Below are 56,371 nucleotides of genomic sequence, written 5' to 3'. Positions count from 1 at the left end.
CGCCCTTCTCCTGCCCCCGGCGCAGGACTTCGATGCCGAGGCGGCGGCGGGGAGCGACCACAGTCGCGTGGTAGGCGGCCCAGATCTTGGGGCTGCTCTTCATCTGGGCGTACACGTTGTGCAGGATCGCCGTGGAGCGGCTGGCCAGGCCGCGCTGCCGCAACGACTCCAGGAGCAGGACGAGGTCCTCGCGCATCGAGGTGCCGGGCAGTTCGGGGTCCTCGGGCTCGGCGGCGCGCATGACGTCGACGAAGAGGTCCTCCTTGTTGCTCCACCGGCGGTAGATGGTGGCCTTGCCGACGCCGGCGGTGCGGGCGATGCGCTCTATGGACAGGTCGGCGAGGGGCACGCCGTCCTCGATCAGCCTCATCACGCCTTCGATGATGGCCCGTTCGACGGCCTCGCTGCGGGGGCGTCCGCGTACGGGGCAGTCCTGCTGGTGCCGGCTGTCGGCGAGGCTCACATTCGACTCCGTCCTTGCTGCGCTGCGATGATTCTCCCGGTGAACGCCTGAACGGGCACCCGGCCCCCCGAGTGCCCGTCCTGACCTGCCGTCAGTGCTCCGCGCCGACCAGTTCCGTCTCTTCCCGGCCACTGTCCGGCGCCGGGATCTTCCCGGGCAGGAACAGCGCCACGACGACCGCGCCGAGCACCGCCACGCCCGCACCGCACAGCGCGGTGACGTGCATCGCGTGCAGGAACGCGTCGTTGGCCGGGGAGACGAGGGCCTTGCCGTTCGGGCCGAGCTTCGCGGCCACGCCGAGCGTCGCCTCGATCGACTCGCCCGCGGTGTGGCGGATGCCCGCCGGGAGGAGGGACAGCTTGTCCTGGATGCCGTCACGGTACGTCGTCGACAGGACCGAGCCGAGGACCGCGATGCCGAGCGCACCGCCCACCTGACGGAAGGTGTTGCTGAGCGCGGACGCGGAGCCCGCCTTCTCGCGGGGCAGCGCCTGCATGATGACGACGCTGGTCGGCGTCATGATGTGCGCCATGCCGGTACCCATGAGGAAGAAGACGACCTCGAGGACCCAGATCGGCGTGTCCGCCTGCAGGGCGGCGAACGCGGCGAGCATCGCGGCGATGATGACCATGCCGGCGGTGGTCGTGGCCTTGTTGCCGAAGCGGTCGACCAGCAGCCGGGCCCGCGGCGCGAAGATCATCTGCGCGGCCGCCAGCGGCAGCATCAGCAGACCGGTCTGCAGCGGTGTGTAGCCCCGCACGCTCTGGGTGTAGAAGACGGAGAAGAAGGTCACGCCCATCAGCGCGAAGAAGACCAGCGCGATCGCGGCGATGGCGGCGGAGAAGACCTTGTTCTTGAAGTACGTGACGTCGATGGACGGGTGGTCGCTGCGCTTCTCGTACACGACGAAGAACGCGAGGACGGCGAGACCGGCGGCGATGGTCGCGAGGACCTTGGTGTCGGTGAAGTCGGCGAGCTGGCCGCCCTTGATGATGCCGTAGACGAGCAGCACCAGGCCGACCACCGACAGGACGACACCGACGGGGTCGACGCGGCCGGGGCGGGGGTCACGGGAGTCGGGGACCAGCCAGACCATCAGGACCAGCGCGAGGACCACGATCGGCACGTTGATCAGGAAGACGGAGCCCCACCAGAAGTGGTCGAGGAGCACACCACCGGTGATCGGCCCTATGGCGATGGCGAGACCGACGCCGCCCGCCCAGATGCCGATGGCCTTGGGCTGCTCCTCGCGCTCGAAGACGTTCATGAGGACGGCGAGCGTCGCGGGCATCACGAAGGCGGCGCCGAGGCCCATGACCGCACGGAACGCGATGAGCTGCGTCGGCGAGCCCGACTCGGCGGCGAGCGCCGACCCCGCTCCGAACACCGCGAGGCCGGCCAGCAGCGTCTTCTTGCGGCCCAGGCGGTCGCCCAGGAGGCCCGCGGTGAACAGCAGCCCGGCGAAGACGAGCGTGTAGGCGTTGATGGCCCACTCCAGCTCGCTCTGGGTGGCGCCCAGGCCCGTCGGCGCGGGGGTGGAGATGGTCTTGATCGCGACGTTCAGGATGGAGTTGTCGAGCACCACGATCAGCAGGCTGAGCATCAGCACGCCGAGGATGGCCCACCGACGCCGGTGCACCGCCTCGGGCACCCGCCGTTCGACGGTGGCAGCAGGGGTAGTCATGGCTATGAGCGTAGGTGAATTCCGATACGGAACGGTCTCGTATCTTCAACCTTTACGGAGACCTTAAGAAGAGACCTAGGTCACGTATGAAAGGGCCTAGGACTGGAGATGCAGGACCCGCCGCGCTCGGGACGGGCGGCGGTCCCGGGCGAGGGGGGCGCCGGCCGGAGGGAAGCGCCGGGTGCGCCCTGCTCTAGCCGCGCGTGGCACGAAGTGCCACCATGGGGGGTGATCCGGGGACGCCGTCAGGGCGCCTCGAGATGACCGAAGGAGCCGTTGCGATGACGCAGCTTCCGGCTGCCCAGGGGCAGCCCGCTCAGGGTGCGCTCAGGCCCTCCGACAGCAGCAAGGCGCTGTACGGAGGCAAGAGCACCCGCCGCATCACCGTGCGCGACATCACCGCCGCCAAGGAGCGCGGCGAGAAGTGGCCCATGCTCACCGCCTACGACGCGATGACCGCGTCCGTGTTCGACGAGGCCGGCATCCCGGTCATGCTCGTCGGCGACTCGGCGGGCAACTGCCACCTCGGGTACGAGACGACGGTACCCGTCACCCTCGACGAGATGACCATGCTCGCGGCCGCGGTCGTACGGGGCACCCAGCGTGCCCTGATCGTCGGCGACCTGCCCTTCGGCTCGTACCAGGAGGGCCCGGTGCAGGCGCTGCGCTCGGCCACCCGCCTGGTGAAGGAGGCCGGGGTCGGCGCCGTGAAGCTGGAGGGCGGCGAGCGCTCGCACGACCAGATCGAGCTGCTGGTGGAGTCCGGCATCCCGGTCATGGCGCACATCGGCCTGACCCCGCAGTCCGTGAACACCATGGGCTACCGCGTACAGGGCCGCGGCGACGAGGCGGCGCACAAGCTGCTGCGGGACGCCAAGGCCGTGCAGGACGCGGGCGCGTTCGCGGTCGTCCTGGAGCTGGTCCCGGCGGAGCTGGCCGCCGAGGTCACGCGGACGCTCCACATCCCGACCGTCGGCATCGGCGCGGGACCGGAGACGGACGCGCAGGTCCTGGTGTGGACCGACATGCTGGGGCTGACCGGTGGCCGGGTTCCGAAGTTCGTGAAGAAGTACGCGGACCTGCGACAGGTCATGGGCGACGCGGCGAAGGCGTTTGCCGAGGACGTGGTGGGCGGAACGTTCCCGCTCGAGGAGCACTCCGTCCACTGAGCCTGCTGCGGGGTGCGGCAGTCGGCTGACTGCGGGCCGTCGTCTGTGGCCGGTCGCGTCCACGCGACGCAGCCGCAGGACGTGTCCGTCCCGCACCCCTTACGAGGCGCCCCGCCCACGGGGCGCGCAGCAGCCCGCCGATCTTCCCCCGTCGGCGGGCTGCTTGCCCCCTTTTTCCTTCCTCGCTGTCGGCGGCTCATCGGTGGCTGTCGGCGGTCTGTCGGTGGTTTGTCGGTGGCGGCTGACACCTTGGTCGGCATGACGCGAATCGACAACAACCCCAGCGACGCCGCCCCGGACGCGGCCGTCACCGTACGGGGGCTGGTCAAGCACTACGGCGAGACCAAGGCGCTGAACGGCGTCGACCTGGATGTCCGCGAGGGCACGGTCCTCGGCGTGCTCGGGCCGAACGGCGCCGGCAAGACCACCCTGGTCCGCTGCCTGTCCACCCTCATCACCCCGGACGCCGGCCAGGCGACGGTCGCCGGTTACGACGTCGTCCGGCAGCCGCGCCAGACCCGGCGCGTGATCGGTCTCACCGGCCAGTACGCGTCGGTCGACGAGAAACTCTCCGGGTACGAGAACCTCTACATGATCGGCCGGCTCCTCGACCTGCCGCGCAAGGAGGCCCGGGCCCGGGCCGACGGGCTCCTGGAGCGGTTCTCGCTCACGGAGGCCGCCAAGCGCCCGGCATCCACGTACTCCGGCGGTATGCGACGGCGCCTCGACCTCGCCGCCTCGATGATCGGGCACCCGGCCGTCCTGTACCTGGACGAGCCGACCACCGGCCTGGACCCGCGCACCCGCAACGAGGTGTGGACCGAGGTCAAGCGGATGGTCGCCGAGGGCGCGACGGTGCTGCTCACCACCCAGTACATGGAGGAGGCCGAGCAGCTGGCCTCCGAACTGACCGTCATCGACCGCGGCAAGGTCATCGCCGGCGGCCGCATCGACGAACTCAAGGCGAAGGTCGGCGGCCGTACGCTCCGCATCCGCCCCGCGGACCCGATGGAGCTGCGCCCGACCGCCACGGCGCTCGACGAGTTCGGCCTCACCGGTCCCGGCAACGCGACCGTGGACACCGAGACCGGCACCGTGCTGGTGCCGATCCTCAGCGACGAGCAGCTGACCGCGGTGGTCGGCGCGCTGACCGCGCGCGGCATCACGCTCGCCGACATCGCCACCGAACTGCCCAGCCTGGACGAGGTGTTCCTGTCCCTCACCGGCCACAAGGCCAGTGCCCCGCAGGACGCGTCCCCCGCCCGTGAGGAGGTCGCCGCATGACCGCCGCCACCCTTACCGCACCCACCGCGCCGGCCGCCGAAGGGCGGATCGGACTGCGCGGCAATCTGCGCCACATCGGCGCCCTGGTCCGCCGCAACCTGCTGTGGATCCGTCAGGACCCGGAGTCGATGTTCGACGCGATCCTGTTCCCGATCGTCTTCTGCCTGCTGTTCGTCTTCGTCTTCGGCGGCGCGATCGCCGGCAAGGGCCACCAGGAACAGTACGTCAACTACGTGGTCCCCGGGCTGATGGCCATGATGGGCATGAACATCGCCATGGGCGTCGGCACCGGCTTCAACCAGGACTTCCAGACGGGCGTGATGGACCGCTTCCGGTCCCTGCCGATCGCCCGTTCCTCGGTCCTGATCGCCAAGATCACGGTCGAGATCGGCCGGATGCTGGTCGCCACCGCGATCCTGCTCGGGGTCGGCTTCTCACTGGGTCTGTCCGTCGCCGATGTGACAGGGCTGTTCGAGGCCATCGGGCTCGCGATGGTCTTCGGCTCCTCCATCATGTGGATCTTCCTGACCATGGGCGTGGTGATGAAGAGCGCCCAGGCCATCCAGGGAATGGGGTTCCTCGTGCTGATGCCCCTGCAGTTCGGGTCGTCGATCTTCTCTCCGCCGTCCACCATGCCGGGTTGGCTCAAGGCCTTCACCGACTACAACCCGCTGTCGACGCTCGCGGACGCCGCCCGCGGCCTGATGAACGGGGGCCTGCCGGTCGCCCACGACGTGCTCATCACGCTGATCTGGTCGGCCGTGATCACGGCGGTCATGGCGCCGATCGCCATCCGAAAGTTCACCACCAAGACCTGACCCGCACCGGCAGCACCACCGGTCCGCGTCAGACGAGGGCGGCGGCCTCCTCGACGGAGAGCCCGCCGCCCTCCGCGTGCGCGGCCTCGTACGCCGCGTCGCCCAGCACGGCCCGCGCGCCCGCCTCTGCCTCGGCGCGGGCCTCGCGCTCCGCCGGACTGCGGAAGTGCCCGAGCGGCAGCAGGTGGTCGGCGGCGCCCAGGCATCTGGCCGCGTCCCGGGCGCGGCTGCCGCCGTCCACACCGGTGAGCGCGATCGCGGCGGTCGTCAGTTGCACGGAGGCCATGTGCGGCGCGATCACCGAGGTCATCAGGTCCGAGGCCCGCTCGAGCGCCGTGCGTACCTTGGCCAGGGCCTCCGGATACCGCTCGTCCACCGCGTCCAGCCAGGCTTCGATGCCGAGCACCATGCCTTCGAAGACCACGAAGGCGACAGCCTCGAAGTCCCTTCGCACCAGCCGGACCTGCTCGCGCGCCTCGGCCACCCGGCCGGTGCGGCTGAGCCACATCGCCAGGAAGATGCGGGCGGCGGGCATGGCGTCGTTGAACGAGCCGGGGGCCTCCTCGATGACCTGGCGCAGCAGCCGCTCGCCCTTCTCGCTCTCCCCCGCGTCGAGCAGGACGCTGCCGAGGCGTGCGCCGAGCACGGCCATCTGGGAGCGGGCGCCGAGCCGTTCGGCGTACTCCATGGCGGCCTCGTAGTCGGCGGCGGCGAGCAGGTAGTCGCCGAGCCGTTCGCGGGCCTCGCCGCGGGCGGACAGGGCCTCGGCCGCGCCCCAGGTGTCCCCGATCCGGCGGAAGATCTCCAGCGCCTCGTCGGCGTCCCGGCCCGCGTCGCCCGCCCAGTGGCTGCGGTTGGCGAGGATGTTGGCCCGCATCTGCAGGGTCTGGGCCAGCTCCCAGGTATAGCCGAGCGCGCGGCACGTTCGGACGGTCTCGTCCAGGACCGTGCGCAGACGGTCCAGGTCGGCGGTGAGCAGAACGGCGAAGAACCACAGGAAGCCGGGCACTCGGCAGGTCTGCGGCTGGCCCGGGCCGTAGGTCTCGCTGATGACGCGCAGCTTCTCCTTGGCCTGCGGCGTCTCCCATGACCCGAGGTCCATGTCCATGCAGGCCAGGTGGACGAGATGGGCGCCGCGGCGGGCCTCGCCGAGGATCTCCGGACGCATCGGCGGCGGGTTGTCGGTGCACCGCTCGGGGAGGTCCGGCACCGGCCGGGCGGGCGACGCGAAGGGGTCCGGGCCGAGGGCGATGACCGCGCCGGACCAGGTGCGGGCCTCGGTGCGCAGGTCGCGCATCTGCCAGTACCAGGCCAGCGACAGCAGCAGGCACAGCGCCTCCTGCTCGTCGCGGGCTGCGACGGCGTGGCGCAGGGCCGTGCGCAGGTTCTCGTACTCCACCTGGAGCCGGTCCACCGCGGCGCGCTGTCCCGACGAGCGCAGCAACGGGTCGGTGGTGCGGGCGAGTTCTCGGTAGTAGGTGAGGTGGGAGCGCTCGGCTCCGGCCCGCTCCCCGGACTCGTCGAGGCGTTCACCGGCGTACTCGGCGACGGTCTCCAGAAGCCGGTAGCGCATCCCGCCGTCGCCCGATGGGGCCGCCACCACCAGGGACTTGTCGACGAGGGAGGCGACCGCCTCCAGTGCCGCGGGCCCGCACACGGCTTCGGCGGCGGTGAGGTCGCAGCCGCCCGAGAAGACGGACAGCCGGCGCAGCACCGCGCGTTCCTCGGCGTCCAGCAGGTCCCAGGACCAGTCGACGACGGCCCGCAGGGTCTGCTGCCGGGGCAGCACCGTGCGGCTGCCGGAGGTGAGCAGGCGGAAGCGGTCGTCGAGCCGGTCGGCGATCTGCCGGGGCGACAGTATCCGCAGCCGGGCCGCCGCCAGCTCGATGGCGAGTGGCAGTCCGTCCAGGCGGCGGCAGATCTCTGCGGCGGCCTCGGGGTCGTCCTGCACACGGAAGCCGGGGCGGGCCGCGGCGCCGCGGTCGGCGAGCAGCTTCAGCGCGTACGGCTGCGGCAGCGGCTCGACCGGACGCAGCAACTCCCCCGGGACGCCGAGGGGTTCGCGGCTGGTGGCGAGAACCGTCAGTCCGGGGCAGCGCTCGAGGAGGTGCTCGACGAGCCGGGCGGCGGCGTCCACGACGTGTTCGCAGTTGTCGAGGATGAGCAGCATGCGGCGCCGTGCGCAGTGCTCGGCGAGGCGGACCAGGGGGTCGTCGTGCCGGTCGGCGACCGCGCGCATCTCCTCGGCGCCCGCGCCCCGCAGCACGGTCTCGCGCGCCCCGACGGCGGTGAGCACGGCCTCGGGCACGGCCTCCGGATCGTCGACCGGCGCCAGCTCGGCCATCCACACCCCGTCCCGGGGCGCGTCCGCCAGGGCCTCGGCCGCCTCCTGCGACAGCCGTGTCTTCCCGGCGCCGCCCGGCCCGAGCAGGGTGACCAGCCGCGCCCCGGCGAGATCACCGCGGAGCGTGTCGATGTCGGCGTCCCGCCCGACGAAGGAGGTCAGACGGGCGCGGAGGTTGCCGGGGGCCGCCGGTGCGGAGGGGGTCACCTCGTCCGGGGGCGGGACGGCGCCGAACGGGGCGGGCGACGGCACGGTCTCCGGGCCACGCAGCAACTCACTGTAAAGCGCCCGCAGTTCGGGCCCGGGGTCCGAGCCGAGACGGTCCGCGAGCAGCTGGCGTACCTCCGCGTAGGCGGCCAGTGCCTCCGCCGGGCGGCCGGCATCCCGCAGGGCGCGCAGGCGCAGGGCCTGGAGGGGCTCGTCCAGGGGGTGGATGTCGCACAGGGCGGTCAACTCGGGCAGATGCCGCTCGCCGTGGCCGAGCGCGAGGGCGGCGCTCAGCCGGGCGCGGCGCACGTCGTGGCGGCGGGTCTCCCAGCGGGCCGACTCGGCGGTGCGGTCGGGCAGGTCGGCGAGCGCGGGCCCGTGCCACAGGGCGAGAGCGTCGTCGAGGACGACCGCCGCCTTCTCGGGGTCGGCGTCGGCCAGGGCCCGCAGGCCCTCCCCGGCGAGCCGCTCGAAGCGGTGCAGGTCTATGTCGTCCGGCGCCGCCGCCAGCCGGTAGCCGCCGTCGGCCGACTCCACCGCGTCCGCTCCGAGGGTCCGGCGCAGCCGCCCGACCAGCGCCTGCAGGGCGCCGGTGGCGTCGGCGGGTGGTTCGCCGCCCCACACCTCGTCGACCAGGACGGCGGCGGGGACGGTCCGGCCGGTCCGCAGGGCGAGCACGGTCAGCAGGGCACGCAGCCGGGCCCCGCCCACCGGGACGGGCGTGCCGTCGGCGCGGAGTGCCTGGGTGGTGCCGAGGATGCGGTAGCGCACGGGCATCATTGTCTCCGGCGGAACCCCCGCACTGCTCACGGGTTTCAGACCTGCGTGAAGCGGAAGGCCGGCCCGCTCCTCGCCGGCCGGAGGCGCGCGCTCCTGGGCATGTGGATCCTGTCGTGGAAAACCTCGACCCAGCCCTCAGCGATTGTCATGGCCACCCCCTTGGTCGACTCGACTACAGCCTAACGACTACGGTCGACCCACCATCGCATCCGTCCCACGCACCCAGGAGTCCCATGACCACCGCCGCCACCCGGCGCAGCGACCGGAGGATCAGCCCCGTCTTCGCGGGGCTCCTGGCCGTGACGGCGGTCACCGGCTGGGCCACCTGGACCGGCTTCGCCGAGCGGCCCGGCGTTGCCGTGTTCCTGTTCGTGACCGCCGCGTGGATCGTCTCGCTGTGCCTGCACGAGTACGCGCACGCGCGCACCGCCCTGCACAGCGGCGACATCACGGTGGGCGCGAAGGGCTATCTCACCCTCAATCCGCTGAAGTACACGCATGCGCTGCTGAGCATCGTGCTGCCGGTGATCTTCGTGATCATGGGCGGGATCGGTCTGCCGGGCGGCGCGGTCTTCATCGAGCGGGGCCGTATCCGGGGCCGCTGGCGGCACAGCCTGATCTCCGCGGCGGGCCCGCTGACGAACGTCCTGTTCGCGGCGGTGTGCACGGCACCGTTCTGGCTGCACGCCCTGGACGGCATCCCGAGGGACTTCCGGTACGCCCTCGCGTTCCTCGCCCTGCTGCAGGTGACGGCCGCGATCCTGAACTTCCTGCCGGTGCCCGGCCTGGACGGCTACGGCGTCATCGAGCCCTGGCTGTCGTACGGCGTCAAGCGCCAGGTGGAACCCTTCGCGCCGTTCGGCCTGCTCTTCGTGTTCGCGCTGCTGTGGGTGCCGTCGGTCAACAGCGCGTTCTTCGACGTGATCGGCTCGATCCTGCACGCCCTGGGCATCGACGACGTCGACCAGTACTGCGGTCACGAGCTGTACCGCTTCTGGCAGGGCACGAACGCCTACTGCTCGGTCAGCCCGTGACCGAGCCACCCCGGCCCGCCCGGCCGCGGCGCACGTAGTACCAGGCCATGTTGGACGTCAGACCCGCGAGCAGCACCCAGACGATCCCCAGCCAGCTGCCCTGGACGAAGGAGACGACCGCCGCGGCCACGGAGAGGGCGCAGACGGCGAGGGCGTAGAGAGCAAGGCGGGGCATGGGGTCGGCTCCTGTCGGGGGACACTGCTTCGGTGACCAGTGTCCCCCATGGGCTCACACGTCGGTGATGCGGAGCCCGGCGTGGGCCTTGTAGCGCCGGTTGACGGAGATCAGGTTCGCCACGAGGGCCTCGACCTGGTGGGCGTTGCGCAGCCGTCCCGCGAAGATGCCGCGCATACCGGGGATGCGACCGGCCAGCGCCTGGACGATCTCGACGTCGCCGCGCTCCTCGCCGAGGACCATGACGTCGGTGTCGATCTGTTCGACCTCCGGGTCCTCGAGGAGTACCGCGGACAGGTGGTGGAAGGCGGCGGTGACCCGCGAGTCCGGCAGCAGCGCGGCGGCCTGCTCGGCGGCGCTGCCCTCCTCCGGCTTGATCGCGTAGGCGCCCTTCTTGTCGAAGCCGAGCGGGTTGACGCAGTCGACGACGAGCTTGCCGGCCAGCTCCTCGCGCAGCGACTCCAGCAGCGTGCCGTGGCCCTCCCACGGCACGGCGACGATCACGACGTCGCTGCGCCGGGCGGCCTCGGCGTTGTCGGCGCCCTCGACGCCGTGGCCGATCCCCTCGGCGGCGGTCCGCGCGCGCTCCGCGGCACGCGAGCCGATGATCACCTTCTGGCCGGCCCTGGCGAGCCGGTAGGCGAGGCCCTTGCCCTGCGGCCCGGTACCGCCGAGCACGCCGACGACGAGCCCGGACACGTCGGGGAGGTCCCAGGGGTCCTTGGCGGGGGCCTTGGGTGCACTGTCGGTAGAGGTCATGGGGCGACTCTACGTGCGCCACGGGGCCGGGCGCCGCTCAGGCCGGGAGGTAGCCCTCGCTGCCCGTGCGGAAGGGGACGGCGGCGTCTTTCGTCGAAGGCTCCTCGGGTATCGTCGAAGGCTTCTCGGATCTCGTCGAAGGCTTCTAGGGCTCCTGGGGCTCATCGGGCTTCTCAACGGGCGGGCCGTGGTACGGAATGCGGCTCCTGTGACCACTGGTTCGGCCCCTTGCCGGGGTCGGGCGAATTCGCGGTGAACTCCGGTCCACGAGTGGCCGGTTGCGGCAGGATGTCCTCGTATGGACGCCGTACGGGTCGCGTTGCTGCGCGAAGTGCTCGCCGGAACGGAGTGGCTGGGAGCCACCCGGCGGTTCGGGGGGACGCTGCGGGGTTCCGTGGTGTCGCACGGGGGCGGGCTGCTGCTCGTGGGCACCGAGGAGTACGAGCCGTGGCATCTTGCGGCGCACCTGGTCGACGAGGCGGCCTGGTCGGGGACGCCGGAGCTGTCCCCCACTCTGGTGCGGCACGGGGCGCGGGCCGTGGATCCGGCGCATCTGGCGGTGGGTCTCGGACGGCTGTCGGCGGCGCGGCGCGGGGAGACGCTGCTCGTGGTGTCGCCGGCCGCACCGGACGCGGGTCTCCTGGAGCGGGTCCATGACGCGCGGCGGGCCGGGGCCACGGTGCTGGCACTGGATGCCGGGAACCGCGACCTGGCTGCCATGGCGCACGAGTCGCTGACGGTCCCCGAGGACACGGACCTCGACCTGGACACGGTGCAGCATCTGGTGAGCGCGGCGGCCGGGGAGAACGCGCTGCCGGCCCCCCGGGGACGCGGGCGCCTCCGGGACCGGCTGTCGCGGCTGGCCGACCAGCTGACGTCGCCGCCGCCGGCGCGGTGGTGACTGGAGGCAACCGAGCGCCCGGGCACCGCGAAAACCGGTTGCCCGGGGCCGCCGGTCGGCTGAGCATGGCCCGTCGTGACCAACGACGCCTCCGCTTCCCCCGTGTCAGCCCCCGTACCGGCCGTGGTGCCCGGGAGCGGGCCGCCCGCCGATGCCGTGGACGCGTCGTCCCGTCAGGGCTCCCGGTTACGCGCGCTGCTGCCCGATCCCGCGCCCTGGCGGGCGTCGGCGGACTTCCGGCGGCTGTGGCTTGCGGGGCTGATCAGCAACTTCGGCACCTTCCTCAGCTTCGTCGCGGTGCCGGTGCAGCTGAAGGAACTGACCGGCTCGGCAGCGGCCGTGGGCGCGATCGGCGCCGTGGAGCTCGTGCCGCTGATCGTCTTCGGCCTGTACGGCGGCGCGCTGGCCGACGCGTACGACAAGCGAAAGCTGATCCTGGCCACCGAAGCCGGGCAGGGCCTGCTGTCCGCCGCGCTCCTGCTGAACGCGTTGCTGCCCGGGCCCGCGGTCTGGCCGCTGTACGTCGTCGCGGCCCTGTCCTCCGCGCTCGGCTCTCTCCAGCGCCCTGCCCTCGACGCCCTCGTCCCGCGCATCGTCGCGCACGACCACCTTCCGGCAGCCGCGTCGCTCAACTCCCTGCGCTGGACGGTCGGCGGGGTGGCGGGCCCGGCGCTGGCGGGGGTCGTCGTCGCGTACGCCGGGCTGGGCGCGGCGTACGGCGCGGACCTCGTGACCTTCGTGGTGTCGGTGACGCTGTGCCTGGGGCTCGCCGCGTCGCCCCCCGGCCACGAGGCCGCAAAGCCGTCGCTGCGGTCGATCGCGGAGGGCGCGCGCTACGCGTGGGGCCGTAAGGAACTGCTGGGCACGTACGTCGTCGACATCGCCGCGATGGTGTTCGCGATGCCGCTGGCGGTGCTGCCGTTCCTCGCGGACGAACTGGGCGCTCCCTGGTCGCTGGGGCTGATGTACGCGGCTGTTCCGGCCGGGGCGCTGCTGGTGTCGCTGACGAGCGGGTGGACGTCACGGATCCACCGGCACGGACGGACGGTGGTCCTCGCGGCGGCCGGCTGGGGTCTGGCGATAGCGGCCGCGGGAGTGGTCCGCAGCGTCTGGCTGGTGCTGCTGTTCCTGACTCTGGGTGGCTGCTGCGACATGGTCAGCGGGATCTTCCGGGCGGCGATGTGGAACCAGACGATCCCCGACGAACTGCGCGGCCGTCTGGCCGGCATCGAGCTGCTGTCGTACTCGGTGGGCCCCCAGCTGGGCCAGGTCCGCTCGGGCTCCATGGCGGCCTGGAGGGGCGTCCGCACGTCGGTCTGGTCGGGCGGTCTGCTGTGCGTGGCGGCGGTGGCCCTGCTGGGCCTGTGCCTGCCGAGCCTGATGGGCTATGACGCCCGTACGAACGAGCACGCCCTGCGGCTCAAGGCGCGGCGGGAGGGGCGGGAGGGGACGGGCTGAACGGCAGGACGGGCCCTCGCGCCGCCGTAGCACCCGTGCCGGCCCGCCCCAAAAGTCCCTGCTCAGTCGTCCTCGGGTTCTCCCGCGGGGGCGTCATGCCAGCGGGGATCCGTCTCCCACTCGAGGTTCCGCTCGCGCGCGATCTGCATCGCGTGCTCCGCCTCCTCGCGGGACGCGTACGGACCGAAGCGGTCCTTCGCGGGGCATTCGGGGCCCTCCTCGACCTTGTGGTGTTGCAGGCAGTAGTACCACTCGCCCGGCTTCCCGGCCGTCCGCTTCTTGAACAGCGCCATCGCAGGAGCTCCTTTCACCAGGGCCCATGTTCCCGCACACCCGCTGGATAGACTCGCTGGCATGTCTGGCCAGTCGCTGCTCGTCCCAGGAGACCTGTCTCCCACCCGTTCCGTGCCCGGAAACATCCGCCGCCCGGAGTACGTCGGCAAACCCGGGCCGACCCCGTACTCAGGACCCGAGGTGCAGACCCCCGAGACGATCGAGGCGATGCGGGTCGCCGGCCGGATCGCGGCGCGGGCGATGGCCGAGGCCGCGAAGATCATCGCGCCGGGTGTCACCACGGACGAGCTGGACCGGGTCGCGCACGAGTACATGTGCGACCACGGCGCCTATCCGTCGACCCTGGGCTACCGCGGCTTCCCGAAGTCGCTGTGCACCTCGGTCAACGAGGTCATCTGCCACGGCATCCCGGACTCCACGGTCCTGCGCGACGGCGACATCATCAACCTGGACGTGACGGCGTACATCGGCGGCGTCCACGGCGACAACAACGCCACGTATCTCGTCGGGGACGTGGACGACGAGTCCCGCCTGCTCGTGGAGCGCACCAGCGAGGCTCTCAACCGCGCGATCAAGGCCGTCAGGCCCGGCCGCCAGATCAACGTCATCGGGCGGGTCATCGAGTCGTACGCGAAGCGGTTCGGGTACGGCGTCGTGCGGGACTTCACCGGGCACGGCATCAACTCGTCGTTCCACTCGGGGCTGATCGTGCCGCACTACGACAGCCCGCACGCCACCACGGTGATGCAGCCGGGCATGACCTTCACCATCGAACCCATGCTCACGCTCGGCACATACGAGTACGACATGTGGGACGACGGGTGGACCGTGGTGACGAAGGACCGCAAACGCACCGCCCAGTTCGAGCACACCCTGGTCGTGACCGACACGGGCGTGGAAATCCTGACCCTGCCCTAGCGCCCTGCCATAGCGCCTTTCGCGCGGTCACGGCACACACCCCTGACAAGCCCGCCCTGTCCACAGGGCGGGCTTGTCGCATGGGCCGGCGCAGGGATCCGGGGTAGAGTTTTACCGACAAGGTGTCGGCAAACTGCGCTGGGAGCCCCCAATGACCACGCCGGACATGTCCAGCACGGCACTCTCGGCGCTCATCCGCAGCGCGTCGCAGGAGCAGCACCGGCAGGCGAACACCTCGGCCTTCATCACGGACCTGCTCGGCGGCAGGCTGGGCATCGAGGCGTATGCGCGGTACACCGAGCAACTGTGGTTCCTGTACGAGGCCCTGGAGTCCGGCGCCGAGCGGCTGGCCGCCGACCCGTTGGCCGGGCCCTTCGTACGGCCGGAGCTGTTCCGGCTGGCCGCACTGGAGCGGGACCTCGCGCATCTGCGGGGGCCGGGCTGGCGGGCGGTCCTGACGGCGCTGCCCGCGACGCGCAGGTACGCGGCCCGGGTGCGCACGTGTGCCCGCGAGTGGCCCGCCGGGTATGTCGCCCACCACTACACGCGTTACCTGGGTGACCTGTCCGGCGGCCAGATCATCCGCGACAGGGCGGAGAAGACCTGGGGCTTCGCCCGGAGGGGCGACGGAGTGCGGTTCTATGTGTTCGAGGGGATCGCCAACCCGGCTGAGTTCAAGAGGAGTTACCGGAGGCTGCTGGACGCGATGCGCGTTGGCGACCTCGAGAAGCAGCGCGTCGTGGCCGAGTGCAAGAGAGCGTATCTGCTCAACATCGAGGTCTTCCGGGCCCTCGGCGAACAGTTCCCGCTGACCGCCTAACGCTCCAGGTACACCCGTCCCCCGACCTCCACCCACCCCTGCGGCTGTGGTGCCGTGAGGATCTGTGAGCCCGCGCCCTGGGTGATGTTCAGCGCGCGGCCCAGCCGGGCGGTGAGCAGCAGCGCCGCCGCGCCCGTCGCCTCGTCCTCCTCGATGCCCTCGCCCCGGCCGGGGAAGCCCCGGGCGCGGATACGGCCCGCCGCCACGTCCTCCCAGGCCCAGGCATAGACAGGTGCCCCCACCCCTGGCGGCGGCACCTCCAGCGCTTCGACCTCGGCGGCCGTCGCGCACTGCCGCAGCATGCGTGGCGGCACCCACTCGGGGCGGGCCTCGATCCAGCTGAACTCGCCGTCCAGCCGCGCCCCCACCACCCCGGCCGGCGTGACGAGTTCGGGCACGTCCAGCAGCCAGGCCGTGCCCACGCAGGGATGCCCGGCGAACGGCAGACGCGAGCCGGGCGTGTAGATGTCGATGACGCCGCGCTCGGGGTCGTCGACGAACACCGTCTCGCCGAAGCCGAGTTTCGCGGCGAGCGCCTGCCGGTCGCTCGGCTCGGGGACGGTAGAGCCGTCGCGGACGACGCCGAGTTCGTTGCCGTATCCGCCCCTTGGCCCGCAGAAGACACGCAGCACGTCGTAGTCGGTCACTTGGACATTCAAACATCACCCCGGGGCGGCGGGCGTTCTGCGCACGGTCCGGCAGCTGCGGTCCGAGCTGCGCGGCAAGCTCGACGCGGCCCTGCTCATGGGCACGGGCGCGCCGGTCACGACCGCGTTCTTGGCGGTCGGCCGCGAGAACCTGGAGACCGCGCAGTTCGTGCGGACGTCGGTGAGGCAACCTTCCAGCCCGACCAGAGGGGTCCTTCAGATCACGGTGTGGGCTCTGTAGCCGGTCCCCACGCTCGCGCTCTTCCTCACCCCGGTAGGGTTCGCCTCCGGGAAGGGGAAGGTGAAGGTCACAGATGAGCAGGGATCGCGGGGATCGCAGCCCTCGAACGCCGCGTGGCGTGGGCCGGTTCGCCCTGGCAACGGCGGCGACGACCGTTCTGTCCATGACGGCCGGCGGCTGCGTCGTGGTGCACGGCGAACGGGAGATCGTGCCGACGGCGACGCGGGCCGAGGCCGCCCGCGCGCTCAAGGACTTCACCACCGCCTACAACAAGGCGGACCAGGCCTACGACCGCTCCCTGGACGCGGGCCGGGTCACCGGCGCGCTCGCCGACATCGACGGCGGCAAACTGCAGGCGGGCCACAGGACCAACCCGGGCGGCAACCCCGGCCACGTCCCGCTGCAGCTGACCGACGCGAAGTTCACCATCCCGGAGAAGGCCGGCTGGCCACGCTGGTTCGTCGCCGACACCCGCGCCAACAAGGGCAGTTCCGACGCCCATTGGCTGCTCGTCTTCACCCGCTCCGACCCGAGCAAGGTGTGGGCGGTGTCGTATCTGACGATCCTCGCGGCCGGCGACGTCCCCACGTTCAAGAAGGACAACAAGGGCTGGGCAGAGCCCGTCACCGCCGACGACGCGGCGCTCGCCGTGCCGCCGCGCGGGCTCGGTCCGGCCTATGCGAGGTATCTGCAGAACGGCGGGAACACCTTCGCGCCCGGCACGCACACCTCGCAGTGGCGGGCCAGCCGGCAGAAGAACGCGGCCAAGCCGGGCCTGGCCCGGCAGTACATCGACGAGCCGCTGACGGGAGGCGGCTACGCCCCGGTGGGGCTGCGCACGGCCGACGGCGGCGCGCTGGTGTTCTTCGCCACGCGCCACTACGAGAAGCAGACGGCCGCGAAGGGCGTGAACATCACAATCACCGACCCGAACATCAAGGCCCTGCTGACCGGCGAGGTCGCTCAGTCCCTGACGCTGGAGTTCGTCTCCAACCAGGCGGTGCTCGACCCGACGAAGGGTCAGGTGAAGTTCCTCAGCCGGGTGGAGGGGCTGACGGGGGCGAAGGGGGAGTAGACGACCGCGGGGTCAGCGCCGGTGGGGCCAGCCCGCCAGTTCGGTCTCGTCCCCCGCGTACGGCGCGCACGCGTCGGTGAGGAGCTCGAGCAGGCTCAGCGGATCCGGCAGCGCGTGCTCCGGGCCCCGTATCCACTCCACCGTCAGATCATCCGGCAGCTGCGCGGGCGGCACGAGCACGTAAGAGCCCCGGCAGTGCCAGCGCAGCCCTGGGTGCTCGTCCATCGTCTCCGGGTGGCAGTCCAGCTCGCACGGCCACCACTCGTCCTCGTCCTCGGGTGTGCCGCGGGTCAGCGTGAAGAACAGCATGCGCCCGTCCCCGGTCGCGGCGACGGGGCCCACCTCCACCTCGGAGGCGAGCAGCCGCTCAAGGGCCTGCTCACCGGCCTCGCGCGGGACGTCCAGCACGTCGTGCACCATCCCGGTGGCGGTGATGAAGTTCGCCTGCGGCTGGTGCCGGGCCCAGCGCTCGATCTGCGCCCGGTCCGTGGTGGACTGCGTCTGCCAGGCGAAGGAGACCGGGTGCCGGGCGGGCGTGGGACAGCCGACGCGGTCGCAGGAGCAGCGGTAGCCGGCGGGGTGTGCGGCGGGCGCGAGCGGCAGCCCGGCGGCGGCAGCAGCCACCAGCATCGCCTCACGGCCGCCGTCCCCGGCGTCCCCCTTGAGACGGGCGGGACGACGTCCGCGCAGCCACTGGGAGATCCTGCCCTGGCCGCCCGTGCGGCGGCCGAACTCCGCGCTCATCTATCCCCTCGCCTCGCTGCTGTGGTGCCGGACGGTATGTCTATGGTCCCACCATCCTGCGCCTCGGGTGACAGGCGCCCGCATCCGGGGTGGCCGGGGCGATGCCACTGCTGATCAACATCAGAGGCAATTACAGGATTTAACCCCGCATGTCCGACTGGCAGGGGTCAGCGGGGTGCGAGGCCGTGGAGTGCGTGGTCGACCAGGGGGTCCGTGTACGCATGTGTGATCGGTCCGATGCGCTGCAGCCGACGCTGGGCGAGCGGGGAAACGAACCCCATCTCTAGTCCTGATCCGCTCTTCTCTGGTCCTGGTCCGCTCTTCTCTGGTCCTGATCCGCGTGGGGCAGTGGCCAGGCGTCGCCCCAGTGCGCGTCGCGGGCGGCCCGATAGAGCGGCCCGTGCCGTTTGGTCACCGTCTCGCGGTGCAGGGACTCGTCCGGTTCGCACAGGTCGAGAAGCACCTGGCCCTTGCGGATCTGTGGTTTGCGGACGACCCGGGAGGCGGCGGGCGCGACCGGGAAACGGGCCGCGGCCACATAGCTGAACTTCTCGTCCTCGTACGCCAGCGAGCCGCCCTTGACCTGCCGGTGCAACGAGGAACGGCTGACCCGGGCCGAGAAATGACACCAGTCCTCACCGGGGACGATGGGGCAGGTCGCACTGTGCGGGCAGGGGGCGGCGATACGGAAGCCGGCACGGATCAGGCGGTCGCGGGCCTCGATGACACGGGCATAGCCGTCCGGGGTGCCGGGCTCGACGATCACAACCGCGCTGGCGGCGGCGGCCACGGCGTCCACGACACAGGCACGGTCGGCCTCGGTCAGCTCCCCCAGGACGTACGAGACGGTGGCGAGATCGGTGTCCTCGACGGCGAGAGCCGATCCGATACGGGAGCGGCGCCACTCGGCGGCCTTGAGCGCCGGGTTCGCGGCGGCGATCTCCCGGCCGAGCGCGAGGGCGGGTTCGGCCCAGTCGAGCACGGTCACCGGGCGCGGGCCGTCCCAGGTGGCGCTCACGGCCCAGGTCGCCGCGCCGGTCCCGCCACCGACGTCCACATGGCTCGCCGGCGCCCACCCGGGCACCGTGTCCGCGAACGCCTCCAGCGCCGCGCACACCGCCTCGAAGGTCGCGGGCATCCGGTACGCGGCATACGCGACCACGTCGGAACGGTCCCGCAGCACCGGCGCGTCCGTCGGCGTCCGCCCCCGGTAGTTGGCGATGAGCCGGTCCACGGCCTGGGCGGCCTGCTTGGGCGGAAGCCCGTCGAGCAGCCCGGAGAGAGCGGCACGAAGGGAGTCTGCTGGGGAGACAGGGGCGTTCACGTGGTGATTCTAGGTTGTCGGCCGGAGAGCACCGCTCGCGCCGAGACCGCGGGATGAGCGCTCCCGGCGAAAGAGCGCCGCCCGCCACCCGGCGTTCCCCCGCCCTCACCCACCAGCGCCACTCACATCCCGCACCGCCCGCGCCAGCCGGCTCCCCGCCCTTGCCCTCGGGCGGTGGTCAGCGGGGCGGCGGCGGGGGTGGACCGTGTTCGCCAGGAGGACGAGGAAAGTGTCCGTCGCCGGGTCCAGGACCAGGGCCGTGCCCGTGAAGCCGGTATGGCCCGCCGCCCCCCGGCCCGACAGCCCGCCCATGAACCACGGCTGATCGACCGCGAAGCCCAGCCCCGGCGGGGCCAGCATCAGTTCGACGAAGTCGGGACCGAGGATGCGCGCGGGCCCGTACGAGCCGCCGGCCAGCAACGTCCGGCAGAAGACCGCGAGGTCCCGTGCCGTGGAGAAGAGGCCTGCGTGACCGGCCACCCCGCCGAGCGCCCACGCGTTCTCGTCGTGGACCACGCCCCGCAGCATCCCCCGGTCCGCCTTGCCCCACGGCCGGCGCTGGTCCTCCGTCGCCGCCGCGCCCGGGCACGGCCCGAACCCCGTCGCCGTCATCCCGAGCGGCCGGGTGATCCCCTCGCGGACGAGCACGTCGAGCGTGCGCCCGGTGATGCGTTCCAGGACGTACTGCAGGAGCAGCAGGTTCAGGTCCGAGTAGCAGTACGTGCCGGGCTCGCCCACCGGTGCCTCCGCCCGCAGCAGCGCGAGCCGTTCCTCGTCCGACGCGCAGTCGTACAGCGGGAGTTCGGGCCGTAGCCCGGAGGTGTGGGTGAGCAGCCGGCGGACGGTGATGTCACCGTCCGCCGCCCCCTGGAAGTCCGGCAGGTAGGCCGCCACGCGCGCGTCGATGCCGAGGGTGCCGCGTTCCAGTTGCTGGACCGCCGCGACCGCCGTGAACAGCTTGGTGAGCGAGGCCAGGTCGAAGGGCGTGTCCACGGTCATCGGCACCCGTGCCGAGGGCGGCAGCTCCACGCCCTGGTCCGCCTCCGGGTCGTACGCGGCGTAGCGGACGGCCCAGCCCGCCGCCTCCTCGACGGCGATCACCGGGCCGCGCCCGGCGACGACCACGGCACCCGCCGCCCAGGGGTGCTGTCCGCTGACGGCGTCGTGGATCTCGCGTGCGAGAAGACGCAGTTCCTCCGGATCGAGCCCGGCCTTCTCCGGGCTGTCGACGCGCAGTCTCGGTGCGCTCAGCTCTCCTCCCCCAGACTCTCGGCTTCGCTCGAGCAGGGGGTACCCCCGCCCTCCACCGCCGGGTGTGTGTTCCAAGGACGGCACAGTGCCACGAAGCAGGCGACGGCGACCAGCGCCGCTGCCATTTGGACGACGGCCATCGGGACGGCGGTGTGCTCACCGGCGATCCCGACGAGCGGCGAGGCGGCGGCCCCGATGAGGAACGACGACGTGCCGAGCAGCGCGGAGGCGGAACCGGCATGGTGCCGGGTGCGCATCAGGGCCAGTGCCTGGGTGTTGGGCAGTGTGATTCCCATCGCGGACATGAGGACGAAGAGGGCGACGGCGACCGGCGTGAGGCCGACCTTTCCGAGGGCCCCGGTGGAGATGAGAAGCAGCGCGACCGCGGCGAGCGTGACGACCGCCAGTCCCGCCGCCAGCACCTTGTCGAGACTGACGCGGCCGACCAGAACCTTGCCGTTGATCTGCCCGGCCGCCACCAGACCCACCGAGTTCAGGCCGAACAGCAGGCTGAAGGTCTGCGGGGAAGCGCCGTAGATCTCCTGGACGACATAGGGGGAGGCGGAGATGTACGCGAACAGCGCGGCGAAGGCGAAGCCGCCCGCGAGCGTGTACCCGGTGAAGACGCGGTCGGCCAGCAGCGTCCGCATGGAGCGCAGGGCCGTGCCCACTCCCCCGCCGTGCCTCTCGCCCGGCGGAAGCGTCTCCGGCAGCCTCACCCACACGAGCGCTGTGAGCGCGAGTCCGACGGCCGTGAGCACGACGAAGACACCCCGCCAGTCCGTGACGCGCAGGATCTGGCCGCCGATCAGCGGTGCGACGACCGGCGCGACCCCGGAGATCAGCATGAGGGTGGAGAAGAACCGGGCCATGGTCGTGCCCTCATACAGATCGCGGACGACGGCCCGCGCGACCACGATCCCGGCCGCGCCCGCGAGCCCCTGCACCAGCCGGAACGCGACGAGCGACTCCACCGAGGGTGCGAACGCGCACAGCACGGTGGCGACGACGTACGCGACGAGGCCCACGAGCAGCGGGCGGCGGCGCCCCCACTTGTCGCTCATCGGGCCGACCAGCAGCTGACCGAGCGCCATGCCCGCGAGACAGCCGGTGAGGGTGAGCTGCACGGTCGCGGCGGGCGCGTGCAGCGACGTGGTGACCTCCGGCAGGGACGGGAGGTACATGTCCATGGCCAGCGGGGGCGTGGCGGTGAGGCCGCCGAGGATGAAGGTGACGAGGAGACCGGTGGGGCGGGCGGCGGCGCCTCGCGTGGAGGATGCGGGTGTCCCCGGTATCCCAGGTATCCCCGGTATATGGCCCTCCGGTTCCTTCCGGTCGGGCGCGGTGCGGCCACGCTCGGGCATGTGCCCCTCCCTGTTCGTTCGATCCGCCGCCCATGGTCTCAGCTCGTACTGGTGACCGAGTCGGGGTACCAAGGAGCGGACGCGCGCCGAGGACGAGGACCTCGACGAGGCCGCTACCGGGTGGCCCGTACGGCGGACGGCAGATTCCGCATGGCGGATCGTCCGCCTACGCTGCGGCCTCATGACTGACAGGCACTCAAAGATCGCCGTGGTGACCGGCGCGGGCTCCGGGATCGGCCGCGCGGTCGCTCGGGAGCTGCTGCGCACGGGCTGGTCGGTGGCGCTCGCGGGGCGGCGCGTCGGGACGCTGGAGGAGACGGCCGCACTGGCACCCCGGGGCGCCTGTCTCGCGGTAGGCACGGACGTCTCACGACCGGACGACGTGGCGGCGCTGTTCGAGGCCGTGCGCGACCGGTTCGGGCGGCTCGACCTCCTGTTCAACAACGCCGGCACGTTCGGTCCCGGCGGCGTTCCGGTCGAGGACCTCCCCTACGAGGCATGGCGGCACGTGGTGGACACCAACCTCAATGGCGCGTTCCTGTGCGCACAGGCGGCGTACCGGCAGATGAGGGAGCAGGACCCGCAGGGTGGCCGGATCATCAACAACGGCTCGGTCTCGGCGCACACGCCCCGCCCGCACTCGGTGGCGTACACGGCGACCAAGCACGCCCTGACCGGTCTGACCAAGTCCCTGTCCCTGGACGGACGTCCGTACCGGATCGCGGTCGGTCAGATCGACATCGGCAACGCGGCGACCGACATGACCGCGCGCATGCAGGACGGGGTCCTCCAGGCGAACGGGGAGCTGGCTGTCGAACCCGTGATGGATGTGGCCGATGTTGCGCGTACGGTGCGGCACATGGCGGAGCTGCCACTGGAAGCGAACGTGCAGTTCGCAACGGTGTTGGCGACGGCGATGCCGTACGTGGGCCGCGGCTGACGGGGGCCGCGGGCCAGTCGTCTCTCAACCTACACAATCGGAATGTAGCCGTCCGCACCGATGCGGCACGTGACCGGCTTATGCTCAACACTCCTCCACCAGAACTTCACACTTGGAACCCCCGGATTCCGGGGCCGTATCAGCCAGATCAGGGGGGAGGGGCCAGCCGCTCCGCGGTTCGGCAGGGGGTGGACCTCGCGTGGGACCGCGGGGTACGCGCCGGATCGCGGAGCGGCTGCCCCCATGCCGGAGCGGCTGCCCCTATCAGAGCCGGTGGCGGCTGTCAGAGCCGGTGGCGGCTGTCAGAGCCGGTGGCGGCCCTCTTCCTCCTGGGCCTGCCGCCGTCGGCGCCCGCGCAGCGCGTACACCCCGCCGGCCAGCAGCGCCGCCGCGCCCCCGACCCCGCCGACCAGCCCCCACGACGATCCACCGACGGTGGCGGCCTCGTCGCCGGACGTCCCCTTCCGTTCCTTCTGCCCGGAACCGGGTGTCGCCCTCGTCCCGCCCTCGCTGAGCGGCTCGACGAGCGTGCCCACGGCCCGGGCCGTCCGGGCATGGGCGAAGCCCCAGTCGAGGAGAGCCGCGGTCTCCTGGTAGACGCCGTTGCCGCCGGGCTGCGGGTGCATGACGGTCACAAGGAGGGTGCGGCCGCCGCGGGTGGCGGCACCGGTGAAGGTGTTGCCCGCGTTGCTGGTGTAGCCGTTCTTGACGCCGATGAGACCCTGGTATGTGCCAAGGCCCCAGGCGCCGGTCAGCAGGCGGTCGGTGTTCTGGATCTGGAAGGTCTTCCCGCCGCCCGCCGGGAAGTCGGCCGTCCTCGTCGAGCAGTAGCCTCGGAAGTCGTCGTTCTTCAGACCGTGACGGGCGAACAGCGTGAGGTCGTACGCGGAGGAGAGCTGGCCCGGGTGGTCGAAGCCGTCGGGGCTGACCACATGCGTGTCGAGCGCCTGCAGATCCTCGGCCCTGGCCTGCATCTCGGCGACGGTCCTCGCGATCCCGCCGTTCATATGGCTCAGGACGTGGACCGCGTCATTTCCGGAGCGAAGGAAGACACCGAGCCACAACTGCTCGACGGTGTAGGTGATTCCGGGCTTGATGCCGACGAGACTGGACCCCTCCGGGATGTCCGCGAGATCGACGTCGGTCACCTTGTACGTCCGGGTCCGCTCGAACTTCTTCAGCACGGCGTCCGCGAACAGCATCTTCAGCGTGGAGGCGGGCGCGAGCCGCTGATGCACGTTGCACGCGGCGAGCACCTCGCCGCTGTCCTGGTCGGCGACGAGCCAGGAGCGGGCGGTGAGTTTCTTCGGCAGGTCGACGGCCCCCTGCACCTGGATGCCGGAGAGGCCCAGCCGTTCGCCGCCGACGACCGTGGCGGCGGAGGCGGGCGAGGCGAGGGTCAGCGGCGTCATCGCGGCGAGCCCGAGAACGGCGCGTCGGGACATCCGCGCGGAAGGCGGGGAAAGCGGAGAGGAATCACGCACCCCGGGACCGTACAAAGCCGAGCTGTGACGGCACACAGCAGGGTCGTAAAAGCGCAGCAAAGGCACGGTCATGACGGGGTCACAACCGTGGTGAAGAAGGCGCCGAAGAGGGCGCGTATTCCGCGGGCCCGCATCTCTTCACCAACAGGCCGCCCCAACAGGGGTTTCCTGGCAATGCACGCTACGCGGCCCAGGAATCCGCCGCCTTATGGAAATCTGGTTCCGCGCGCCACTTCCCAGTCCTTACACACCTTTTACTCACGATGGCTCAAAAGCTTCACTCTGGCTTGTGGCCGCACCTGACGGACTCCGGGAACCTCTCGATCGCGCCCGTAACTCCGCTTAGGCCTGACCGGTCTCGAAGCGGGAGATCCGGCCGTCCTCGTCGACGGTGAACGTCCACCGGGTGCGCATCTCGCCCCAGGTGTCGTTGCGGTAGCGGGCGATGAGGGCGCGGCCGCCGTTGGACTCGTTGTCGACGTCCAGGTGGCCGTGGGACGAGAAGATCTCCCGATCGATCCAGTCGGCGAGGTCACGGTCGGAGCCGTCGTCCGCCATGGTCGCACCGGGGGCGAGGAGGGTCATGAAGCCCTCGCGGTCATGGGCGTTGACGGCGGTGACGAACGCCCGGACGACCGGGTCCTTGAGCTTGGCTGTCTGAATCGTCATGCCTGTCAGATTCACACCGCTCCCGGGTGCTCGCCACCCGAACGGTGCCGTGAACAGGCCGTACGGGTGGGGGCGATGGGACGGTGGAAACGCGGAGGGAACCGCTTCTGCTGCCTGCCCCGGGAGTGACCGTGACCTGTATCGACCGACGTGACGCGGGACTGCTGCTGCTCCGCCTCGGCACCGGCGGGGTGCTGGCCGCACACGGCACGCAGAAGCTGTTCGGCTGGTTCGGCGGGGGCGGGATCGAGGGGACCGGGCAGTTCATGGAGTCCGTGGGCTACCGGCCGGGGAAGGCGAGCGCGATCGCGGCCGGGCTCGCGGAGGCGGGCGGCGGCACGCTGCTGGCGCTGGGCCTCGCGACACCGGCGGCGGGCGCCGCGGCCGCCGGCGCGATGGCGGGGGCGGCGGTGGTGAGCGCCCCGAACGGGTTCTTCGCCCAGAGCGGCGGATACGAGTACGCGGCGGCCCTCGGCCTCACGGCGGCGGGCCTGGCGGTGACGGGTCCCGGCCGGCTCTCCCTGGACGCGCGGTTCGGCGATGCCACCAACCGCTGCTGGATGATCCCGGCGGCGTTCGCCGTGACGGGGGCCGTCACGACGGTGGTGGTGGCCGCGCGGAACAGGCGGCTGCGGCAGGGGACGCAGGGCGAGCAGGAGGCGTTGTTCGAGGAGTAGCCGAGGAGCAGCCGCTCCATGGCAGGCTGCGGGTATGAGTGAACTGGGCACGTCCGCCGACCTCTGGGATTCGATCTCCCGTCTGCACGCGTGGCTCGACGCGAACCGAAGGCACGAGGGTGCGGACGGGCTGCTGCTGCGCGTGCTGAAGCTGTCGGAGGAGGTCGGCGAGGTCGCGCAGGCGGTGATCGGCGCTACGGGCCAGAACCCGCGCAAGGGCACGACGCACGGCTGGGAGGACGTCCAGGCGGAGCTGTGCGACGTGGCGATCACGGCTCTGGTGGCGCTGCGCACCCTGACCCCGGACGCCCGCCAGGTCTTCACGGCCCATCTGGAGGGCGTCACGCAGCGCTCACTGGGCCCTGCGGCCCCGTAAGGGCGGGGAGCCTCGCTGTCAGGCCCTGAGTCCGAGCATGCGGCGGGCGTTGGCAAAGAGCCAGGCGTCGGTGACGTCCGCACCGAGCCCGAGGGCGGTCAGTTCGTCGGCCAGTCCACGGACGGGCACAGGGTTCACCCAGGTGGAGGTGCCGAAGAGGGTGCGGTCGCGGGCCAGGGTCCGGGCGTGGTGGAGCAGCGGCGCCCAGCCGGAGCCGGGATCGGCCATGCGGCGGGGCCGGTGCGAGGAGAACTCCAGATAGACGTGCGGGTGCCGGGCTGCCGTGAGCAGGGTCTCCGTCACCTCCGGCCAGCCGGCGTGGCCGGCCACCAGCATGAGGCCGGGGTGACGTGATGCCAGGGCCTCGACGGTGCGCCAGCTGCCCAGGCCGGTGGCGCGACGGGCCGCGAAGTGGTGGCCCGTGTGCAGCCAGACCGGCAGTCTCCGCCGGCGGGCGGCGTCGAACACCGGGGTGAAGGCCGGGTCGGTGGGGTCGGTGCCGTCGAGAAAGGGAATGACGCACAGGCCCTCCGCTCCGGCCTCGACGGTGCGTTCGGCCTCGCGCAGCGCGGCCGCCGGGTCCCGGAGCGAGAGGCCCGCCCACACATGGATACGGGCGCGGGCGGGGGCGGTGGCGGTCAGCAGCCAGTCGTTGACGGTACGACCGTCGGGAAGCCGCTCCTGACTGCCCATGGCGATCTCGGCGACGACACCCTGCCGGTCCCGCCCGGCGAGGTGGTCCCCCAGGTCGAACGGCGGCCGGTCGGGTGGCAGCAGCACGTCCAGCGCTGCTTTCCAGTCGTGCGCGAGCGCCGCCCGGTAGGCGGAGTGGGAGGCGTCGAAGTAGCGGCAGAAGGAGGCGGAGAAGACGTCGAGGTATTCCGGGGCGTTCTCACCGAGCCGCGTGAGGTAGACGCGCCAGCCGGCGGTGTCGTGGATCAGCGAGCAGACGTCGATGACGGGAGGTTGCACGGGCTGCACCGGATCTCCTCGGCGTTGGCGGTGCGACGGGCATGGACGTGGGTCCGTGCCGGGTCAGGGCTCGTACGGGTCCGGGCCGGGGTCCCGTACGGGATCAGGGCTCGTGCCGGGCGGCTCCCGGGAGGATTCCCAGGCTGCCAGGACCCGGTCGGCGTGGTCGACGTAGAGCGTGAAGAGGTCCGCGAGATCCGACAGGCGCTCACGTGATGCTCCGCGGGCGGCCGTGACGCCCAGGCGCAGGGTGTTCGAGAACGTCCGCAGGTGCGCGTTGTTGGCCTCGAGCAGATGCTGCACGTCGCCGACGGCTTCGTAGCAGATGCGCCGGCTGCCGGGCTGGGTCAGCCGCCGTACCAGTGACCACGACTCCAGCTGCCGTGCCGCCACGCTGAGCCCGCTCTTGCTCTGTCCCAGGTCCTTAACCATCGTGTCGAGGTCCGCGGGCGTGTTCCGGAGCAGCAGATAGCCGAAGAGCCGTCCGGTGGTCTGCGGCAGGCCCCACCGCTCGAGCAGGGCGCCCATGGCGGAGACGAAGGCGTCTTCGTCCACCTCCGCGCCCGCGTCCCCGGGGTCCTTCCCGGAGGCGGGCAGACCGGCCGCGTCGCTTGCCGTTTCATTCCGCATGGGTCCTCAGTCCGCTCAGAAAGTCGACGATCATCCGGTTGACCAGATCCGGTCGGTCGAGGTTGGCGACATGGCCCGCGTCCGGGAGGACCCGCAGCTCGCTGTTCGGATCACGACGGTTCCACCGCTCCATGGCGGTCCTGATGTTCCCTGTGGTGTCGTAGGCGCCGCGGAGCAGCAGTTGGGGCCTGTCGATCAGGTAGTCGGGGTCCTCGGTGAGCGTGCGGGTCATGCCCTCCCAGACGGTCAGGAAGGTACGGCGCCCCATCCGCAGGAAGACCTCCCGCAGATGGGCACGGGCCTCGGGTGTCCGGGCCGAGGCGGCGGCCATCCGGTCAGCGAGCGCGCGGTAGGGCATCAGCCGCAGCAACGGGCGGGACAGCGCCAGCCGGGCCCGTTCCCCACGGGTCACCGGCAGCGTGTTGGACGTGGAGCCGATGACGATCAGCGCCGCGACGTCGTCGGGGTGGCGGCGCAGGTACTCCTGCGCGATGTTGCCCCCTATCGACTGGCCGAGCAGGACCACCGGCCGGGGCTCGGGGCAGGTCGCCAGCAGGGCCTGAAGGTCGTCGGCGGCGTCCGGGACGCGGAATCGGCGGGTCCGGGACGTCGAGAGCCCGTGGTGGCGGACGTCCCAGCGCAGGGTGCGGTACCCGGCCGCGAGCAGGGCGGGGATCTGCGGATCGAACATGCGGTGGTCGGCGCCGGCGCCATGGGTGAGGGCCACCAGAGGGCCCGTCGGGGGGCCGGCCGTCCAGTAGTGCAGGCACACGCCGGCGCGGGTGAGGGTGTGCGCGGTCTCGGCGCCGCTTCCGGTGCCGGTGCCGGGCCCGGAGGCCGGTGAGGTGTCGTTCACCGGATTCAGAATATCGTGACCGTGCGTGGCGGTTGGATGACACGCCGTGCGGTTGCCGCGGCATCCGCGTCAGCTTCCCGTGAAGCGGGGCCGGCGCTTCTCGGTGAACGCCCGCAGGCCCTCCGCGGCGTCACGCACCGTGGTGTGGGTGCGCAGGTGGTACGAGTCCTGCAGCCGCAGCCCGTACTCGGCAGGCTGGCCCCAGGCCCGTTCCCGCAGTTCCTTGAAGAGGCCGATCGAGGCGGTCGGCAGGGCCGCGAACTGCTCGGTGAGTGCGCCCAGTTCGCGACTGAACGCGTCCGGCGCGCAGACCCGGTCGAACAGGCCGAGCGCCAGCGCCTCCGCCGCGGGCACCATACGGCCGGTCAGATAGATCTCGGTGGCCCGCGCCGGGCCGACCAGCCGGGACAACAGCACCACATTGCCGACGTGGCCCACCCCGGCCAGCCGGCTGCCGATCGAGGCGGTGGTGTCGGCCAGCCGGTAGTCGGCGGCGCAGACGATCTCCGCCCCCGCGCCTGCCGCCGCCCCGGTCACGGCCGCGAGCACCGGCTTCGGCAGGTGCAGGACCGCCTCGCACACCCGCAGATAGTGCGCGTCGGAGGTGACGGGGTCGAAGGGGGTGTCGGCGCGGTCGCCGAGCCGCCAGCGGCGCACGCTGTCCACGTCGTCGCCTGCACAGAAGGCGCCGCCGCTGCCGGCGAGGACGACGGTCCGCACCTCCGGGTCGTCCCCCGCGCAGAGCAGGCCCCGCAGCAGGTGGCTGGAGAGGGCGTGGATGAGGCTGTTGCGGTGCCGAGGCCGGTCGAGCACGAGGGTGGCCACGCGGTCCGCCAGCCTGGCCCGCAGCGGAATGTCCGGGTCCGGGTCGACGCGGTCGGCGAACTCCTCGAAGGAGAGGTCCGCCGCGCCAGTCCACTCGCGGGGCCCCTCCGGGGGTACGGGAAAGCACACGGTCTCCGCGGAACGTGCGGTCTCGGCGGCTCGTGCGCTTTCGGCAACGCGTGCGGTCTCGGCGGCTCGTGCGCTTTCGGCAACGCGTGCGGTCTCGGCGGTCACAGCAGCTTCTCCCGTCGAATGCGAAGTCCGGCCGTCTCCCGGTCCCAGGTGTCCTCGGTGACCCCCTCGGCCCGCAGCGCGTGCTTCAGCGGCTTGCCGGTGGGCGTCTTCGGCAGTGCGTCGAGCACCCGGACGTAGCGCGGCAGCATGAAGTGCGCGAGGCGGCTGCGGAGGAACCCGAGCAGTGCCGCCGGATCCGGCCGTTCGGCCCCCTGTTCTTCCGGCGGACAGACGACGAGAAGCACTTCGTCCTCGCCCTCGTCGCCGGGCACGGCCACGGCGGCGGCCTCGCGCACCGCCGGATGGGCCAGCGCCTGCGTCTCCACCTCGAAGGAGGAGATGTTCTCGCCCCGGCGTCTGATGGCGTCCTTCTTGCGGTCGACGAAGACCAGTCCGCCGTCCGGGGCGCGGCGGAAGGTGTCACCGGTGTGGAACCAGCCGTTCCGCCAGGCTTCGGCCGTCGCCTCGGGCCTGCCGTGATAGCCGCTGAGGAACGACCAGGGCCGCCGTGACCGCAGCACCAGTTCGCCGGGCACACCGTCGGGCACCTCGCGGTCGAACTCGTCCACCACCCTGGACTCGATCCCGGGGCGGGGTGTGCCGCAGTACAGGGGGATTCCCGGATCCGGCCGCGAGAGCACGGGGCACGAGACCTCCGTCATGTTGAACAGCGCCCGCACCCGTACGCCGAAGCGCCGCGCGAACTCCGCCGTGTCGCCACCGAGGGGTATGACGAAGGCCTCCCGCAGACGGTGGGCGGTGTCCCCCGGACCCGGCGGCTCCTTGAGCAGATAGGTCGCCATCACTCCGAGCAGGGTGCACAGCGTCGTGCCCGTACGGCGGACGAGCGGCCAGAACTCCTTGGTGGCGAAGGCCGGCACCACCGTCAACGACCCGCCGTGGACCAGCATCCCGTACGCGCCGATCGTGCCGCCCGCGTGGAACAGCGGCAGTTGCAGCAGATAGCGGTCGTCCGGTCCGGCGATGCCGTGGAAGGCGGCGGTGCAGCTGGTGTAGAGGTGCGCGTAGGACGAGACGACTCCCTTGGACGGGCCGGTCGTTCCCGAGGTGTAGATGATGGTCTGGGCGTCCCAGGGCTCCAGCGGCCGTTCGGGCTCGGTGAACACGTTCCGTCCGGGGCCGGAACCGATGTCCTCGTCCTGCCCGACGACGACCCTGAACCGCCGGTCGAGCCCGGCCGCCGCCCGGTCGACGGTCTCCGGAGTGTCATCGGGGGCGGGCAGCAGGACGACGGTGTGCACGGCGCCGGTGCCCACACCGGGCGCGCCCAGCCGCCCGGCGAGTGCGGGCCGGCACACCAGCACCCCGGCCGCGCTGTCGGCCAGCACGTGCGTCAGGTTCACGCCCCGGTAGGCGACATTGAGCGGGACGAGCGTGGCTCCGGCGAGATTGGTGCCGTACCAGGTGCGCAGCGCGTCGGCACCGTTCGGCAGCCAGCTCAGGACGCGGTCGCCGCGGGACACGCCCAGGGCCTGGAGCGCGGCCGCCGTCCGCTCGGTCTCCCGCAAGGTGCGCGCGTAGCTCCACAGCTCGCCGTCGGGCATCAGCGCGTAGGGGGCGTCCGGCCGTTCCCGGGCCCGGCGGCGCAGCAGTGGCCCGAGAACACACTGTTCGGCGGTCGGCACCTCGGGAGAGGCGGGGTCGAGGATGTCGTCGGGGGCCGGCGTGCCGAGTGCCCCGCTACGGGGGCGGGGCCGGGGCATCGTCATGCGGTTCCCTCCTCGGCGGGCAGTGCCTGAAGCTCCAGGGCGGAGCCGTGCGGGACGCCGTGCCAGACGGTCTGGCGCGCGGTGCGGCAGCACGTCGCCTCGCCGATCGCGCCGGTCATGTTGGGGTGCCGGTCCAGATGGGGGAAGTTGCTGCTGGTGATGTGCACCCGGATGCGGTGGCCGGCCGCGAACCGCCAGGCGGTGTCGCCCAGCAGCACCTCCACCGTGACGGGTGCGTGCTCCCCCTCGGGCATGTCCACGCGCAGGCTGCCCTCGGCGACGATCAGGGACCGGCCGTCGGGGCCGACGTCGGTGAGCTTGCCGACCAGCGCGGTCGCGGGGGCATCCGAGGAGAAGGACAGCCGCAGCCGGTGCCGGCCGATGGCGTCGACCGGCTCGGTCAGCGCTTCCGAGGTGTAGCACAGCACATCCGGACGGGCCTCCAGATGGCTCTGGTCGAGCGGACCGGCCACCAGCCGGCCCAGTTGCAGCACGCGGCCGCCGTGCGTCGGGACGGGGTCCTCGGGGTCGTAGGTGAAGGTGTCGCGTCCCTGCCCGCGCGCGGCTGCCGGTGTGCCGAGCAGCCGTCCGCCCTCGCCCGGGGCCGTGCCGCACGCCAACTGCCAGGTGACGGTGCGTACTTGGGGAGGCGGCCAGTTCGGTGCCGTACGCCAGGTGCCGGGGCCGAGGACGAAGTACCGTACCTCCTCGCCCGGCCGGTGGCCGTCGGCGCGCGACGGCCGCAGATGGCGGTCGAAGAAGTCGAGGTGGAGGTCGCCGAGCCGGACGGCCTGTGCCGAACCGTACAGTCCGGTGTTCACCTCGCCCTGGACCTGCGGGAGCTGGCCGGAGTGCACCCAGGGGCCCATCACGAGCTCATGGCGGCCGGGCCGCGGATCCCGGGCGCGCAGGGCCCGGTGGAGCTCGACGGTGCCGTACGAGAAGACGTCGTACCAGCCGCCCACGGAGAAGGTCGGTACGTCGACGGCGCTGAGCCGGTAGTCGACCATGGCGGCGGCACGCCCGGACAGGACGCCCCTGAACCATCCCGGCAGCCCGTCGATGTCCAGGATGTCCGTCAGCGGCCGACGCCGCAGACAGCCCTCCGGATCGTTCATCAGTCTGACGATCGCCGCGGTGGTTCCCTCGCCCACCGGCGTGCCGGCGGCGGCCTGCCGCTCGACCCAGTCCAGTGCCATCAGCCCCAGCCAGCTGGTGAGATGGTCCAGCCGCAGGCAGCCGCCGAGTTGTTCGGCGTCGAACCGCGCGGCGGTGGACATGGCCGGGGCGATCGCCCTGAGGTGCGGTGGCTTCTCCACGGCGGCGAGCCACTGGACGATCGCCTGGAACGAGGTGCCCGCCATCGCCACCCCGCCGTCGCACCACGGCTGTCCGGCGATCCACTCGATCGTGTCATGGCCGTCGGGCCCCTCCCGGTCCCAGGCCAGCGGCGCCCAGTCGCCGTCCGAGCGGTAACGGCCGCGCGTGTCCTGGACGACGGTGGCGTAACCACGGGCCACGCACTGGGCGGGGGTGAGAGTGGCGAGGTTCATCGCCGACTTGTCGTAGGGCGTACGAAACAGCACGGCCGGGCGCGGCTGCGTGTCCGGGTCCGGGCCGCCGTGGGGGCCGGCGGTCACGGGCAGCCAGATGTCCGCGCGCAGGATGGTGCCGTCCCGCATCGGTACGGGGACATCGTGCTCGATCAGGGTGCGGGTGGCCGCCATCAGCCTTCCTCCCGGGGAACCGTGGTGACCGCGCCGGGGGCCGCGGTCCGCGGGCAACGTGCCCCGACATGCTGGGTCATGGCGGCTGCCGCGTCCGCGTGACGCGCCGCGGCCTCCACCCGGATCAGCGGGCCGACGCTCATCCGCGCCGGGCGGTCCACCAGCCACTCGACGGTGTCCGCGATGTCCTCGGGGGTCAGCACCACCTCGCTGTTCACGCCGAGATCGGCGGGGCGGGCGGCCAGCCGGGTCGCGACCCAGCCCGGGCTGACGGTGACCGCGCGCACACCGAGGTCGCGGTTCTCCTCGTGAATGAGCGCAGTCAGCCGATTGAGCGCGTGCTTGCTGACGCCGTAGGCACCGCTGCCCGGCACCGTCTCGCAGCCGACACCGGATCCGATGGTGACGATCCAGCCGCGCCCACGCTCCCTCATCCCCGGCAGCACCCGCCGGGCCAGCAGGAACGGCACCGTCACATTGACGCGGAGCTGCAGCTCCCAGTGCCGGGGCTCCGTCTCGTGCACGTCGGCAAGCCGGATCGCCCCGGCGCTGCACACCAGCAGTTCCACCGGACCGAGCATGTCCTCGGTTCGGGCGACGGCTTCCTCCGGTCCCCCGTCGGCGGCCAGGTCCAGGGGGATCGGCAGCGCGATACCTCCGTCGGTGCGGATTCCGGCGGCGACGGACGTGAGCTCACGCGGCCTTCGGCCGACGAGTGCCACGACGCTCCCCCGCGCGGCGAGCGTGCGGGCCACGGCCGCGCCGATCCCCGACGACCCTCCGGCGACCAGTGCGACGGTCGGGAAGCGCACCGGGGACGCAGGTACAGGTGCCGGGCCGGCCGTCATCGCAGTGCTCCTTCCCGGTCCCGGCCGTATCCCGCACGCAGGGGTGCGACATCACCCAGACCGAAGCCTCCGTCCACCCGCAGCACATCGCCGGTCAGCCGTTGCGCCGCCGGGCTCAGCAGATGACCGAGCACCGAGGCCACCTCGTGCGGCTGTCCCACCCGCCCGGCCGGGATCCGGCTGATCCAGCCACGGCGGTGGTCAGGTCCGGCCGCCTCCCCCATGGGGGTGTCGATGATGCCCGGCGCGACACAGTTGGCGCGGATGCCGTGGCGGGCCGCCGACACGGCGAGGCAGCGGATGAACTGGGCCATCGCCGCCTTGCTCGCACCGTAGTACTCCAGTCCGGCCACCGGTGAGAAGGAGCAGCTCACCGACGACACTCCGACGACCGAGCCCGATGTGCCCTCCTCACGCCAGCGGGCCACCAGGTCCTCGGTGACGGCGATGAAGCCGAACAGGTTGACCGCGAAGGTCCGTCGTGCCGAGGCCGCGTCCCCGCCGATCGCACTGAAGCCGAGATGTCCCGCGGCGTACAACAGGGCGCCGACACCGTCGGCCGCCTTCCAGGCCCTGTCGCCGAGGCCCGCCACGTCCTCCTCGTCGGAGAGGTCACAGCGCAGCGTCCATGCCTCGCGGCCCAGCCGCGTCACCTCCTCGGCCGTCTCGTCGAGCGCGGCGGTCCGCCGCGCGGCCAGCACCACGTCGGCGCCGCGTTCGGCCAGATGCAGCGCGGCGGCCCTGCCGATCCCGCTGCTCGCTCCGGCGACCAGGACCCGTGTCCCCGCCAGATCGGCCGGGACACGGGAGGAGGGTCCGGTGACCGGACCGGATGGCAGGAACGCGGGGCCCTCGGCAGCGGCCGGGAGCGGCCAGTCGGGGCCGTCCTCGGGCAGCGCCGGGATCTGCCCGAGCCCGGCTCCGCCGTCCGCGCGCAGGGTCTCCCCCACCAGATAGGAGCAGCCGGCGGAGAGCAGGAAGGCGACACCGGCCGCCACCTCGACGGCCGTGGTGAAGTGGCGCTGCGCCTGGTAGCGCAGCAGTCCGGCCTCGGCGAACGGGGGCAGCCGGTGGCCGAGTTCGGGGGCGTAGCCGGTCAGCAGCGTGTTGGCCACGACGCCGGATCCTGCGAAGGAGGCGGCCAGATGCCGCCACCAGCCCAGATCGGCGGCGAGCCGCGCCCGGCTCTCGAAGCCGTCCGCCGGACGGGTCTCGCGTCCCGCGTCCGTCACCAGCACCAGCCGGCCGCCGCCCGACCGGGCCATGGCACGGGCGGCGGCCAGAATGCGGGCGCGGTCCAGGCCGGGGGACGGAAGGGCACCGAGGGCGCCGTCGCCCACGAGCACGGCGCAGTAGCCGGTCGCCTGCTCGGAGCCGGGGCGTCCCGGCAGTATCGTCCGCACGCCCAGCGCCGAGAGCGGAGCGGTCAGTGCGCCGGCGGCGGGGCCGGGGCCCGCGTCGAGCACCGTGAACGCGCCGGTGGCGGCCCGGATCGTGGCTCCTTCTTCGCCGGCATCGTGGCCGCCCCGGGCATCGAAGGGCGCCCGCAGTGTGTTCCACTCGGCAGCGGTCGTCGGCTGTGGGGGGCCGTCCTCGGCATGGGTCATGGCAGTTCGCCGCCTTCGTGTCCGTCGTGGCTCTCGTGTCCGTCGTGGCTCTCGTGTCCCTGGAGGCCTTCGTGGCCCTCGTATTCGATGAGCATGCTGGTGGCGTCACCGCCCGCCCCGCAGGAGAGCACCAGCGCGCTGTCCCCGTCGGTGGACCGGGGCTGCCCGAGGACGGGCTCCGCCGGCAGATTCCGGTAGGGCACCAGGCAGTTGGCGCTCGGTGCTATCTCGCCGTGGTGCAGCATCAGCAGGCTGCCGAGCAGCTTGACCAGTCCGCCGGTGCCCGCCACATGCCCGAAGACGGCTTCCTGGTTGGTCAGCAGCAGCCGACCGCCGTGTCCGGTCGCTTCCCGGGCGCCGGTCAGCGCCTGGCACAGGTGGTCCTCGACGAACCGGTTGCCGTCCGCGTAGTCGTTGACGAACGCCAGGTCCGCCAGGGACCGGCCGGCCGAAGCCAGCACGGCCCGGATGTCCCCGACGACGTTGTCAGGAGGTCCCGTTGCCACGGTGGACGGTCCGTTGCTGCGGGAGGAGTGCAGGTGCATCCGGTAGCGCAGGCCGGACCCCCGGCCGGTGGCCGCGTTCTCCAGGACGACGGCGACCGCTCCCTCGCCGGTGGCGTTGCCCGTCTGGACCTCGTCGTGCGGCCGCACGTCCCCCCGGTGCGCGGAGAGCGAGGAGGCCCGGTAGCCGCTGCGGCCGGTGTGAGTGGTCCCCGCGACGAACACCGGATCGGTGGCGACGTCCACCCCGACCACGACCGCCCGGTCCACGTCCCCGCAGCGGAACATCTGCTGGACGACGTGGAGGGCACGAAGCGCCACGTTGCAGGAACCTGCGACGCTCAGCGTGGGGCAGGCGAGGCCCAGCGAGGACGCCACGGCGCTGTGAACGCTGGGCGGGGTACCGGTCAGCCAGTAGTCCATGCCGAGCGCGGCGATCCCCTTGGCCTGGGCGGTGGCGTAGTAGCGGACCGTCTCGGGGAAGGCGAACTGCAGGGAGCAGACGACCAGTACGGACCGCCCCGTATCGAGGTCGGAGGGTTTCAGGCGGGCGTCGGCCAGCGCGGAGTGCACGGCGCCGATGGCGAGCTGGGCAGCTCTGGACAGGCGCGGCACGGCCTTCTCGGGGATCGGCAGTTCCCGTACGGGGTCCCAGCCCCGCACGGTCCCGGCCAGGCGCAGCGGCAGCCCCGGATGACCGTAGCCCGACAGGCAGTTGGTGCCGGCGCGGATGACCCGCCAGAAGCCGTCGACATCGGTGCACGCGGATCCTTCGGGCCCCGGCAGGACGAGTCCGGCACCCGCGAGCCGCAGCAAGGGAGCCTCAGGCGACATCGGCGCCTCCCAGCAGCAGCGCGCTGTTGACGCCGCCGAGCTGGTAGTTGAAGCTCAGGGCACGCGTGAAGACCAGCGGCCTGGGCTGTGTCCCCGGCACCGGGTCGAAGGTGCAGACGTCCGAGGGCTTCTCGCAGTTGGCGGTGGGGCACACCTGGCCATGACGCATCATCAGCAGCGTGAGCGCTGCGCCGAGGTTGCCGAGCGGGGCGCCGCAGTGCCCGAAGCAGGCCTCCTGCGAACTGACCAGCACCGAACGGGAGTCGTCGCCGTACAGTGCGCGGACCGCGTTGGCCTCGATCCGGGTGAACAGTGGGTCGCCCTCGGCGCCTCCGTTGACATAGGGCACCTCGGCGAGTTGGGCCCGCCCGTCGAGGCAGCGTCGGGCGGCCTCGGCCAGCGCTCCGCCCCCGGCGTCGATGGCGAACGCGCTTTTGAGTCCGGCGCGAGTGGTGGCCTGGGACAGCACCGCTCCGTAGGAGCGGGCGCCCCGCCGCGAGGCATGCGCGCGGCTCTCCAGAACGAGGGTGACCGAGCCGTCGCCGTAGTTCATGGACTCGCCGCGGGCGTCGTACGGCCGCATCGGCCGGTCGAACCGGGAGGTGGGCGGTTCGGTGTGGTGGCGGACGGGCTCGCGTTCCACGACCTGCCGCAGCCGGTCGCCGTGCAGCAACCGCTCAGGATCGAACCGGTCCACGCCGGTGACGACGGCCAGGTCGGCCTGTCCGTCCGCGATCAGCGTGCGGGCCAGCCCCAGCAGCACGGCCGACGAAGCACAGCCGCAGGTGACGGTGTAGCAGGCACCGGTGCTGCCCAGCAGGGCCGCCTGCACCGGTCCGACGTCGCTGGCCGTTCCAGCGACGATGGCCCTGATGAACAGCGCCTTGGCCTGCGCCGGGCTGACGGTCTCCGGGTCGGCTTCGTGCCAGGCCCGGTAGCTGTCGTAGTTGCTGTCCACGCCCGCCCGCGCGGTGAGGACGGCGGCGTGGGACAGCTGGCCGGCCCGGTGGTCGAGCCCGGCGTCCGCGCAGGCCTCGGCGAGTGACACCAGACCGAACAGATGCACGTCGGCGTAGCTGCGCAGATGGTTCTCCGGCAGTTCGGGCAGCAGTTCGGCGAGGGCCTGACGAGCCCCGTGCACCACGCCGTGGTGGAAGCCCCCCTGGTCGACGTGGCTGGTACCGGTGGACGCGGTGCGCCACAGGTCGTCGGCCGTCCGTACGGGACGGTGCGGGCCTCCGGGCAGGCAGAAGCCCATACCGGTGACGAGAGTGTCCCTCGGGCCCCGTACGAACATGGCGGTCGCGCGGCTCACAGGGCACCCCCGTCCACGTTGACGGCCTGTCCGGTGATGCCTCCCGACAGGTCGGAGAGCAGATACAGCACCAGGGTGGCGACCTCCTCGGGCCGGACCAGCCGACGCAGGATCGTCGCGCCCACCGCGCGCCTGAGATAGCGTTCCCAGGTCAGATCGGGCGGACCGTGGTGCTGGGCGAGGCTCGCCACGAAGGCGTCGCCGTAGCGGCCGCCGTCGGTGGCCGCGGGGCTGTCCGTCAGTCCGGGGCAGACCGCGTTGACCCGGATCCCGAAGACCCCGAGTTCGGCGGCCAACGACTGGGTGAGGCCGTTGAGCCCGAACTTGGAGGCGCAGTACGACGTGTTGGCGGGCAGTCCGCGCTTGCCCGCGACGGAGGACACCATCACGACACCGCCTCTGCGGCGCTCCATCATTCCGGGGACGACGGCGCGGGCCACCCGGAAGGCACCCAGCAGATTGATGTCCAGCGGGGTCATCCACTGCTCCTCCGTCTGGTCGCAGAGGAACGCCTGGTTACGGGCCTCGCCCGCGCAGTGCACCAACTGGTCGACAGGTCCGAGTAGTTCCTCCGCCCGGCGGACGGCCGCCGCCACCGCCTCGCCGTCGGTGAGGTCGGCGGCGACGGCCACCGCCCGTCCGCCCCCGCTCTCGATCTGCTCGGCGTGCCGCCGCAGTTCCTTTTCGTTACGGGCGAGCAGCGCCACCCTGGCGCCGTGTGCTGCCAGCATCGCCGCGATGACGGCACCGATACCGCTGCTGGCTCCCGTCACCAGCGTGGTTCGTCCGTCCATGACGTCCGTTGCGAAACCGATCTTCATGCTGAGTCCACCGTTCGGTTGGTCGTGGCCAGGACACGGGCGGGCAGACCTCCGGCATCGATCTCCAGGACGGTGCCGGTCACCGAGGGGTTGTCGGCGACGAAGGCGACCGCTTCGGCCACGTCCCGCTCGTCGCACCAACGGCCCAGCGGGATGTGCCGCCGCAGGTCGTCCATGTAGGCGGCGTGCCGGGCGCTCGCGGAGGTGCGCCTGCGCAGGGCCTCGCCGTCGAGCACGCCCGGCGCGACGGCAGCCACCCGGATCCCGTACTCGCCGAGTTCCGTCGCCCAGGTGCGCGTGAGTGACTCCACGCCCGCCTTGGCGGCGCAGTAGGCGGACTGCCCGTAGGCGCCGTGGCGGACCGTGGAGGAGATGTTGACGATGGCGCCCCGCGTGCCGGCGGCGAGCATGACCCCGGCGGCCGCGCGCCCCACCAGGAAGACGCCCGTCAAGCACAGCCGCACAGTCCACTCGAAGTCCTCGACCGGGTGCGGGCTCAGCCTCGGTGTGCCGTTCTCGCCGGGTCGTACGCTCACGAGCCGGTGCGAGTAGTTGCGGCCCGCGTTGTTGACGCACAGTTCGAGGGGTGGCGCCTCGGCGGACAGATACGCGAACAGGGCGTCCACTGAGGTCTCGTCGGTCACGTCGGCCCGGAACGCGTGGAGCGTCAGGCCGTCGGTGGCGGCGGCCTTCACGCAGGCGTCCAGGTTGACCTGGGAGCGTGAGCAGATGACGGTGTGCCGGCCCGTGGCGGCGAGACGGCGGGCGACGGCAGCGCCCAGGCCGCGGCTGCCGCCGGTGACCAGGGCCGTGGCGTGGCCCGAGCCGACCGGGCCCGCTTGCTCAGGGCCGGGGGCGAGGAGCTGACGATCAGGCACGGAACAGCAGCCCTCCGTAGTACCAGCCCGATCCCACGGTCGGGGTCAGGAACAGATCACCGGGCTTCATCCGGCCGTCGCGTGCCATCTCGGACAGGACGATCGGGATGGAGGCGCTGCCGGTGTTGGCGCGCTGCTCGAAGTTGGTGACGAACCGTTCGTCGGGGATGCCCAGCCGTTCCTGGACGGCCCGGTGCAGCGCTCCGGTGCCGGGATGCGGTACGACCCAGTCGATGTCGGCCATCTTCAGTCCCGCACGGGCCAGCACCCGTCCCGTCAGATCGGCGTGGGAGGCGACCGCGACGTCCACCAGGCTCCTGCTGCTCCTGATCCAGCCTCGCGGCGGAAGGACGGTGACGGTTTCGCGGGCCGCGCCGTCGCTGATCAGCAGGGAGTCCAACAGCCCGTCCTCGCCCCCCGCCTCGCCCTTCACGAGCACCGCGGCACCGGCCGCATCACCGACGACGAGCTCTCCCCTGCTGCCGGGCCGCACCCGCCGGGAGAACTGCTCCGAGGAGACGACGACCGCCGTACGCCACTTGGGATGGGCCTTCAGCAGCGCCGCCGCGGTCTGCACACCGTGGACGAACCCGGTGCACGCCCCGCAGACGTCGAACGCCAACGCGCCTGCCGCGCCCAGCAGATGGGCCACCTGGGGCCCGTGCTCCGGCACGAACTGCCGGTCGGTCCAATTGCTGAGGATCAGCAGATCCGTGTCCGCAGAGTCCAGCCCGGCGTGTGCCAGGGCCTGGCCGGCCGCCTGGGCGGCCATGAAGGGAACCGTCTCGTCCTGCTCGGCCACATGCCGGGCGCGGACGTCGAGCGTGCCGATCACGGCTGCGTCGACCGCGTTCCCCCCGGGTGGGCCGTCACCGGCGATCTCCACACGGGTACGTGGGTAGTAATGCCCGTGTCCCGCGAAACGCAGACCGCTGCCGCGCCATGTCGATGCCTCGTCGTTCACTGTCTGTCCCCCCGGTCGGGCCGGTGCCGTACGGCCGGTCATCGGTAGCGGAAGAGCATCGCGCCCCAGCTGAAGCCGCGGCCGATGCCGATGGCGGCGACCAGGTCGCCCGGCAGGACGTTGCCGGAACGCAGGTTCTCCGAGAGGCAGCTGGGGATGCTGACGCTGGAGGTGTTGCCGCGGGTCTGGATGTTCGTCAGGACCTTCTCGCGGGGAAGCCCGAGCTCCTCGCACACCTGATTGATCATGTTCAGGTTGCCCTGGTGCGGGACGAACCAGTCGATGTCGTCCACGGTGAGGGCGTTGCGCCCCAGGATCTCCCGGCCCACCTGGGCCAGCAGTTGGGGGCCGAGCTGTCCGACCTGGCCGCCCCGCATCAGCATCTTGTCGTTGCCGTCGATGTCGAACGCGTCGAAGTACGAGCCGTCGGCGTGCAGGGCAACGTCGAGCAGACCCCTGTGCCGGGGGTCGGCCGACCAGACCGCGGCCGCCGCGCCGGCACCGAAGAGCGCCGAGTAGCGGTAGTCGAAGTTGAGGATCGGCTTGGGATTCTCGGCGCAGACGACCAGGGCGTTGCGGAAGCCGAGCGCCGGAAGCATGGCGCAGGCCGTCGCGCTGCCGTACATGAACCCGGCGCAGGCGACGGCCGTGACGTCGAAGCACATCGCGTGCCGCAGCCCGGCCTGGTGCTGCAACGGCAGCGAGATGTCCATGTAGTTGTTGGTGGCGCTGGACGGGTTGACACGCGGGCGGGTGGTGGAGGTGGTGCCGATGAGCAGGTCGATGTCCTCGGGTGCCAGGCCCGCGTCGGCCAGGGCGAGATCGACGGCCCGGGCGGCCATCTCGACGGCGCGCTCCTTCTCGTCTGACGGCCAGTGCCGGCTGCGGATGCCTGTGTGCCGCTGGATCCAGGCGTCGTCGATGCCGAGCGCGCCGATGTCCTCGAAGTATGCGTTGGTGACCGGCTCTCCGGGGAAGTAGTGGCCGATGCCGCTGAGCCGGGCCGGGGCGATCGCCGTGGGCGGCAGGGGGCGGCGGACGGCGGGGGCGTCGGTGGGTGCGGTGGCTGTGGTGGCTGTGGTGGCTGTGGTGGTGCCGGTGGGCTTCATCGGTAGTGGCCTTCCGGGTCCATGCTGCGGAGCAGTACCAGTTCCTCGGGCGTGACGGGCTTCTCGTCGACGGGGTCCGGCTCCGGCAGCCGCCAGGAGGTCAGCCGCCGTACGGCCTCGGCGGGCGTGGCGGGCGGTGCGGCCCGGCCGCCCTGCGGGGACGACGTGCCGTTCCCGGCCGGCGGCAGCCAGCTGACGAGCCGGAACGGACTCCCGGCCCCCGGCCTGCCGAACCGGCCGAACTGACTGACCACGTCCCGCACCCGGTGGCCGGGGCTGGTGAGATGGGCGAGGGAGGTGACGTAGCGGCGCGGGGACGCCTGGGCGACGACGAGACAGTCCACCGCGGACGCGATGTCGTTGGCGCCGCCGGAGCCGGTGATCCACCGGCCGGTGGGCAGCAGCGTGGTGTTGATGTTGCCGCCCTCGTCGATCTCGGCGGCGGCCAGCACGCCCAGACAGCGCGGGTTGGCGGCGACCGCCCCGCCCAGCGTCTCGGGTACGCCGGCCAGCATCCGGGAGCGGCTCGCATGGCGCTGGCTGAACAGGAAGACATCACCGGGCGCCGGGTCCATCGACTGCAGGCCGAGCTCGGCGGCGACCCCCACCGTGATCCCGCGGGCCGCCAGCAGCTTGGCGCCCAGCCAGGCGGCCATGTGCGAGGCACCGATTCCGGCGAGGACGGTGTCGTAGCCGCGTTCCGCGACGAGGTCGGCGACGGTTCGGGCACCGAGCACGATCAGTTGCTCCGGCTCGGTGGGCGGGGCAACGGTGTCCGGCATGGGAACACGGCCGGTGCCGGGTCCGGGCGCCTTCGTGGCGCCCGTGCGGCGGGTGTCGGGTCCGGGCGCCGTGGTCGTGCCCGTGCGGGCGGTGGTGTCGTCGGTCAGCCGCAGGGCGGCGCGGCGCTCCTCGCCGAGCCGCTCCAGATAGGCGTCATGGCCGCTCAGCCCCCCGACCCAGGTCTCGTACCAGTCCTGTGCCGTCTCCGCCTGCCCGCAGGCCCGGACGATCTCGGTGAGGAACGCGTAGTCGTCGAGGTAGCCGGGGATCTGGGCGATCCCGTTCGTGCGCAGCGACTGCGGATGGGCGCCGAACGGCGCCTCGCACAGCCCCCGTACACGCGCTGCGGGGATCACCACCCGGTCCGCCATTCCGGCGACGACCTCGTCGTCGACGATCGCCTCCACCGAGGCGAGCACGCCGTCGCGGGCGGCGTACGCGGCCCAGGCGCCCTCCCCCAGCGGAGGGCAGGCGACGACGTTGCCGTGCCGGTCGGCGCACACCCCGTGGAAGAGCGTGACGTCCGGGCGCAAGGGGTTCATCAACGTCACCGAGCGCCCGGGGTCCTCGGGGTGCGGGACGGTGTGGAGCACACCGTCCTTGCCGCACCGCAGATCGGTCTCGGCCAGCATGGACCCGGTGGTGGCGAAGGGCTGTCCGAGCGCGGCGGCCATCAGCCGCTGGGTGTAGCTGAGCAGAGACCAGAGCTCGACCTCGAAGGGTTCCCCGGAGGCGAGATCGCGGTAGAGCCGGTTGGGCCGGGGGGCCGGGTAGGTGTCGCCGAGGAAGCCGGTGACGACCTTCCGCAGGGCGCCGGACAGGGCGAGCGCATGGGCGTTGGAGTGGACGGCGGTGGTGCTCAGGGTCAGGCTGCGCGTGCCGGCGAAGACCCGGGCCACGGCGTTGACCAGGGCGTTGGGCCGGGACATGGTGGCGGCGGCGTGCACATGTGTGCCGGGCCTGACGAAGGTACGGATCAGTTCGTCGGGGCCGGAGGCGATGTACGGACCGGAGGTGACGGGGGCGGCGGAGGGGCCGGGGGCGGCGGGAGAGCTGGAGGCGGCGGAGGGGCGGCCGCTGCCGGGGCGGGGCGGGGTCCGTTCGGTGGGGAGCGTCATGCCCGCTCCAGAGCCACGACGGACGTCTGGCTGCCGAAGGCGAACGACAGGGAGACGGCCAGGTCGAGTTCGGCGTCCCTGGGTCCGTCCGCCACGTGGTCGTAGGCGCACTCGGGGTCAGGGGTGGCGTGGTTGGCGGTCTTCGCGAGCCTCTGGTGGTACAGCATCAGCGCGGTCGCGGCCACGTTGATGATTCCGGCCATGCCGAAGGTGTGGCCGTAGACCGGCTTGTTGGAGCCGTGCGGTGGCAGGTCGCCGTCGTCGTGGCGGGGCAGGAGTTTCCTGAGGGCGCGGCTTTCGGCGATGTCGTTGTAGCGGGTGGCGGTGCCGTGCCCGCAGACGTAGCCGATCTCCTCCGGCTTGCGGCCCGCGTCGTGGAGGACACCGGTGACGACGGACGCGGTGATGTCGCCGACCAGGTCCATGCTGGTGGCGTGACCTGCCTCGTTGAGCGCACGGTGGCCGAGGATCCTCGCGTAGAGGCGCGCTCCGCGGGCCCGTGCCGAGGATTCGCGCTCCAGACACAGCGTCATGGCGCCTTCTCCGAGCGCGAATCCGCGACGGGTGCGGTCGTAGGGGCGTACGGCCGATGCGGGTTCGTCGCGCTCGGGGGAGAGCACACCGTCGCCGAGCGCGAGATAGCAGCGTGCCACCTCGGCGAGGATGGGGAACTCGTGGCCGCCCACCAGCACCACGTCGGCGGTGCCGGAGCGCAGTTCGCGCAGGGCCAGGCCGATGGCGTGATGGCCGCCGACACAGGCGCTGCTGACAGTGGTGACCAGGCCGCGGGCGCCCAGATGGATGGCCGACAACGTTGCAGGGCAGCCGGCCAGGCCCCGGAACATGGCGCCCTTGTCACGGTACGGGTCGACGGGAGCCGTACCGGTCATCGCCGACTGCCACCAGGCGAGCGGCCCGCGCGAGGAGGACTGAAGGATGCTCAGCCGGTCGGCGCGCACCTGGCCCGGACCGAGACCCGCGTCCCTGAAGGCGTCGGCGACGGCCGACATGGTGACCAGGATCTCCCTGCTGTACTTGGCGGCGTGGGCCGCGGGAAGGCCCGGGAGACAGGACCGGTGGTCGAAAGAGCCGAGCTGGGCGGCGACATGGACGGGCAGGCCCTCGGCGGCCGCGTCGAACCGGTCGAGACGGCCGATCTGCGGGACACCGTTCGAGATGTGGTCCCAGAAGGTCCGGGCATCGGGAGTGTTCGGCAGTACGCACCCGATCCCGGTCAGGACGATCGGATCCGGGCGGCCCGTTGGGGACTTACGGTGACTGACCATGCACTGAACGTAACCGGCAACTCCGGAGCTGGGGGATGGCCGTCAGGTACTCAATACGCTGGGTGACCGGTGACCGTAGGTACTCAGCCCAGGTCGGCCGGTCCGCCGCGCTCCCGGCCACGGAAACGGCCGTCCCGGAGGATTCCGGAACGGCCGTGCGCGGACGGCGAACCCGTCCGATGCCCCCGTGTCATTCCCTTCCGGCCGCCGCCTCCCACCAGAAGCCGCTTTCCAGCCCGAGCGCCGCCGACCGGTCCAAATGGCCGGAGTCCCGCAGCAGTCGTACGGCCGCGGTGAGCAACTGCGGTTCCATACGGGCGAGTTGCGCGGCGATGTCCGACGCCTCCGCCAGTGCGCGGCCGTCGTCCGTGACCCGGTCCACCACACCCGTTCCCGTCAATGCGCGGGCGCTGATCCGCTCACCGGTCAACAGCATTCCGGCCGCGACACCGCGTCCCGCCCTGCGGATGAGCGAGTGCACGGCGCCGCCGCCGGGAACGGCACCTATGCCCAGCTCCGGCAGGCCGAAGAGCGCGCCGCCGCCCGCGACCACCAGGTCGCAGGCGAGGGCGAGTTCGAGTCCCCCGCCCAGCGCATACCCCTCGACGGCGGCGAGCACCGGGAAGGGCGCCTGATGGAGAGCGGCGAACACAGTGGTGAAGTGCGCCCGGCGCTCGGCACGCAGGGAGAGGTCGCCCCACGCGGGCTCCTTGGTGTCCGCACCGCTGCAGAAGGAGCGACCGGCACCCGTGAGAAGGAGACAGCACGGACGGTCACCCGCTTCGGCCTGTGTCAACTCGGCCAGATGCCGGGCCAGTCGGCTCAGCAGAGCCGTCGACATGGCGTTGTGGCGGTCCGGGCGGTTCAGGGTCAGCACGGCCACGAGGCCGGCTTCGGTGAGGATCACCGGACGTTCGTCGGCCGTCATATCGCCTCACTCTCCGTCGTCGCCCAGGTGCCGCCACGAGGCGCCGGCGGTCCCGTGCGGCCGGCCGGCCCGTACGCCTGGAACAGTTCCTTGCGGCCGGACACGCCTACCTTGCGGAAGACCCGGCTCACATAGTTCTTGACGGTCTGATGGGTGAGGAACAGCTCCTGGGCGATCTCCTCGTTGGACCGGCGCGTCAGCAGCAACTCAAGGATCTGCTCCTCACGGTTGCTCAGCTTCGGCAGCCGCCGCTCGCCCCGGGCCCGCTCCGGCCGCACCTGAGGTTCTTGCGGGTTCTCGCCGTCGTCCCCCAGATGCCAGAAGGTGCGCCCGCTGACCACGTCGTACAGGCCTTTCACGATGGTCTCCGGCGGGCACGAGTCATGGACGAATGCCGCCGCACCACCGCGGATCGAGTCCGCCACGGACTGCGGGGTGTTGTCCCGGCTGTACATCACCACGCGTGTGTTCCACGCGGAAAGAGTGCTCCTCAGGTATTCCTGGCAGGTGTACCACTGCTCGTATTCGACAAGCAGGATGTCGGGTCGCGTTCTCCTTATCAAGGGGACCGCATCGGCCAGCCGCATTCCGCTGCCCATCACCGTAATTCCGGGGGCGTCCCGGAAGAGGTCGAGCAGCGCCTTGCGAATCAGCGGCGAAGAATGAAGTATGAAAAGGCTGCACCTTGCTTTTCCAGTCACGTGAGAACCTCTGTACTCAACCGCTCGGTGCACTGCCGTGACGGGGGGTGAATCCACCCGAGCACGTTCAGCTCTTTCAGAATCCACCAAATATTGCGCACAAAAAACAGCTGATAAGGGCGTGGCGCTCCGAGATCGACTGCCACCCGGGCCGGGGATGCGCGACCCGGCATCGCAATGTGCGCCGTTATCGACAGATCGATGAACTACGAGGGTCCGTCACTCTCCGCCATGCCGACACCAGTGCGGTGACACGCCTTTCGAGCGAAGACATCGAATGCCCCTCTTCCCCTTACATAGCCCCCGTACCGCCAGCCTAGCAGCGCCTTCCGGCACTCAGGCAGGGTCGTTTCGGCCATTCCACAAAGGAGTTACGCGAAAAAGTTCCGTACAAGAGTTCCGTACAAGAGTTCCATACAGGAGTCCCGCACAGAGTCCCGCACAGGAGTGTCAATACGCGAAAGTACTATTAATTGCGCCACTCGGCGAGTCCTGAGTGCTCGGTCACCGCTCCAGGAAGTCGAACAGTGCTTCCCAGCGGTCGACGATCGCGGCGGGCGAGTACCGCTGGATGTTCTGCCGCGCCCGTTCCCCCATGGAGTTGCGCAGTTCCTCGTCCGACATCAACCGCACCAGTGCGCGGGCGAGTTCGGAGGTGTTGCCCGGCCGGGCCAGCAGTCCGTCCTCGCCGTCGTTGACGATCTCGTGGACGCCTGGCGCGCAGTCGAACGCGGCACAGGGCAGCCCGAAGGCCATCGCCTCAAGCAGGGCGAGCGGGAAACCCTCGCCGCGAGAGGACATCACGAACACCGAGGAGGAACGCAGGGCCCGGGGCACGTCCTCGGTCTGCCCGGCCCACTCCACCGAGCTGTCCAGGCCCAGTTCCGTGCACTGCCGCTTGAGGGCGGCCTCGCTCTCGCCCCGGCCGTAGATGCGCAGCACCCACCCCGGCTGCTTCGCCACCGCCTCGGCCCAGGCGTCGAGGAGCATGTCGACGCCCTTCTCGTGCGAGAGCCGGCCGATGCCGGTGACCACCTTCTCCGTGCGCAGGGAGGGTTCCGTGGGCACGAGGGGCAGCGGGTTCGGCATGAAGCCGACATTGGTCAGGCCCTCGCCCGCCCAGCTGTCGGCGTCCTCCTGGGTGAGCGTGAGCAGCCGGTCGACGTCCGCGTAGTACTTCAGCACCCGCTGGAAGCGCGAGGACTTGCGGGAGGTCTCGAAGGACTCATGGCTCATGCCGATGACCGTGTGACCGGCGGTGTCCGCGAGCGCCACCCACTCCATCGCCCACACCTGGGTGACGACGATCACCGCTCCGGGCCGGGCGGCCCGCAGCAACCGGGACAGCGGCTCGACGGCGGCGCGCATCTGCGCGTCCTGCCGACGCACGGCGGGATCGGCCTTGCCGAGCAACTTGCGCGGTGTGCGACGGCCCGCCGGACGCCGGGAGTACAGGGTCAGCGTCTCGAAGGGTGGGTTCTCGCCGAGGTCCATCGGCATGTTGGGCGGGGCGATGCCAACGATCCGGACACGGTGGCCGCGCTCGGCCAGCAGCCGCGCCAGCTGGATCTGCCAACGGCCAACACCGCCGAGTTCGTTGACCTCGTTGGCCACGAAGAAGATGTCTCGCTGGGTCATCGGGCCCCTCCACCGGGCCGGAGAAACAGTCCACGATCCTTGCCGCGGCACTGCCGTGATCGTACCGCCGTACCTGTTTCACGGCTGCGTATCACTTCAGCTTGATCCACCGCTTGTCGGTCGTTGAAAAACGAACCCTAGATCCAATTCGGCGTTTGTCGCGGCTGCACGGTCGACACGCCCCGGGCGTGTTGACAGGCGCCAGGAATGTTTGGTCTTCTCACTCCCAGAAGGGAGTGTGGTGCGTGATAGAGGCCATCGTCTCAGCTGCCCTCGCCAAGATCGCTGAGGGATCCGGTGCCGCGCTCGTCGACCTCATCCGCCGGAAGATCTCCCGAAGGCAGCAACCGTCGCAAGACCTTGAGCTACTCTCGCGAGTGGAGGCGGGAACCCACTCCGAGGACGACGCTCGGGAGCTACGGACACTCCTCGCCGGATACGCGGATCAGGACCCCGATTTCCGGAGCCGGTTGCAGAGCCTGTCGACATCTGTCGGTGCAATCAACTCGGTGACATCGAGCAACGTGCAGAAGCTGATTCAAGCCCAGAACGTCGGTGACGTCACGATGTAACCCGAAGGCATCGGGTGCAACCAAGTGCACTCTGCGACATGTTGGGAAGATCCGGAGGGGCGGCCCGTGAATCTCGAGCAGGAAGGCGGTCCGCACAATATCGCGGAGCGCCTGTCGGCAAATCAGCTCCTGCAAGTCGGATCATCGGGGCCGATATACGTCCAGCCGTCAACGTCGGCGCGCCACGCGGAACCTCCCCATATGCTGCCCGGTGGGATCGGCCGGGTCATCGGCCGATCCCACCTTCTCAAGGCAATGGACGACGCCATGGACTCCTTGGGATCCCGCTGTTGCCTGCTGTGGGGTCTTGCCGGCTCGGGGAAGACCACCCTCGCGCTCGCATGGGCCAGTTCCCGGCTGGAAAACTACCCGCACGGGCAGCTCTTCGTCGACATGCAGGCATACGCGAACGCGCCGCGCATAGAGCCTCGTGACGCTCTGCGCACATTTCTCGCCGCCCTCGGGGTCAGCCATGCTGATCTGTCGGACGACAGCAGTTGGGGCAACGCGTTCCGTGCGGCGACAGCGGGCAAGAAGTGCATCGTCATGGTCGACAACGTGTCGTCGTACGACGACGTCAAAGAACTCGTCCCCGGCATGGGGTCCAGCTTGATCGTGACCAGCCGCCGAGCCATCCCCGAAATGATTGTTCGTCACCAGGCACAGGTGCTGAAGCTGCCGCTGCTGAGCAGCGAGGAGGGTATCGAACTGCTGGCGGAGCGTGTGGGCTTCGTCCGTGTCGGCAGGGACAATCCCAGTGCGGCCCGGATCGTCGAGTTGCTGGAAGGACACCCGTTGGCTCTGGCCATCGTGGCGGCCAAGCTCGCGGTCCATCCCACCTGGGATCTGCAGGACGCACTCACGGGCATCCAGGCCGGGGCCACCCCGCTACGGTTTCTCGACGACGCCGAGCTGGGCATCGAGGTCGGCAGAGTCATCTCGTGGTCCGTAGAGGACCTGGACGCCGAGACGAAGTACGTTCTCTACGCAGCCGCGATGCTGCCCACCACCGAGCTCTCCAGCACCGTACTCCGCCTCATCCTGGACCAGGACGAGCGCACATGTGACCGGACCCTTCGCACGCTGAGCCTTGTCTCTCTGATCGATGAGATCCGCCTGGGGCACTATCGGATGCACGACATCATTCGATCCTATCTGTCCGAGACGCGCTCCCAGGTGCTCAGTGCTTCCCAGCAGTCGGACATCGCTCACCGGATCCGCACCACCTACCTCGCCCTCACGTTCGCCGCCGATCGCGCGATCGACCCCAATCGACACCCGATCGGCCTGGGCGAGACTCCCGAACGGATCGCGAACGAGGTCAGGTTCACCGTTCCGGAGGCCCTGGCCTGGTTCAGCGCCATCACACCGTCCGTACTGCGCTTGATGGACGAAGCCTCGGATGCGCACGACTACGAGTTCGTGACCCGCTTCGCCTGGTGCGTCAACACGTATCTGTACTGGCGACAGGACGTCTCCAAGACCCTCGCGGTCCAGGAACGTGCCCTCAGCGCGGCCATCGCCGGCGACAGCCCGATGGAGGCTCACTGCCGGCGCGGGCTCGGGAGGGCCCTGGCAGACGCAGGTGAGCTCGCGTCTGCGAAGGAGCAGCTGATGTCGGCTCTCGAGATCGAGACGGCTCGGGGAGACACACGCCGGGCTGCCTCGACACACCATGCGATGGCCGAGCTGTCCCTTCGGTCGGGTGACTACCGTCAGGCTCTTCGGTGGGGTCTGCGCGCTGCCAGGGAGTCCCGTCGCCGTAACAACGCCGTTCGCGAGGCGCGGGGGCTGTACGACGCGGCGCGTGCCCTTGTCGAGCTGGGGCGGTACTCCTGGGCGGAGGACTTGGGCCTGCGAAGCCTGTCGATGTGCGAGGACCAGGCGAACGCCTACGGCCGAGCGCTCGCTCTGCGGATTCTGGGCACGGTGGGAGTGAGGTCCGGCGACCTCGAGAAGGGCTGCACCTGGCTGGAGCGCGCGTGGAGAGCCGAGGATGCACTGGGCAACTCACGCTCCGTTCGGGCGATTCTGCACCAACTCGAGGATGCCTATACGCAAGCCGGCAACACCAGTGCCATCAAGGACGTCCACCGGGCTCTCACCGACCTCGACCGTTTCATCGGCGCGGACGAGTCAAGATGAAGCGGTGACGACATGGCTCTGCGTCACACACCCCTCGTCACAGCTGATCGGTTGGCCAGCCCGCAGTCGTACCGGCAGCTGTCGCGACGGGCGGAGGATGAGGAGTTCCGCGCCGCACTCGAAGCTCTCCTCGGCGCAGAGGCGTTCGGCGCCTTGTGCCGGGCCGTTCTTACCGAGGGAGCCGTCAGTCTGACGGGGCTCATACCACCGGCCCACTTCGAACGGTTTCGGCGGACATACGACGCGGAGATGCAGAACAGGGGTAGCCGCGGCGCGCTTCACAGCTATCTGGACATCGTCTCGTCGACGCCGTTGCTGGGCAGCTCGGGTTTGTGGTCGGCGGTCGCACATCCGCTTGTCGTGGTGGTGATCGCCCATGCTCTAGGCGGCCCGATCAAGATCGTCGACTTACGAGCCAAGGACACCTATCCCGTCGATGTCGTTGCCCGCGACAACACTCTGCACTTGGACAACAGTCCCTTCATCGACGAATACAAGATGGTCGTCACGTGGACGCTCGGCACCACGAAGGGGCCCGCGGGACAGGGGCTCACGTACCTGCCCCGTACGAACCGGCTCTTCAGGCAGTGCTTCGTGGAAGCCGACGAAAGCGTGTGGAGCGACGAGGATGCCTGCGTCTTTCCGTCCAAGGCACGTGTTGACCAGGCCCTCGCCCTTCAGTCCGGCTTCCTTCACGAAGCCGGCCCGCTCGTGGTCCACCTGACAGACCTCGAGGCGCCGTGCCACACGATCTTCGCTGCGAGCCGGCTGGTCCATCATCGGTACCGGACCTCCGCCGGAGCTGCCCGGAGCGCGGTCATGGCATCCTTCCACCGCACCGATGACAGCGCCGAGATGCTCGGCGCGCAAGACTCCTGCCGTTCGCCGCTCCAGCGGTTCCTCATGGCGGGTGGGTCACGGGAGCAGTTCCTTGAGGCCCTGCGCGGCGAAATGCCAAGGATCGTCGCAGCCGTGGACCGGATGGCCGCCGAGCAGGACCTGGTCGTGGACCCGCGGCGCCATCTGCTCACCGGCGATGCTTTCGACGAGTGGTATGCACGGCAGTGCGCGGGCGTCACGCTCAACGACTTGCGTTCTGATCGCATGGCACAGAGCCCCACCCGCGCCTCTTCCTCCGTCGAGTGGCTCGTTCAGCGGCTGCAGTACGACGTGCAGGGCCCTTTGAACATGCCTTTCTTCTCCGACATGAGGGAGTCGCGCCGCAAGCGAGCGCGCATCCGGCTCCGGGAGATGTCCCCCGAGGACATCTGCGAGGTGGTCGAGACGGAGTGCGCGCGATCGCCGCATTTCGCCGCTTTGCTGCGCGGGGAGACCTCCGACGCATCGGTCGGGGACCTTCTCACCTGTCTGGCGGAGCTCGACCGGCTGCTCCGGACGTCGCCGGAGCGGGCGGGTGGCGGCTCGTACTCGGGGGCGACGGACGAGCGGGCTGCCCGGTCGCTGCCCTCGTTCGTCGAAGACCTCAGGGTCACCGCGGGCTGGCTGGAGGACGACGACACGGACTCGGTGATCACGGCGACAGCCTTCGCTCTCCTGGCCTCTGCTCTGGGCTCGAGGTGGTTCGGCCTCGGCGATGCCGGTCGACGGCTCACACAAAGGCTCCTCCAGCAGTACCTGACGCGGGTGAGCTCCACTCCAGGCACGCCGATATGACGCCGGACCGCCACGGCCTCGGCGTCTACCTGCAGTCCGTCAACGAGGAAGTACAGACACTCAAGATGTCTTCGGAGCTGTGGTTTCGCAGCCCTCCGTTGCACGAGATAAACGTGAACGACAGGTTCGTGCGGTCTCTTGTCGGAGCGGGATTGGAATGGACCGCCTCCGCGTCGACAGCTTGCGGTGAACACGCGGAGTCTCAACCCGACCGGCTGTGGAGCAAATACTGGGACGCGGCCACGCACAGCCGGGACATCGCAGTCCATTTCGGCGCGCCCGGCCATCGGACCCTGCGCGAGTACTTCACGGTCGACACCGGACGAAGCGGCGAAGTCGCCCTTGCCCGTGCACGGCGCACCGTCACGGCGCACTCGCCGGCGGATTACCTGTTGCAGACCATCGACCGCGTTTCCGCCGCAACCGGCGCAGCTCCCGCGCAGTCCTGTCGAAGAGTCATGAGTCTGCTGTCAAGGGATTGGCCGCGATCAGTCCCTGCACACCAGGATCCATCAGGTGCTGCGCTCACCGCTTCTCAGGTGCTGCGCGAGTTCCGCGACTCGGTCGAGGCACGAACATCCGCGCGACGTCGCCCGCACCGCGCGTCGCCCGATCCCGGTACCGGTCCCAATCCCGGTACCGGTGGCCCGTCGGTGCTCCTCACGGCAGCGGAGGCGCGGGAGCTCGCGTCGTCGTACATGCTGGGCCGGTTCTGCTTCACGGCGCAGGAGTGCCTCATGGCCATGAGGCTGGTTGGCACACCAAGGCTGCAAGCCGCACTGTTGGCCGTGCAACTCCAGCTCACCGCCGGCTCCCTCGGGCCGCTCGACAGGCTCGTGACCGCATTCGGGACTCCGCGAGCATTGCTGCCCTTCACGGAGGCGTTCGTCAATCGTCATGGTTACGGTTCGTCGCGACTCTCATTGTCCCCTAATCCCAAGCTGATCACGGTTCTCTGCAACAACGTCGTGCCGGCCATAGCCGGGGAACTGCTCCGGAAAGGCGCTCACGCCGAAGACTTGGACGCCGACACGGTGCGCGCGGGCGTCGTCGCGGCGCGACGGCGTCACGTTTTCGAGATATTGATCGCTTTGTTCGATCGAGTGGACGGTCCGGATCCGAACACAGTGCAGCTGTCCGGTTTCAGCATGCGCGTGTGCCCTGCGCTCGTGCCGTTCACTGCTTTTCTCGAAACATGGCTTCCATACCACTTCGCCAGACTCCCACGAGGCGGGCCTGCGCCCCTCGAGCGGAAGATCGGTGATGTGTGATGTGTGAGTGTTCTGTGGCTGGATGTGGCGCAAGTCCGCATCACAGGTGACGGGTATCAGCCTGGCGGCGGCTCGCAGCGAGCGTATGAACCCAGCCAGGGCGGATGAAACAATCGAGGTCGCGGTAGGTCAGATTCGCACCCTCACACGCGATGGGGAAAAGTACCTCTGGTTCGTGCTGAAACTGTGAGCGCACTGAGGCGGTCGGCCGTTTCCTGGGCCGTCGGCAACCGCATGACGCTCGATGGCCGGCCCACACGGGCCGGGCCGGACCCCGCCCCGGCCCGCGCCAAAGGTCCGCTGTGGCGGCGATGTTCTGCGCGCGCCCGCCTTGTGTCGACGAGGATCGGCTCGAATGGTCCGGCGGTCAGCGTTCGATGACCTCGATGTGATGCTTCAGTTCCCCGGCGATGCGTGCCGTGTCTCCGCCTGCGGGCATGCGCCAGTCCGTTTCGATGCCCGCTTCTACGGCGGGCTCTGAGCTGAAGCGGATCAGGTCCGGGGAGGGAAGGAAGGCGTCGCGGAGCCAGGCGATGAAGACGGCCGCTTCGTCGGCGGTGTTGTCGGTGAGGACGACGGTGTCACGGCCCTCCCCCGCCAAGAACCCCGACGGCTGGAACCTCGACCTGGCCGCCTTCGGCACCGCCCTCGATTCCGCGTTCCCCGAACATGGGGTGGTCGAGCACAACTTCTTCACAGGTAGGATCATCGCGACGCGCCCAGGTCTCTTCCGGAGCCTGCCGCGGCTTTCCGCAGTCACACCCTCCAACGGCCTTCGGCATGTGGGGAGTTCGGTCGACGGAGCAGGCCGGGGAACGGCAGCAGACCGCAGGGGTTCTTCGTCCGCCGCCCTGACCAGGCGATGCGAGCGGGAACCGTCACCGGGCACCAGCGCAGCCTGTTCGGCCGGTGTTCGGGTGGCCGCAGGAGTCCTGCGGCCTTCTCCGGCCCACGGGGTGGCGCGCACGTTCACCGGTCCTCGCTCGTGGGTGAGGACGTTTTTCTTTGGGGGGTTCTGTCATGTCCTACGGTCCTGTCGGTAGACCGGCCGGCGGTCCCGTGCTGCGTTCGGCCAAGAGTCTGGCTGCCGCTGTCTCGATACTGCTCGGTGTCGCCGCGGCGGTGGACATCTTCGCCGTCCGGGCCGGTGTCGGCCTGTACGGCCACCTGGGCAGTGCGCTGACCGGCCAGGCCGTCCACGACGCACACGTCCTGGACGCAGCCGGGAAAGCCCAGATCGGTGCCGTTCTGGTCACGGGGGTCGTCTTCATCACCTGGTTGTACCGGGTACGCGTCAACGCCGAGTACTTCGCACAGGACGTGTGCACCATGGCCCGTGGGTGGGCCATCGGCGCATGGTTCGTCCCCGTCGGCAACCTGTGGCTGCCCTACCGCGTCGCAAGCGAGATCTGGCAAGCCAGCGCCCAGAACGCACCCGACGGCTCCTGGCGCACCATCTCAAAGGCTCTGGTCACCGCCTGGTGGACCCTGGCCATCACCTCCGCGGTCATCGGCCGGGCCGGCTCCATCCTCACCGACTCGGCCATCACCCTCGCCGGCCTGCGTCACGCGGTCGCCCTCACCGCACTCGGCGACCTCCTCAACGCGGTGGCAGCCGTCCTGGCCATCGTGTTCGTCCGCAGACTCACTCGCATGCAACAAGCGCCGCATCCTTCCCCCGCCGCCGTCCGACCGTGGCCGACACCCTGAGCCCTGCCAGGCCCAGCCTCCTGCCGACGGGGAGTCCGGATGTCGCGTGCATCAGGCCATCCGTCAGGACGTCCCAGATGGGCTCGCCTTGTTCTTCCGGAGCACGCCTCAAAACGGCGATGGGCCGTCACGGATCCCGCCGGCAAGCGGCGTCGGGGCGGCCGCATGGCACGCCAAGGTCCCTCACCGCGCGGCGTCGCCCGCCTCGGGCGCAGAACCGCTGTCTGTCGGCGACTGACCGTAACGCGATCGCCCGCCTCACACCAGCCATAGCACAGAAAGCGCATACATGGACGTATCGGCTACCTTCACCTTGTCGCGGCGCCAGCTCCGCATCGCTCTCCGCAACGCACCGGTGATGCGGAGAATGACGATCGCCTTGGCGCTGGTTAGCGTGTTCACGCTGTTGAAAGTGCTCGTGGACGGGAAGATGGGCACGTTCGGTTACGTCTGCCTCGCCGTCCTGGTCCTCGTCCAGGCACTGGGCACACCGATGGCCGCACGCCGTGCCGCCGCCCAGATGCGGGGACCGTGGACCGTGCGGATCACCGACACCAACTATCACCTGCAGACCGCGGTCAACCAGGCAACAGTGCGCTTGGACGCCTACCGCGACGCCCGCTTCCACCGTGGGTTCTGGTACCTGACCAGCCCCACCGGCACCAGCTTCTTTCCCGCTGCTGTGTTCACCACCGACGAACAGGCCCAACTGGCACAGCTGTTCGCCCACCGCCTGCCCCGACGCAAGAGGCCGTGGTACCGCCCCTACTCCTGACCGGTACGAGGCCGCAT

At 70.9% G+C, this 56,371-nt stretch carries 51 protein-coding genes and 1 pseudogene (1 of these 52 running past the window's edge); 19 read left to right on the top strand and 33 right to left on the bottom strand.

The window, feature by feature from the left end; all coding sequences use genetic code 11:
- A protein-coding gene (locus AAW14_RS17685; protein WP_265564814.1) for a TetR/AcrR family transcriptional regulator crosses the window boundary here: on the bottom strand, positions 1-463 show its 5' portion. Its footprint begins 158 nt before the window's first position; only the first 463 of its 621 coding nucleotides appear in the window; it begins with the start codon at positions 461-463; its stop codon lies beyond the left edge, outside the window.
- 91 nt (positions 464-554) lie between these two features.
- Positions 555-2,147: an MFS transporter gene (locus tag AAW14_RS17680; RefSeq protein WP_265564813.1), complete on the bottom strand. Its 1,593-nt coding sequence runs from the start codon at positions 2,145-2,147 to the stop codon at positions 555-557.
- A gap of 281 nt (positions 2,148-2,428) precedes the next feature.
- Here AAW14_RS17680 and panB point away from each other — a divergent pair, with 281 nt between their 5' ends.
- From panB to AAW14_RS17665, 3 genes are all read left to right on the top strand, one after another.
- Positions 2,429-3,316, top strand: a complete 888-nt coding sequence (panB, locus tag AAW14_RS17675) for a 3-methyl-2-oxobutanoate hydroxymethyltransferase (protein ID WP_265564812.1) — start codon at positions 2,429-2,431, stop codon at positions 3,314-3,316.
- 258 nt (positions 3,317-3,574) lie between these two features.
- Positions 3,575-4,600: an ATP-binding cassette domain-containing protein gene (locus AAW14_RS17670; RefSeq protein ID WP_265564811.1), complete on the top strand. Its 1,026-nt coding sequence runs from the start codon at positions 3,575-3,577 to the stop codon at positions 4,598-4,600.
- Complete coding sequence (locus AAW14_RS17665; RefSeq protein WP_265564810.1) at positions 4,597-5,418, top strand: ABC transporter permease; 822 nt, start codon at positions 4,597-4,599, stop codon at positions 5,416-5,418. Before AAW14_RS17670 ends, AAW14_RS17665 begins: the two co-directional genes overlap by 4 nt.
- A gap of 28 nt (positions 5,419-5,446) precedes the next feature.
- Here the strand turns inward: AAW14_RS17665 and AAW14_RS17660 are convergent, their stop codons facing one another.
- Complete coding sequence (locus tag AAW14_RS17660; RefSeq protein ID WP_265564852.1) at positions 5,447-8,749, bottom strand: BTAD domain-containing putative transcriptional regulator; 3,303 nt, start codon at positions 8,747-8,749, stop codon at positions 5,447-5,449.
- Between the two features lie 233 nt (positions 8,750-8,982).
- Here AAW14_RS17660 and AAW14_RS17655 point away from each other — a divergent pair, with 233 nt between their 5' ends.
- Positions 8,983-9,783 (top strand): site-2 protease family protein, encoded by an 801-nt coding sequence (locus AAW14_RS17655; RefSeq protein WP_265564809.1) that lies wholly within the window; start codon positions 8,983-8,985, stop codon positions 9,781-9,783.
- On the opposite strand, the gene AAW14_RS17650 is transcribed toward AAW14_RS17655, so the two are convergent.
- Positions 9,773-9,958, bottom strand: coding sequence for a hypothetical protein (locus tag AAW14_RS17650; protein ID WP_265564808.1), 186 nt, complete (start codon positions 9,956-9,958; stop codon positions 9,773-9,775). The two genes, AAW14_RS17655 and AAW14_RS17650, sit on opposite strands and share 11 nt — an antisense overlap.
- 54 nt (positions 9,959-10,012) lie before the next feature.
- Positions 10,013-10,717 carry an NADPH-dependent F420 reductase gene (npdG, locus tag AAW14_RS17645; protein WP_265564807.1) on the bottom strand — a complete coding sequence of 235 codons (705 nt, stop codon included), beginning with the start codon at positions 10,715-10,717 and terminating at the stop codon, positions 10,013-10,015.
- A gap of 298 nt (positions 10,718-11,015) precedes the next feature.
- On the opposite strand from npdG, the gene AAW14_RS17640 reads away from it, so the two are divergent.
- Together AAW14_RS17640 and AAW14_RS17635 are read left to right on the top strand one after the other, a co-directional pair.
- Complete coding sequence (locus AAW14_RS17640; protein ID WP_265564806.1) at positions 11,016-11,618, top strand: hypothetical protein; 603 nt, start codon at positions 11,016-11,018, stop codon at positions 11,616-11,618.
- A 126-nt stretch (positions 11,619-11,744) separates the two neighbouring features.
- Positions 11,745-13,076: an MFS transporter gene (locus AAW14_RS17635; protein ID WP_416223326.1), complete on the top strand. Its 1,332-nt coding sequence runs from the start codon at positions 11,745-11,747 to the stop codon at positions 13,074-13,076.
- Between the two features lie 62 nt (positions 13,077-13,138).
- Here the strand turns inward: AAW14_RS17635 and AAW14_RS17630 are convergent, their stop codons facing one another.
- The gene (locus AAW14_RS17630; protein ID WP_265564805.1) at positions 13,139-13,369 is read right to left on the bottom strand and encodes a hypothetical protein; all 231 of its coding nucleotides are present in this window, start codon (positions 13,367-13,369) and stop codon (positions 13,139-13,141) included.
- A gap of 61 nt (positions 13,370-13,430) precedes the next feature.
- Between AAW14_RS17630 and map the strand changes: the two genes are divergently transcribed.
- Together map and AAW14_RS17620 are read left to right on the top strand one after the other, a co-directional pair.
- Positions 13,431-14,288 (top strand): type I methionyl aminopeptidase, encoded by an 858-nt coding sequence (map, locus tag AAW14_RS17625; RefSeq protein ID WP_265564804.1) that lies wholly within the window; start codon positions 13,431-13,433, stop codon positions 14,286-14,288.
- Between the two features lie 151 nt (positions 14,289-14,439).
- Positions 14,440-15,108: a heme oxygenase (biliverdin-producing) gene (locus AAW14_RS17620; protein ID WP_416223323.1), complete on the top strand. Its 669-nt coding sequence runs from the start codon at positions 14,440-14,442 to the stop codon at positions 15,106-15,108.
- On the opposite strand, the gene AAW14_RS17615 is transcribed toward AAW14_RS17620, so the two are convergent.
- Positions 15,105-15,755, bottom strand: a complete 651-nt coding sequence (locus AAW14_RS17615; protein ID WP_265564803.1) for a PhzF family phenazine biosynthesis protein — start codon at positions 15,753-15,755, stop codon at positions 15,105-15,107. The two genes, AAW14_RS17620 and AAW14_RS17615, sit on opposite strands and share 4 nt — an antisense overlap.
- Before the next feature lie 40 nt (positions 15,756-15,795).
- On the opposite strand from AAW14_RS17615, the pseudogene AAW14_RS17610 reads away from it, so the two are divergent.
- Together AAW14_RS17610 and AAW14_RS17605 are read left to right on the top strand one after the other, a co-directional pair.
- Positions 15,796-16,107, top strand: a pseudogene (locus tag AAW14_RS17610) (hypothetical protein); the annotation flags it as partial.
- Entirely contained in the window at positions 16,070-17,071 is a 1,002-nt protein-coding gene (locus AAW14_RS17605) for a hypothetical protein (RefSeq protein WP_265564802.1), read from the top strand. The pseudogene AAW14_RS17610 and the gene AAW14_RS17605, both read left to right, overlap by 38 nt.
- Positions 17,072-17,083: 12 nt before the next feature.
- Here AAW14_RS17605 and AAW14_RS17600 read toward each other — a convergent pair whose 3' ends face one another.
- The 4 genes from AAW14_RS17600 to AAW14_RS17585 all read right to left on the bottom strand — a co-directional run bounded on the left by AAW14_RS17600 (position 17,084) and on the right by AAW14_RS17585 (position 21,754).
- A complete protein-coding gene (locus AAW14_RS17600) occupies positions 17,084-17,815 on the bottom strand; it encodes a bifunctional DNA primase/polymerase (RefSeq protein ID WP_265564801.1) in 732 nt (243 codons plus the stop codon).
- A 283-nt stretch (positions 17,816-18,098) separates the two neighbouring features.
- Positions 18,099-19,139 carry a small ribosomal subunit Rsm22 family protein gene (locus AAW14_RS17595; protein WP_265564800.1) on the bottom strand — a complete coding sequence of 347 codons (1,041 nt, stop codon included), beginning with the start codon at positions 19,137-19,139 and terminating at the stop codon, positions 18,099-18,101.
- 105 nt (positions 19,140-19,244) lie between these two features.
- Positions 19,245-20,426, bottom strand: a complete 1,182-nt coding sequence (locus AAW14_RS17590; RefSeq protein ID WP_265564849.1) for a serine hydrolase domain-containing protein — start codon at positions 20,424-20,426, stop codon at positions 19,245-19,247.
- The gene (locus AAW14_RS17585; protein WP_265564799.1) at positions 20,387-21,754 is read right to left on the bottom strand and encodes a multidrug effflux MFS transporter; all 1,368 of its coding nucleotides are present in this window, start codon (positions 21,752-21,754) and stop codon (positions 20,387-20,389) included. The genes AAW14_RS17590 and AAW14_RS17585 overlap by 40 nt, the downstream gene beginning before the upstream one ends.
- 181 nt (positions 21,755-21,935) lie before the next feature.
- On the opposite strand from AAW14_RS17585, the gene AAW14_RS17580 reads away from it, so the two are divergent.
- Complete coding sequence (locus AAW14_RS17580; RefSeq protein WP_265564798.1) at positions 21,936-22,694, top strand: SDR family oxidoreductase; 759 nt, start codon at positions 21,936-21,938, stop codon at positions 22,692-22,694.
- Positions 22,695-22,996: 302 nt separating this feature from the next.
- On the opposite strand, the gene AAW14_RS17575 is transcribed toward AAW14_RS17580, so the two are convergent.
- Complete coding sequence (locus AAW14_RS17575; RefSeq protein WP_265564848.1) at positions 22,997-24,139, bottom strand: D-alanyl-D-alanine carboxypeptidase family protein; 1,143 nt, start codon at positions 24,137-24,139, stop codon at positions 22,997-22,999.
- 381 nt (positions 24,140-24,520) lie between these two features.
- On the bottom strand, positions 24,521-24,847 hold the full coding sequence (locus AAW14_RS17570) for a nuclear transport factor 2 family protein (RefSeq protein WP_265564797.1): 327 nt from the start codon (positions 24,845-24,847) through the stop codon (positions 24,521-24,523).
- 131 nt (positions 24,848-24,978) lie between these two features.
- Between AAW14_RS17570 and AAW14_RS17565 the strand changes: the two genes are divergently transcribed.
- Both AAW14_RS17565 and AAW14_RS17560 read left to right on the top strand, forming a co-directional pair.
- Positions 24,979-25,524: a DoxX family membrane protein gene (locus AAW14_RS17565; protein WP_265564796.1), complete on the top strand. Its 546-nt coding sequence runs from the start codon at positions 24,979-24,981 to the stop codon at positions 25,522-25,524.
- 34 nt (positions 25,525-25,558) lie between these two features.
- Positions 25,559-25,900 (top strand): MazG-like family protein, encoded by a 342-nt coding sequence (locus AAW14_RS17560; protein ID WP_265564795.1) that lies wholly within the window; start codon positions 25,559-25,561, stop codon positions 25,898-25,900.
- Between the two features lie 18 nt (positions 25,901-25,918).
- Here AAW14_RS17560 and AAW14_RS17555 read toward each other — a convergent pair whose 3' ends face one another.
- The 19 genes from AAW14_RS17555 to AAW14_RS17465 form a co-directional block, all read right to left on the bottom strand.
- Positions 25,919-26,881, bottom strand: coding sequence for an amidohydrolase family protein (locus tag AAW14_RS17555; protein WP_265564794.1), 963 nt, complete (start codon positions 26,879-26,881; stop codon positions 25,919-25,921).
- Between the two features lie 54 nt (positions 26,882-26,935).
- Positions 26,936-27,502 (bottom strand): GbsR/MarR family transcriptional regulator, encoded by a 567-nt coding sequence (locus AAW14_RS17550; RefSeq protein WP_265564793.1) that lies wholly within the window; start codon positions 27,500-27,502, stop codon positions 26,936-26,938.
- On the bottom strand, positions 27,492-28,358 hold the full coding sequence (locus AAW14_RS17545) for an alpha/beta fold hydrolase (RefSeq protein WP_265564792.1): 867 nt from the start codon (positions 28,356-28,358) through the stop codon (positions 27,492-27,494). Before AAW14_RS17545 ends, AAW14_RS17550 begins: the two co-directional genes overlap by 11 nt.
- A gap of 69 nt (positions 28,359-28,427) precedes the next feature.
- Positions 28,428-29,417, bottom strand: coding sequence for an enoyl-CoA hydratase/isomerase family protein (locus AAW14_RS17540; protein ID WP_265564791.1), 990 nt, complete (start codon positions 29,415-29,417; stop codon positions 28,428-28,430).
- Positions 29,414-31,147, bottom strand: coding sequence for an AMP-binding protein (locus tag AAW14_RS17535; RefSeq protein WP_265564790.1), 1,734 nt, complete (start codon positions 31,145-31,147; stop codon positions 29,414-29,416). Before AAW14_RS17535 ends, AAW14_RS17540 begins: the two co-directional genes overlap by 4 nt.
- Entirely contained in the window at positions 31,144-32,874 is a 1,731-nt protein-coding gene (locus tag AAW14_RS17530; RefSeq protein WP_265564789.1) for a CocE/NonD family hydrolase, read from the bottom strand. The genes AAW14_RS17535 and AAW14_RS17530 overlap by 4 nt, the downstream gene beginning before the upstream one ends.
- Positions 32,874-33,722 (bottom strand): SDR family oxidoreductase, encoded by an 849-nt coding sequence (locus tag AAW14_RS17525; RefSeq protein ID WP_265564788.1) that lies wholly within the window; start codon positions 33,720-33,722, stop codon positions 32,874-32,876. Before AAW14_RS17525 ends, AAW14_RS17530 begins: the two co-directional genes overlap by 1 nt.
- A complete protein-coding gene (locus AAW14_RS17520) occupies positions 33,719-35,329 on the bottom strand; it encodes an SDR family oxidoreductase (RefSeq protein ID WP_265564787.1) in 1,611 nt (536 codons plus the stop codon). Before AAW14_RS17520 ends, AAW14_RS17525 begins: the two co-directional genes overlap by 4 nt.
- Complete coding sequence (locus AAW14_RS17515) at positions 35,326-36,666, bottom strand: beta-ketoacyl synthase (protein ID WP_265564786.1); 1,341 nt, start codon at positions 36,664-36,666, stop codon at positions 35,326-35,328. Before AAW14_RS17515 ends, AAW14_RS17520 begins: the two co-directional genes overlap by 4 nt.
- Positions 36,656-37,963: a beta-ketoacyl synthase N-terminal-like domain-containing protein gene (locus AAW14_RS17510; RefSeq protein WP_265564847.1), complete on the bottom strand. Its 1,308-nt coding sequence runs from the start codon at positions 37,961-37,963 to the stop codon at positions 36,656-36,658. The genes AAW14_RS17515 and AAW14_RS17510 overlap by 11 nt, the downstream gene beginning before the upstream one ends.
- A gap of 14 nt (positions 37,964-37,977) precedes the next feature.
- On the bottom strand, positions 37,978-38,802 hold the full coding sequence (locus tag AAW14_RS17505) for an SDR family NAD(P)-dependent oxidoreductase (RefSeq protein WP_265564785.1): 825 nt from the start codon (positions 38,800-38,802) through the stop codon (positions 37,978-37,980).
- The gene (locus AAW14_RS17500; protein ID WP_265564784.1) at positions 38,799-39,680 is read right to left on the bottom strand and encodes an SDR family NAD(P)-dependent oxidoreductase; all 882 of its coding nucleotides are present in this window, start codon (positions 39,678-39,680) and stop codon (positions 38,799-38,801) included. Before AAW14_RS17500 ends, AAW14_RS17505 begins: the two co-directional genes overlap by 4 nt.
- Complete coding sequence (locus AAW14_RS17495; RefSeq protein ID WP_265564783.1) at positions 39,673-40,644, bottom strand: ketoacyl-ACP synthase III; 972 nt, start codon at positions 40,642-40,644, stop codon at positions 39,673-39,675. The genes AAW14_RS17500 and AAW14_RS17495 overlap by 8 nt, the downstream gene beginning before the upstream one ends.
- 38 nt (positions 40,645-40,682) lie before the next feature.
- Entirely contained in the window at positions 40,683-41,753 is a 1,071-nt protein-coding gene (locus AAW14_RS17490; RefSeq protein ID WP_265564782.1) for a ketoacyl-ACP synthase III, read from the bottom strand.
- Positions 41,750-43,654, bottom strand: coding sequence for a CoA-transferase (locus AAW14_RS17485; RefSeq protein WP_265564781.1), 1,905 nt, complete (start codon positions 43,652-43,654; stop codon positions 41,750-41,752). The genes AAW14_RS17490 and AAW14_RS17485 overlap by 4 nt, the downstream gene beginning before the upstream one ends.
- Positions 43,651-44,940: a beta-ketoacyl-[acyl-carrier-protein] synthase family protein gene (locus tag AAW14_RS17480; protein WP_265564780.1), complete on the bottom strand. Its 1,290-nt coding sequence runs from the start codon at positions 44,938-44,940 to the stop codon at positions 43,651-43,653. The genes AAW14_RS17485 and AAW14_RS17480 overlap by 4 nt, the downstream gene beginning before the upstream one ends.
- 190 nt (positions 44,941-45,130) lie before the next feature.
- Positions 45,131-45,868 (bottom strand): enoyl-CoA hydratase/isomerase family protein, encoded by a 738-nt coding sequence (locus AAW14_RS17475; protein ID WP_265564779.1) that lies wholly within the window; start codon positions 45,866-45,868, stop codon positions 45,131-45,133.
- Entirely contained in the window at positions 45,865-46,467 is a 603-nt protein-coding gene (locus tag AAW14_RS17470; RefSeq protein WP_265564778.1) for a response regulator transcription factor, read from the bottom strand. The genes AAW14_RS17475 and AAW14_RS17470 overlap by 4 nt, the downstream gene beginning before the upstream one ends.
- Before the next feature lie 606 nt (positions 46,468-47,073).
- Positions 47,074-48,207, bottom strand: coding sequence for a glycosyltransferase family 4 protein (locus tag AAW14_RS17465; protein ID WP_265564777.1), 1,134 nt, complete (start codon positions 48,205-48,207; stop codon positions 47,074-47,076).
- A gap of 245 nt (positions 48,208-48,452) precedes the next feature.
- Between AAW14_RS17465 and AAW14_RS17460 the strand changes: the two genes are divergently transcribed.
- The 4 genes from AAW14_RS17460 (at position 48,453) to AAW14_RS17445 (ending at position 53,869) form a co-directional block, all read left to right on the top strand.
- Positions 48,453-48,779: a hypothetical protein gene (locus AAW14_RS17460; protein WP_265564776.1), complete on the top strand. Its 327-nt coding sequence runs from the start codon at positions 48,453-48,455 to the stop codon at positions 48,777-48,779.
- Positions 48,780-49,046: 267 nt separating this feature from the next.
- Positions 49,047-50,924: an NB-ARC domain-containing protein gene (locus tag AAW14_RS17455; protein WP_265564775.1), complete on the top strand. Its 1,878-nt coding sequence runs from the start codon at positions 49,047-49,049 to the stop codon at positions 50,922-50,924.
- A 249-nt stretch (positions 50,925-51,173) separates the two neighbouring features.
- Positions 51,174-52,598, top strand: a complete 1,425-nt coding sequence (locus AAW14_RS17450) for a hypothetical protein (protein ID WP_265564774.1) — start codon at positions 51,174-51,176, stop codon at positions 52,596-52,598.
- Complete coding sequence (locus AAW14_RS17445; RefSeq protein WP_265564773.1) at positions 52,595-53,869, top strand: hypothetical protein; 1,275 nt, start codon at positions 52,595-52,597, stop codon at positions 53,867-53,869. The genes AAW14_RS17450 and AAW14_RS17445 overlap by 4 nt, the downstream gene beginning before the upstream one ends.
- A 367-nt stretch (positions 53,870-54,236) precedes the next feature.
- On the opposite strand, the gene AAW14_RS17440 is transcribed toward AAW14_RS17445, so the two are convergent.
- Positions 54,237-54,566: a hypothetical protein gene (locus tag AAW14_RS17440; protein WP_265564772.1), complete on the bottom strand. Its 330-nt coding sequence runs from the start codon at positions 54,564-54,566 to the stop codon at positions 54,237-54,239.
- Positions 54,567-54,928: 362 nt separating this feature from the next.
- On the opposite strand from AAW14_RS17440, the gene AAW14_RS17435 reads away from it, so the two are divergent.
- Both AAW14_RS17435 and AAW14_RS17430 read left to right on the top strand, forming a co-directional pair.
- On the top strand, positions 54,929-55,579 hold the full coding sequence (locus AAW14_RS17435) for a DUF4328 domain-containing protein (RefSeq protein WP_265564771.1): 651 nt from the start codon (positions 54,929-54,931) through the stop codon (positions 55,577-55,579).
- Positions 55,580-55,946: 367 nt separating this feature from the next.
- Positions 55,947-56,354, top strand: coding sequence for a hypothetical protein (locus tag AAW14_RS17430; RefSeq protein ID WP_265564770.1), 408 nt, complete (start codon positions 55,947-55,949; stop codon positions 56,352-56,354).
- Positions 56,355-56,371: the final 17 nt, after the last annotated feature.

The organism is Streptomyces hygroscopicus, from assembly GCF_026168105.1.
Taxonomy (GTDB): domain Bacteria; phylum Actinomycetota; class Actinomycetes; order Streptomycetales; family Streptomycetaceae; genus Streptomyces; species Streptomyces hygroscopicus_D.
The sequence above is the reverse complement of the archived record's forward strand: the minus strand, read 5'-3'. Positions and strand labels throughout refer to the sequence as shown.

Excerpts from the sequence above, each read along its gene's own strand:
- AAW14_RS17680 (WP_265564813.1), bottom strand. The coding sequence starts at position 2,147 with ATGACTACCCCTGCTGCCACCGTCGAACGGCGGGTGCCCGAGGCGGTG.
- panB (WP_265564812.1), top strand. The coding sequence starts at position 2,429 with ATGACGCAGCTTCCGGCTGCCCAGGGGCAGCCCGCTCAGGGTGCGCTC.
- AAW14_RS17670 (WP_265564811.1), top strand. The coding sequence starts at position 3,575 with ATGACGCGAATCGACAACAACCCCAGCGACGCCGCCCCGGACGCGGCC.
- AAW14_RS17665 (WP_265564810.1), top strand. The coding sequence starts at position 4,597 with ATGACCGCCGCCACCCTTACCGCACCCACCGCGCCGGCCGCCGAAGGG.
- AAW14_RS17660 (WP_265564852.1), bottom strand. The coding sequence starts at position 8,749 with ATGATGCCCGTGCGCTACCGCATCCTCGGCACCACCCAGGCACTCCGC.
- AAW14_RS17655 (WP_265564809.1), top strand. The coding sequence starts at position 8,983 with ATGACCACCGCCGCCACCCGGCGCAGCGACCGGAGGATCAGCCCCGTC.
- AAW14_RS17650 (WP_265564808.1), bottom strand. The coding sequence starts at position 9,958 with ATGCCCCGCCTTGCTCTCTACGCCCTCGCCGTCTGCGCCCTCTCCGTG.
- npdG (WP_265564807.1), bottom strand. The coding sequence starts at position 10,717 with ATGACCTCTACCGACAGTGCACCCAAGGCCCCCGCCAAGGACCCCTGG.
- AAW14_RS17640 (WP_265564806.1), top strand. The coding sequence starts at position 11,016 with ATGGACGCCGTACGGGTCGCGTTGCTGCGCGAAGTGCTCGCCGGAACG.
- AAW14_RS17630 (WP_265564805.1), bottom strand. The coding sequence starts at position 13,369 with ATGGCGCTGTTCAAGAAGCGGACGGCCGGGAAGCCGGGCGAGTGGTAC.
- map (WP_265564804.1), top strand. The coding sequence starts at position 13,431 with ATGTCTGGCCAGTCGCTGCTCGTCCCAGGAGACCTGTCTCCCACCCGT.
- AAW14_RS17620 (WP_416223323.1), top strand. The coding sequence starts at position 14,440 with ATGACCACGCCGGACATGTCCAGCACGGCACTCTCGGCGCTCATCCGC.
- AAW14_RS17605 (WP_265564802.1), top strand. The coding sequence starts at position 16,070 with ATGAGCAGGGATCGCGGGGATCGCAGCCCTCGAACGCCGCGTGGCGTG.
- AAW14_RS17600 (WP_265564801.1), bottom strand. The coding sequence starts at position 17,815 with ATGAGCGCGGAGTTCGGCCGCCGCACGGGCGGCCAGGGCAGGATCTCC.
- AAW14_RS17585 (WP_265564799.1), bottom strand. The coding sequence starts at position 21,754 with ATGCCCGAGCGTGGCCGCACCGCGCCCGACCGGAAGGAACCGGAGGGC.
- AAW14_RS17580 (WP_265564798.1), top strand. The coding sequence starts at position 21,936 with ATGACTGACAGGCACTCAAAGATCGCCGTGGTGACCGGCGCGGGCTCC.
- AAW14_RS17575 (WP_265564848.1), bottom strand. The coding sequence starts at position 24,139 with ATGTCCCGACGCGCCGTTCTCGGGCTCGCCGCGATGACGCCGCTGACC.
- AAW14_RS17570 (WP_265564797.1), bottom strand. The coding sequence starts at position 24,847 with ATGACGATTCAGACAGCCAAGCTCAAGGACCCGGTCGTCCGGGCGTTC.
- AAW14_RS17560 (WP_265564795.1), top strand. The coding sequence starts at position 25,559 with ATGAGTGAACTGGGCACGTCCGCCGACCTCTGGGATTCGATCTCCCGT.
- AAW14_RS17550 (WP_265564793.1), bottom strand. The coding sequence starts at position 27,502 with ATGCGGAATGAAACGGCAAGCGACGCGGCCGGTCTGCCCGCCTCCGGG.
- AAW14_RS17535 (WP_265564790.1), bottom strand. The coding sequence starts at position 31,147 with ATGACGATGCCCCGGCCCCGCCCCCGTAGCGGGGCACTCGGCACGCCG.
- AAW14_RS17530 (WP_265564789.1), bottom strand. The coding sequence starts at position 32,874 with ATGGCGGCCACCCGCACCCTGATCGAGCACGATGTCCCCGTACCGATG.
- AAW14_RS17525 (WP_265564788.1), bottom strand. The coding sequence starts at position 33,722 with ATGACGGCCGGCCCGGCACCTGTACCTGCGTCCCCGGTGCGCTTCCCG.
- AAW14_RS17520 (WP_265564787.1), bottom strand. The coding sequence starts at position 35,329 with ATGACCCATGCCGAGGACGGCCCCCCACAGCCGACGACCGCTGCCGAG.
- AAW14_RS17515 (WP_265564786.1), bottom strand. The coding sequence starts at position 36,666 with ATGTCGCCTGAGGCTCCCTTGCTGCGGCTCGCGGGTGCCGGACTCGTC.
- AAW14_RS17510 (WP_265564847.1), bottom strand. The coding sequence starts at position 37,963 with ATGTTCGTACGGGGCCCGAGGGACACTCTCGTCACCGGTATGGGCTTC.
- AAW14_RS17505 (WP_265564785.1), bottom strand. The coding sequence starts at position 38,802 with ATGAAGATCGGTTTCGCAACGGACGTCATGGACGGACGAACCACGCTG.
- AAW14_RS17490 (WP_265564782.1), bottom strand. The coding sequence starts at position 41,753 with ATGAAGCCCACCGGCACCACCACAGCCACCACAGCCACCACAGCCACC.
- AAW14_RS17485 (WP_265564781.1), bottom strand. The coding sequence starts at position 43,654 with ATGACGCTCCCCACCGAACGGACCCCGCCCCGCCCCGGCAGCGGCCGC.
- AAW14_RS17480 (WP_265564780.1), bottom strand. The coding sequence starts at position 44,940 with ATGGTCAGTCACCGTAAGTCCCCAACGGGCCGCCCGGATCCGATCGTC.
- AAW14_RS17475 (WP_265564779.1), bottom strand. The coding sequence starts at position 45,868 with ATGACGGCCGACGAACGTCCGGTGATCCTCACCGAAGCCGGCCTCGTG.
- AAW14_RS17470 (WP_265564778.1), bottom strand. The coding sequence starts at position 46,467 with ATGGGCAGCGGAATGCGGCTGGCCGATGCGGTCCCCTTGATAAGGAGA.
- AAW14_RS17465 (WP_265564777.1), bottom strand. The coding sequence starts at position 48,207 with ATGACCCAGCGAGACATCTTCTTCGTGGCCAACGAGGTCAACGAACTC.
- AAW14_RS17455 (WP_265564775.1), top strand. The coding sequence starts at position 49,047 with ATGGACTCCTTGGGATCCCGCTGTTGCCTGCTGTGGGGTCTTGCCGGC.
- AAW14_RS17450 (WP_265564774.1), top strand. The coding sequence starts at position 51,174 with ATGCAGAACAGGGGTAGCCGCGGCGCGCTTCACAGCTATCTGGACATC.
- AAW14_RS17445 (WP_265564773.1), top strand. The coding sequence starts at position 52,595 with ATGACGCCGGACCGCCACGGCCTCGGCGTCTACCTGCAGTCCGTCAAC.
- AAW14_RS17430 (WP_265564770.1), top strand. The coding sequence starts at position 55,947 with ATGACGATCGCCTTGGCGCTGGTTAGCGTGTTCACGCTGTTGAAAGTG.